This is a genomic window from Nocardia amikacinitolerans NBRC 108937, assembly GCF_001612615.1.
Taxonomy (GTDB): domain Bacteria; phylum Actinomycetota; class Actinomycetes; order Mycobacteriales; family Mycobacteriaceae; genus Nocardia; species Nocardia amikacinitolerans.
On record NZ_BDAU01000021.1, the window covers coordinates 1 to 56,717 of the forward strand.

Sequence of the window (56,717 nt, forward strand, 5' to 3'; positions counted from 1 at the left end):
CTCACGCGCCGCTTGTGCCGGGCTTCGTTCGTGTCGCGCAGTCGCTTTCACGCAGCCGCTCGCGCTGGCGGATTGTCAGGCTCCGCCCACCCTCCTCGCAGGCTGATTCGACTCCCTACAGGCCGCCCCTGCGAGGCGTGTTCGCGGGTTGCGGACTCCGAACTCAGAGGGAGCCGGATTGTTTGAGTTCGAGGTATTCGTCGGCCAGGGCCTCGGGCAGGCGGTCCGGGGGTGCGGAGACCACCGCGATGCCCTTGCGGCGCAAGGATTCCTGGACGAGGGCGCGTTCGGCTAGGACGGTTTCCGCGGCAGCCGCGGCGTAGACGTCGTCGCGGCTGGTGGCGGCCGCGGCGATGTCGGGGTCGATCACCGAGACGATGAGGACGCGGTGGCGGTGCGCGAGCACGGGCAGGACCGGGAGCAGGTTCTCCTCGACGGCGGCGCCGTCCAGGCTGGTGAACCAGACAACCAGGCTGCGGCGGCGGGCGCGTTCGATGGTGGCGCGGACCAGGCCCGCGCTGTCGGTGTCGACCAGCGCCGGTGTGACGCCGGCCAGCGCGTGCATGAGCTGGAGTTGCAGGCGGTTGCCGCGCACGCCGCGTACCTCGGTGCGCACGGTCCGGTCGTAGGCGAGCAGGTCGACGCCGTCGCCCGCCGCCGCGGCCAATCCGCCGAGCAGCAGCGCGGCCTCGATCGCGGCGTCCAGACGGGTACCGTCGCCGACCCGCCCCGCGCTGACTCGACCGGTGTCCAGCAGCATCAGCACGTGCCGGTTGCGCTCCGGGCGCCAGGTGCGCACCAGCACGTCGGTGGCGCGGGCGGTGGCGCGCCAGTCGATGGAACGCACGTCGTCGCCCGCGACGTACTCGCGGAACGAATCGAATTCGCTGCCTTGGCCGCGGGTGTTGGCGACGTTGCGTCCCTCGAGGTGTTGCAGCCGCTTCACTTTCGAGCGCATCAGTCGCTCGCTGCGGAAGGCGGGGAGCGCGCGCACCCGGGCGGGCACGGTGCGCCTGGTCTGCCTGCCCGCCATGCCGAGCGGGCCGAGCAGCCGCAGCGTCACCGGACCGGCGACCCGGTCGCCGCGATACGCCGGACGCAGCGAGGTGCGCAGCCGGACTTTGGTGTTGGGCGCGAGTTCCAGGGTGTGCCTGCGGTTTTCGGTGCGCGCGCTGCGCGGCCAGTCGTCCCAGAGCAGACCGCGCACGGTCCGCGCGCCGGTGTTCACGACGGTGAGCTCTACTTCGGCGGTGCGGCCTTGGCGCACGGTGGTCAATTCCGGCCTGGTCAAAGTCAGGTCGCGTGCCGTGCCCGCCGCGGCCAGGTCGACGAGTACCGCGACCGCGAGCACGGAGCACGCCAGCGCGACCCCGTACCAGGACGGCAGCACCACTGCGACGAACAATCCGAGCGACGCTGCGGCGGCGACCAGACGACCGGTGACGACCACGGCTAGACCGGAACCGGGACCGAGCCGAGCAGCGCGGACATGACGCCTTCGGTGGTGACCCCGTCCAGCTCGGCCTCCGGCCGCAGGTGCAGCCGGTGGCGCAACACCGCCACCGCAACGAATTTCACGTCGTCTGGCGTCACGAAACCGCGCCCGTTCAGCCACGCGAAAGCCCGCGAGGCCGCCATCAGCGCGGTCGCGCCGCGCGTCGAGGCGCCGTGCTGCACCGCGGGCGCGGTGCGGGTCGCCCGGCACAGGTCGACGGTGTAAGCCAGCACCTCTGGGCTGATCGTCACCTCGGCGATGGCAGCCCGCGCGGCGGTGATGTGCGCGGGCCCGGCCACCGGTCGCAGCCCGGCCGCCGCGAGATCACGCGGGTCGAAACCGGCGGCGTGCCGTTGCAGGACACGGAATTCGTCGTCGCGGCTGGGCAATTGGATGTCGACCTTGAAGAGGAACCGGTCCAGCTGCGCCTCCGGCAGCGGGTAGGTGCCCTCCTGCTCGATCGGGTTCTGGGTGGCGACGACGACGAACGGATCGGGCAGCTGCTGCGGTTTGCCGTCGACCGAGACTTGGCGCTCCTCCATCGATTCCAGCAGCGCCGACTGCGTTTTCGGCGGCGTCCGGTTGATCTCGTCGGCGAGCAGCAGATTGGTGAACACCGGGCCGTGCCGGAAGGTGAACTCGGCCGAATGCGGGTCGTAGATCTGCGATCCCGTGACGTCGCCGGGCATCAGGTCGGGGGTGAACTGCACCCGCGCGTAGTCCAGATCGAGTGCGGTCGCCAGCGCGCGCACGAGCAGCGTCTTCGCCACGCCAGGCACGCCTTCGAGCAGCACGTGGCCGCGGCACAGCAGCGCGAGCACGAGGTACATCACCGCGTTGTCGTTGCCGACGACCGCCTTGCCGATCTCGGCACGCAGCGCGCCGAACGCCGCACCGGCCTGCTCGGCGGTGACGGCCTTCGGGATGTCCGTGGTCATCCGACCTCCGTTTCGATCCATTCCAGTTGTGCGGCGACGATGTGCAGCGCGCCCGCGTCGGGCACCGGCCCGAAGAACGCGCTTCCGACCAGATGCGAATCCACGCCGCTGCGGGCCGCGATGGCGGCGACGAGCGTTTCGGGCGGCGCGTCGGCGCCGACCCCGAGCAGCGGCCGCAGCCTGCGCAAGGTCGCCGCGCGCAGTTTGGCGGCGACGTACTCGTGATCATGAGACTTGCGGTACAGCGCGGCCTGACCCGCCAGCAGTTCGTTGGCCGCGACCTCCACCGGGCGCGGTTCACCGACCAGCGCGCCGCGCCGCCGGGCCCGCCACCACATCAGCAGCGCGAGGGCGATCAGGAACTGCAAGCCGCCGAAGGCCAGCGGCGCGGGCAATCGGGAGAAGATCGAATCCTGGCCGACGATGTCGGGCCGGTCGATGTCGTTGTCGGAGGGCGGCGGGTCCGGCGGCGGGAGGTCGGGCGGCGGTTTCGGCGCCGTGGGCGCGCCGCAGGATTGCATGGCGCCGTAGAGCAGCAGTGCGAGCACGGCCACCGCGGCGAGCGTCGCCCAGAACTTCGGATTCCGCAGCAGATCCGGCAGCGGCGGCAGCTTCCTGCGGGTGCGCGGCGCGGCCTCCGCGACCTCCCGTTCGACGGGCTCGGCGGCGGGCGGTGGCGCGGCGGCCGAGAAGCGGTCGGCGTATTCGAGCCTGCGGTACTCGTCCTCGGTGGCCGCGCGGCCGCCGTAGACGACCTCGTCGAAACTGCGTGCGGCGGGCTGGAGTTCGGTGGTCACCTCCAGCGGCAGCACGGCCGAGACGTCGTCGACGGTCTCGTCGGCCGTCCTGGAGCGCCGGACTTCCAGCACGCCGTGCTGTTCCATGCCGCGCAGGACGGCGCGAAACCGTTCGCGCAGCGCGCGGTCGTAGTCGCGGCGCCGGGCGGCTTCCTCGGCGGCGGCGCGATGGTCGGCGGCGGGGCCGAGACGCGGGGGCGGCGGAGTCTCGGGGTGCGTCACCGCGCGTCCTCGCGCCCGAATGGCTCGGCGACCGCGCGCCCGGATGACGCGGCGCCCGCATGCCCGTACGCGGCTCCGGACGGTATCCGGATGTCGAGTCCTTCACGGCGGCACCGCAGATCGATGTAGGTCACCACGCGGGTACTCGCCTCCACGATCTCGCCGAAAGCGACGAGCAGCAGGGCCGCGGCGGTGAGCAGCACGATCACCGGCCAGCGGTGGGTGCCGGAGAAGTCCGAGACGAACCAGGGGATCGCCAGCAGCGGAACGGCGAGCAGCGTGAACAGGCAGCGCTGGCACAACCACAGCCCCGTCAGCGGCCATTCCGTCCCCGCGACAAGCAGATTCGTGCGGCGCACCGCGTCGCCGTGCGAGCCGTGCTCGGCGAACAGCACCGGCGCGACGAGGAACCGCTTGGCGCGCAGGTAGCCGAGCCAGACCACCGCGAAGGGAAGGGTGATGATCAGAATGCCGCCGCCGACCAACACCGCGACGCCGATCACCGAGAACAGCACCTGGGCGATCAGCAGCGCGGGCGCGACGCCGCGCAGCCGGACCAGCGCGGACCGCAACCCGATCCGCTCGCCCGCGATGCTCGCCAAGCCGATGGGCACGGTCACGCCGCGCAACAGCAGCCGAAGGAACCAGGCGCAGACCACAGTCGACAGGATCGCCGCCCACGCGGTGCCCACGTCGGACCCGTCGGTCGCGTTGGAGACGCTTCCGGTGATCACCACGACGACGACCTCGGCCGCGACGAGTCCGGCCGCCGCCGTACCGGCCAGCGTGGCGATGTTGGCCTGGATCAGGGCGAACGGCAGGTCGAGCAGTTCGCGGAAGGTCAGCGGCCGGATCGGCACCGTCGTTCCAGGGGACCCTGGTACCGGATCGCTCCCCGCCCCGACGGCACCGGCCGGGTCAGCGGCTGGTAACACGCGGCCGAGTCTAATGCGCACCGCGGCCGGGCGTCAGGGCTGGAGGAGGCAGCGCAGCGTAACCACGTAGGCCCCGGCCGGTCGCGCGATCGAACACCGCGGCCGGGCGTCAGGGCTGGAGGAGGCAGCGCAGCGTAACCACGTAGGCCCCGCCCGGCCGCGCGATCGGACACCGCGGCCGGGCGTCGGCGATGGAGGAGGCAGCGCCGATCCGGTTCGCGTCAGCGTGGCAGCAGGCGTTCCAGCACGCGGCGGTACCGCTCCGGGTCGATCGGCGGAAACCCGAGCAGGGCGCGTAGATAAACCCCGTCGCCGACCAGGCGGACGATGTCCGCGTGTACCGGGTCGGCGATCTCGGTGTCCAACCCGTCCGACCAGGAGTTCATCATCTCGGTGAGCGCCCGCTGCACCTCACCGGCCTCGGGTCCGGGGCTGGCGTCGATGGTGCGCATGGCGGCGAGCATCGAACGGTAGAGCTCGAGTTCCACCGCGTCGGCGGCGTTGTCCGGATTCGGCGTTTGCAGGAACCACTCGGCGACCGAGCTGCCTTTGGCGCGCGCGTCGGCGAGCTGCTGGGTGGCGCGATCACCGAGGCGGCGGACCAAACCGGCGAGCAGCGCGTCCTTGCTCTTGAAGTGATAGAGCAGCCCGCCCTTGGAGACGCCGGCCGCGGCGGCCACGTTCTCCAGCGTCACCTGGGACATGCCTTTTTCCAACAGCACCGTCTCGAGTGCGTCCAGGATCCGGTCGCGGGTGTTTGCCGTCACGGGTCTCGACTATACCGGCTGGACGGTAAGGTCCTATACTATACCGTCTGGACGGTAAACATCCTTCGACGACGAAAGTCGAGAAAGCCAATGAACGCCCAACCCACGACCGCCGCATCGCAAACGAGAACCGCCCCGCCGCGCGCCACCGCGCGCGAGTGGGCGGGCCTCGCCGTGCTCGCGCTCGCCCTGCTGCTGCTCGCGGTCGACGCCACGGTCCTCGACCTCGCGGTCCCCGCCATCAGCGCCGATCTCGCGCCGACCACGCCGCAGCTGCTGTGGATTATCGACGTGTACTCCTTCGTGCTCGCCGGTCTGCTCGTCGTGATGGGCAACCTCGGCGACCGCGTGGGGCGGCGCAGGCTGCTGCTCATCGGCGCGGCGGGCTTCGGCCTCGCGTCCGTGGTCGCCGCGTGGGCGGTCTCGCCCGCCATGCTCATCGCGGCCCGCGTGCTGCAGGGCGTCGCGGGCGCGACACTGATGCCCGCCACCCTCGGCCTGATCCGGGCGATGTTCCTCGATCCGCGCCAGCGCACTGTCGCGATCGCGGTGTGGAGCGCGATGGCAGGCGGCGGCGCCGCGGCGGGTCCGCTGATCGGCGGCTGGCTGCTCGAGCACTTCTGGTGGGGTTCGGTGTTCCTGGTGAACCTGCCGGTCATGCTGGTGCTGCTGGCTCTCGGCCCGGTGCTCGTCCCGGAATCGCGCGACCCGAACCCCGGCCGTTTCGACCTGCCGAGCGCGGCGCTGTCCATGCTGGCCCTGGTGCCGATCGTGTACGCGGTGAAGGAAGTCGCTGCGCACGGTCCGAGCACGAGGCTTGTCCTCGTCGGTGCGGTCGGTGTGCTCGCGGGCGCGCTGTTCGTGCGCAGGCAGCGCAGGCTGGCGCATCCGATGCTGGATCTGAAGCTGTTCGCGCTGCCCAGGTTTCGCACCGCGGTGGTGACCAACCTGCTCGCGGTGTTCGCGCTGGCCGGTGTGCTGTTCTTCGGTTCGCAGTATCTACAGCTGGTGCTCGGCAAGTCGCCGTTGCAGGCCGGGCTGCTGTTGCTGCCGGGTCTGGCGGCCAGCGTTGTCGCCTCGCTGGCGGCGGCCTGGCTGGTGCGGCGCTGGCGGCCGGGCGCGGTGCTCGCGGGCGCGCTGGTGACGGCGGCGTTCGGCGCGGTGCTGTTCCTCTGGCTCAGCCCCGACGTCGCGACGAGCACGCTTCCGTTCGTTCTCGGGTTCCTCGGTATCGGCGCGGGTGTCGTTGTCGCGCTGACGGTTTCGTCCGACCTGGTGGTCAGCTCCGCGCCGGTGGAGCGGGCCGGTGCGGCCGCGGCGGTCTCCGAGACCGCCTACGAGACCGGTATCGCCCTCGGTGTCGCGCTGCTCGGCAGCGTGGTCATGGCGATCTTCCGCAACGGCCTCGACCTGTCCCAGGCACCCGGCGAATCCGCGGCCGCGGCGAGCGAATCCCTTGGCGCCGCCACCGAATTCGCCCGCCAGCTACCCGATGCCGCGGCCGAGACGTTCCTGCTCTCGGTGCACGAGGCCTTCGTCTCCGGCATCCACCTGGCCGCGGTCGGCACCGCCGCGGTGCTGCTGATCGCCGCCGTCGTGGCGTTCCGGTTGCGCGCGGCGCAGTAGTGAATCGGCGAGGACTCGCACTCGGCTCGGGGGTGCGAGTCCGTCGCGTTCGCGGTCGGATGATCGCTTCGGTGCGACCGCGGCGCGTTCCGTAGCGACGGCGGCAGAGCGATTCGGAACGGTCGTCGGCGTGACCCGGCCGTGCGAGGTGACCGAGCCGTCGGCGCGCGTGAAACCCGGTGCGGCGAGCGTCGGCTCAGTGGGGGCGGGCGAGGGTGGTCGGGGTGACTCGGCCGCGCAGGGTGATCGACTCGCCGAGTTTCCAGTGGTCGGCCTCGGTCGCCTCGGCGGCGTCGACCGTCGCGCCGGAGGCGAGCAGCAACGCCGAATCCTGTTTGGCGAGTTCGCAAAGCCGCGCGGCCTCGTTGACGGCGTCGCCGATGACGGTGAACTCGTAGCGCTGGTGGGCGCCGACGTTCCCGGCGACGACACGTCCCGCCGCCACGCCGAGACCGGCGGTCAGCTCGGGGATCTCGCCGAGGCGCGCGCGGATGGCGCGGGCGCAGGCGAGGGCGGCGCCCGCCGCGTCGGGCAGCGGGCTCGGCGTTCCGAAGACCGCGAGCGCCGCGTCGCCCTCGAACTTGTTGAGCAGCCCGCCGCAGCGCTCGACCTCGTCGACCACGATGCCGAAGAAGCGGTTCAGCAGCGCGACGGTCTCGGTGGGCGGGCGCGTCGCGGTCATCGTCGTCGAGCCGATGATGTCGATGAACAGCGCCGCCGCATCGGTCTCCACCCCGCCGAGCTCCGGCTCGGCCGCCAACGCGGCGTCCGCGACGTCTTGGCCGACGTGCCTGCCGAACAAATCGCGGATCTGTTCGCGCTCGCGCAGCCCCTGCACCATGTGGTTGAATCCGCTTTGCAGCTCGCCCAATTCGGTGCCGTCGTACACCGCGAGCGAGACGTCCAGATCGCCCTTCTCCACCTGACGCATCGCCTGCCGCACGCCCTGGATCGGTGCGACGGTGGCCGCAAGCGTCTGGGTCATCAGCAGCAGACCGAACAGCAGCGTCGCCCCGCCCAGCGCGAGCACGCACACGGCGAGCCGCTCGACGCTCACATCCGAGCGGGCCAGCGCGAGCACCGCGATCACCATCAGCCCGCCGACGGGCACGCCGGAGCCGAGGATCCAGGCCAACAGCGAACGCCCGAAGACGCCGATGCCACGGCGGCGATGGGCGGGCGCGGCCTCCAGCACCCGGGTGGTCACCGGCCGCAGCGCGAACTCGATGATCAGATAGCTGTTCGCGCACACCACGATCGCGCTGAAACCGACGGCGAACGCGATCTTCGCGATCAGCTCCGGCTCGGCAAGCCCATACAGCGTCGTCAGCAGAATCAAGCCGCCGAGCCACAGCATGGCCTGGTGCACCACCAGCTTGCGCGGCACCGCCGCCGCGGCGGACTGCTCGGCCTCGGTGGGGACGTGCTCGGGATCGGTCGCCCAGCGCAGCGCGCGAAGTCCGCGTGTTGTGCCCCACCACACGCCGAACATCGTCGCCAGCCCGGCGTACACGGGCGCGGCGATCACGTCGAGCAGCAGCAGGTCGCGGGTGAACACCGAGGGGCCGGGCAGCACGAACCCGCCGAGGGCGATCGAGACCACCATGCCGGTGAAGTTGGCGAGCAGCAGCGGAATCGTGAGCAGCAACTGGATGCGGATGCGCCGCACACCCGAGGACTCCTGGGCCGAGCCGAGTAGCCGCGAACCCCACGGCGCGGGCGTACCGGCCGTCACATCACCCACCGACATGCGTGCAGAGTAGATCGCCGCGCGCGAACCCACGGTGAGATGTCACTCGGCTGGATGTCTCCCAACGGCTGGGCGGCCACGATCGGACCTCCGCACGACACCGCCTCGCGCGGGCGGGCGGGTCACCGCCGCATTCTTCGTTCGATCAGCGGACGGTCGGATCACCGCACCCACGTTCGGTCGGTCAGCGACCGGGCGGAAGTTCCCGCTGACCCCGCTGCCCCGGCAGTTCCCGCTGCTCGCGGGCGGCCAGTTCGTCGCGGTGTTCGACCGGCGGCAGGCCGTATCCCTGCTGCCCGTAGCCGGACGGCAGCGCGGAGTACCGCGGGTCGTGCGGCGACGGATAGTGCGGCGGGGGGTAGTGGGCGTCGACAACGGTCGACGCGATGCGATGCGCGTGCCACGCCTCAGGCGACCCGGGCGGCAGCTGGTAACCGACCGGCGGCGCGACCGCCTGCTGGGCCGGACCGTGCGAGTCCTGCGAGTCCACCGTCACCTTTCTGGTGCGGCGCAGCGTGAAGGTGATCTCCTCCACCTCTTCGAAGGCCTGCCGCGCCGTGCGCAGCGGGTGGGTCGCGGTGTCGATCGCGTTGGCGACGAACGAGGGCACCAGCGGGCGGATCCAGCGCGCCGCGGTGTCGGTGAACGGCACCGTGCCGATGATCGGCAGCTCCAGGCCGCCGCCACCCTTGGGTTCCGCCGGGCTTGGAGCCGGGGCGAGTGCGCCGGCGTTCGCGGCGGGCGCCAACGCGCCCGCGCCGACGGTCGCGGGCAGGTTCGGTGTCACGATCCCGTCCTGAGACACGGAGCTGTCCTTTCGGTCGGCAGCCGGTGCGGCTGGCAGTGCGTGTGGCGTCGGCTCGTCAAGGCCGGTGATGCCGATCTCCAGCCCGCCGATGGCCGCGATGATCCTGGTGCGCTGACGCTCCCTGTCGATGGCGGTGTCGGCCTCCACGGCGAGCCTTGCGGCGGTGAGCTGCTGTTCGGCGCGCAGATTCTCCGCTTCGGCGCGAACCTCGGCGCGCTTGATCGCGATGGCCGCCTCGGCCTCGCGTTCGGCGCGATCGACCACGGCGCGCGCGGCGGCGTGCCGGTCGAACGAGGTCTCGCCGCGCCACCAGCGCAGCAGCAGCGGAAGCAGGGCGAGCAGCACGAAGGCGAGCAGTGTGGCGAGGCGCAGCAGCGCGCCGCCCGATGTCGCGGTGTGGTCGTTCATCGCCACCCAGCGCGCGCCGAGACCGCGATCGCCGTCCGCGAAGGCGACGGATCGGGCTGCGGCCGTTGCGCTTTCGGCCTCGGCAAGGCGCTGATCCAGCTGCCCGGCGCGGTCGAGGGCCGCGGCGTGCCGGTCGCGGGCGTCCTGGAGCATCTCGTTGGCGGTCTGCGATTCGGGGCCGCGGCCCGGCACGCCGGTGATCCTGGTCTGCGGGCACTCCGGCGTCGGGTTGAACTCGCACCGGGCGATCACCAGCATGCGGTCGATATCGGCCTGCGCGGCGGCGATGGTCTGGTCGAGCGCGGTCCGGTCGGCGCGCGCACGGTTCAGCTCGGCGCCCGCGGCGGCCACCGCGGACGCGGATTCGACGGCCGCGTGCGACTTTTCGTCGAGCACCCGATCCACCGAGCCGTCGAACAGCGCCGTGCTCGCGAGTTCGGCGAGCAGCACGCCGGTGACCACGGCCACCGCGATCCGTCCGGCCAGCCCGAGCCGGTCGGGCATCCGCCCCGGCCGTGCGGTGGCGAGGGCACGGCCGACGGTGCCCGCGATCAGTGCGACGATCAGCGCGAGCGGCACGATGGCGAGCAGCGGCCAGCCGTCGGTCGCGGCCAGCGCCAACGTCGTCACGACACCCGCTACCAGGGCGAACAGTGCGACGGCCGCTCCGGTGACGGCATAGCCTGCGTGTTCGTGGCGTTCGGTGAGTTCACCGCTCTGACCTCCGCCGAGCCAGGTGAACAAGCCGGTGACGGTCATGGGGATCTCACATCCTCGTCCCAGTCGTTTGGCAGCTTGGCGAAACTGTCACAGATTCGTTGTCCCAGCGTGACAGGCGTCTGCCCGACACACCGAGTACGGCAGGGCGGATGTGTCGAGGCTCACAGAAAAGTGGTTTCCGGCGGGCCGTTTTCGGCTCAGAAGGGCCGGCGTGAGTCGGCGCGAGGGCCGTCGCTTCGCCTTAACCTGGCAGGGTGATGCGTTGTCGGACGAACGGGTGGGAGCATGCGCGCACTTGCGGTGGCACTGCTGTGCGCGGCACTGCTCGTGTGGACCGCGGGTAGCGCCAGGCCGGTCCCCGGCGAGCAGGTGTCCGATCCGCTCGATCCGCTCGTCGCGCTGGTCGCGCAGCGGCTCGACACCGCCGACGCCGTCGCCGCCGCCAAGTGGGCAGACGCAGCGCGCGATGGAGCGGCACCGAAGATCGATGACCCGGAGCGCGAGGCGGAGGTCTACGACGCCATGGCCCGCCTCGGCGCCGCGCACGGCCTGCCCGAAAACTGGGTCAGGAAGGTGTTTTTCGGCCAGATCGAGGCGAGCAAGACGGTGCAGTACGGCCTCATCGCGCGCTGGCGGTTCGATCCCGCCGCCGCCCCCGCCACGCCGCCGGACCTGACCGACGTCCGCCCGACCATCGATCGGCTGAACACGGCGATCATCGATCAGCTGGCCGAGCACCGCGTCGAGCTCGCCGCACCGGACTGCATGGAACGGTTGGCGCACGGCGTTTTCGCGCACTTCGCGACCGCCGATCCGCTGCACCGGCTGGCCCTGATTCGCGCCGCGTCGGCGCTGTGTCGATAAGCGCTGGTGCGCTGTGTCAGTAGGCGCTGGTGCGTTGTGTCGAAAATTACTGATCTTGTTTGCTGAAAATGTGCTGAAAGCCACAGGGGGCAAAAGAACCCGGACGGTCGGATACCGTCCGAGGCTTGTCACACCCCTGTCGGAAATATCTCATCCAGGCCGCTGACGAGTTAGCCGCGGCACAACGGGTTTGCCGTCCTCCGGCCGGGGGAAATCATCTTCGATGCAGGTGAGCGCCTGTTCTCGGGGCTGAAGAGCCTTGTCGGACGCTCTGTCGGTGGCCCATCGCCGCCGCCCGGCACCGAGTGCCGGGGGATCGATCCAGGTCCATCCGCTGCTTTACACTGGACGACGCGCACACGTGGAGGACCGTAATGAAGAAGCCCAGCTAGACCAGGTTATTAGTGCTACCTAAGTTGGTTGGGCCCCGGACCTGACTTATCGTTTGCTCTTACGCCGAACACGAAATGTTCGGCACCATCGCCCGCTCGGGCTCACCAAGTAGGTGCCCAGAGTAGCGGGCGAGCACCCGCACGGAGGTAAGGAACACGTAAGCGTTCCGTTACCGACTAGCACCCACTACGTATCCATCGCGGGTGGACAACTGGAGACGTGACTGCACGCCGGAAGACCATCAGCGCGGCTGGATTCCGGAACGTACGGGCGCAGTCTTGACGGAGGCGTTCGACGAAAGGCCGTTTTTTCTTCGAAGGCCACTTTCTTGAAGGCAGAGGCATGACGCAACTTCCTGGCCACAGGTCACCTGGACCCATCGGTCTCTACGACCCGGCGAACGAACACGACGCCTGCGGCGTCGCGTTCGTCGTCGACATGCACGGCCGCCGCAGCCGCGACATCGTCGACAAGGCTATTACGGCACTCTTGAATCTGGAGCACCGTGGTGCCGCCGGTGCCGAGCCGAACTCCGGCGACGGCGCGGGCGTCCTCATCCAGATCCCGGACCGTTTCTTCCGCGCGATCGTGGACTTCGAGCTGCCTGCCGAAGGTGCCTACGCGTCCGGCATCGCCTTCCTCCCGCAGGCCCGCCGCGAAGCCGCGCGCGCCGCCTACGGCGTGGAGAAGATCGTCAAGGAAGAGGGCCTCGAGGTTCTCGGCTGGCGCGAGGTGCCGATCGACGACTCGTCGCTCGGCGCGCTGTCGCGCGACGCCATGCCGACCTTCCGCCAGATCTTCATCGCCTCGCCGAAGGGCGCCGCCGAGCAGCTGTCCGGCATGGACCTGGAGCGTCGCGCCTACGTCATCCGCAAGCGCGTCGAGCACGAGCTCGGCTCGCAGGGCGCAGGCGAGGGCGCCGTCGGCAAGGAGTCGGTGTACTTCCCGAGCCTGTCCGGCCAGACCTTCGTCTACAAGGGCATGTTCACCACGCCCCAGCTGCGCGCCTTCTACCTGGACCTGCAGGACGACCGTGTCGAGTCCGCGCTTGGCATCGTGCACTCCCGCTTCTCCACCAACACCTTCCCCTCGTGGCCGCTCGCGCACCCGTTCCGCCGGGTTGCGCACAACGGTGAGATCAACACCGTCACCGGCAACGAGAACTGGATGCGGGCCCGCGAGGCGCTGCTGAACAGCGACGTCTTCGGTACCGACTCCGCTGGCAAGAACCGCCTGGAGAAGATCTTCCCCGTCTGTACCCCCGGCGCGAGCGACACGGCCCGCTTCGACGAGGTGCTGGAACTGCTGCACCTGGGCGGCCGCAGCCTGCCGCACGCGGTGCTGATGATGATTCCCGAGGCCTGGGAACGCAACGAGAACATGGACCCGCAGCGGCGGGCGTTCTACGAGTACCACTCGATGCTGATGGAGCCGTGGGACGGCCCCGCGTCGGTGTGCTTCTCCGACGGCACCGTCATCGGTGCCGTGCTCGACCGCAACGGCCTGCGGCCGAGCCGTATCTGGGTCACCGAGGACGGCCTCGTCGTGATGGCCTCCGAGGTCGGCGTGCTCGACATCGACCAGTCCAAGGTCGTCAAGAAGGCCCGACTACAGCCGGGCCGCATGTTCCTGGTCGACACCTCCAAGGGCCGCATCGTCACCGACGACGAGATCAAGTCCGAGCTCGCCGCCGAGCACCCCTACCAGCAGTGGCTGGACGAGGGCGTGACCCGGCTCGCCGATCTGCCGGACCGCCCGCACGTGCACATGTCGCACGACCGCGTGCTGATCCGCCAGCAGATCTTCGGATACACCACCGAAGAGCTGAACCTGCTGATCTCGCCGATGGCCAAGACCGGCCTCGAGGCGCTCGGCTCGATGGGCACCGACACCCCGATCGCGGTGCTGTCCTCGCGCCCGCGCCTGCTGTTCGACTACTTCTCGCAGCTGTTCGCGCAGGTGACCAACCCGCCGCTGGACGCGATCCGCGAAGAGGTCGTCACCAGCCTCAAGCGCAACATCGGTCCCGAGGCCGATCTGATGCACCCCGGCCCCGAGTCGTGCAAGCAGATCGCCATCGAGCAGCCGATCCTGGACAACGACGAGCTGGCCAAGCTCGTGCACATCAACGACGACGGCTCGCGTCCCGAGCTGCGCTCGGTGGTCGTGCGCGGCCTGTACCCGGTGAAGAAGGGTGGCAAGGGCCTGCGCAAGGCGCTCGAGGCCATCAACACCCAGGTCTCGGCGGCCATCGACGGCGGAGCGCGGATCATCGTGCTCTCCGACCGCGAGTCCAACGAGAAGCTGGCGCCGATCCCGTCGCTGCTGCTGACCTCCTCGGTGCACCACCACCTGGTGCGCGAGCGCACCCGCACCAAGGTCGGCCTGATCGTGGAGGCCGGTGACGCCCGCGAGGTGCACCACATGGCCATGCTGGTCGGCTTCGGCGCGGCCGCGATCAACCCGTACATGGCCTTCGAGACCATCGAGGACATGCTGGAGCGCGGCGCGCTCGACCTCGGCACCGGCAGCCTGGAGACGGACTTCCGCAAGGCGGTCGCCAACTTCAACAAGGCGGCGGGCAAAGGCGTGCTGAAGGTGATGTCCAAGATGGGCATCTCCACGCTGGCCTCCTACAACGGCGCGCAGCTCTTCCAGGTGATCGGTCTGTCGCAGGACCTGGTGGACGAGTACTTCACCGGCCTGCGCTCACACCTGGGCGGCATCGGCCTCGACGAGATCGCCGACGAGGTCGCGGCCCGGCACCGGGTCGCGTTCCTGGAGAACCGCAACGAGCGCGCGCACCGCGAGCTCGAGGTGGGCGGCGAGTACCAGTGGCGTCGCGAGGGCGAATACCACCTGTTCAACCCGGACACCGTGTTCAAGCTGCAGCACGCGACCCGCTCGGGCCAGTACTCGATCTTCAAGGAGTACACCAAGCTGGTCGACGACCAGTCCGAGCGCTTGGCCTCGCTGCGCGGCCTGTTCAAGTTCAAGTCCGGTGAGCGCGCGCCGATCTCGATCGACGAGGTCGAGCCCGCCTCGGAGATCGTGAAGCGGTTCTCCACCGGCGCGATGAGCTACGGCTCCATCTCGGCCGAGGCGCACGAGACCCTCGCGATCGCGATGAACCGGCTCGGCGGCCGCTCGAACTCCGGTGAGGGCGGCGAGCACCCGGCTCGCTTCGAGGTCGAGGAGAACGGCGACTGGCGTCGTTCGGCGATCAAGCAGGTGGCCTCCGGCCGCTTCGGCGTGACCGCGCACTACCTGACCAACTGCACCGACATCCAGATCAAGATGGCCCAGGGCGCCAAGCCGGGCGAGGGCGGCCAGCTGCCCGCGCACAAGGTGTACCCGTGGGTCGCCGAGGTGCGGCACTCGACGCCGGGCGTCGGCCTGATCTCGCCGCCGCCGCACCACGACATCTACTCGATCGAGGACCTGGCGCAGCTGATCCACGATCTGAAGAACGCGAACCCGCAGGCGCGGATTCACGTGAAACTGGTCGCGGAGCCCGGCGTCGGCACCGTCGCCGCTGGTGTGTCGAAGGCGCACGCGGACGTCGTGCTGATCTCCGGCCACGACGGCGGCACCGGCGCGTCCCCGCTGACCTCGCTCAAGCACGCGGGCGGTCCCTGGGAGCTCGGCCTCGCCGAGACCCAGCAGACGCTGCTGCTGAACGGTCTGCGCGACCGCATCGTGGTGCAGGTCGACGGTCAGATGAAGACCGGCCGCGACGTCGTGATCGCCGCGCTGCTCGGCGCGGAGGAGTACGGCTTCGCGACCGCGCCGCTGGTGGTCTCGGGCTGCATCATGATGCGCGTCTGCCACCTCGACACCTGCCCCGTCGGCGTCGCGACGCAGAACCCCGTGCTGCGCGAACGCTTCACCGGCAAGCCGGAATTCGTCGAGAACTTCTTCATGTTCATCGCCGAAGAGGTCCGTGAACTGCTGGCCTCGCTCGGCTTCCGCACGCTGGACGAGGCCATCGGCCGGGTCGACATGCTCGACACCTCCAAGGCCAAGCAGCACTGGAAGGCCAGCAAGCTGGACCTGTCGCCGATCCTGGACGACGTCGAGACGGCGTTCATGTCCCAGGACCGCCGCTGCACCAAGTCGCAGGACCACGGCCTGGACAAGGCGCTGGACCAGCAGCTGATCACGCAGAGCCGGGACGCGCTGGAGCGCGGCAAGCCGGTGAAGTTCGAGACCAAGATCACGAACGTGAACCGCACGGTCGGAACCATGCTCGGCCACGAGGTGACCAAGCTGTACGGCGGCACCGGCCTGCCCGACGACACCATCGACATCACGTTCACCGGTTCCGCGGGCAACAGCTTCGGCGCCTTCGTTCCCGCCGGCATCACGCTGCGCGTGCAGGGTGACGCGAACGACTATGTCGGCAAGGGTCTTTCGGGCGGTCACATCGTCGTGCGCCCGTCGCAGAACGCGCCCGCCGATTTCGTCGCGGACCAGAACATCATCGCGGGCAACGTGATCCTGTTCGGCGCGACCAGCGGCAAGGCGTTCATCAGCGGCGTGGTCGGCGAGCGGTTCGCCGTGCGCAACTCGGGCGCCACCGCGGTGGTCGAGGGTGTTGGCGACCACGGCTGCGAGTACATGACCGGCGGCCGGGTGGTCATCCTCGGCGAGACCGGGCGCAACTTCGGCGCCGGTATGTCCGGCGGTGTGGCGTTCGTCTACGACCCGGAAGGCACGTTCGCCGCGCGGGTCAACCCCGAACAGAGCGACGCGATCGAGCAGCTGTCCGGTGACGACTTCACCTGGCTGCACGACATCGTCGCCGAGCACCGTGACCAGACGGGTTCGGCTGTCGCCGATCGCATCCTGAGCGATTGGTCGCAGCAGGTGAACCACTTCGTCAAGGTCATGCCGCGCGAATACAAGAAGGTTTTGCTCGCCATCTCCGAAGCTGAGAAGAGCGGCAAGGACGTGGACGAGGCGATCATGGAGGCCGCACGTGGCTGACCCACAAGGATTTCTGAAGCACACCTCGCGGGAACTGCCCAAGCGGCGTCCGGTTCCGCTGCGCCTGATGGACTGGAAAGAGGTCTACGAGGAGAACTTCTCCAAGGACACCTTGAAGACCCAGGCCAGCCGGTGCATGGACTGCGGTATCCCGTTCTGTCACAACGGCTGTCCGCTCGGGAACCTGATTCCCGAGTGGAACGACCTGGTGTACAAGGGCCAGTGGCGGGAGGGCATCGATCGCCTGCACGCGACCAACAACTTCCCGGAGTTCACCGGTCGCCTGTGCCCGGCGCCGTGTGAGGCGTCCTGTGTCCTCGGCATCAACCAGGACCCGGTGACGATCAAGCAGGTCGAGGTCGAGCTCATCGAGAACGCCTTCGACGAGGGCTGGGTGACCCCGGTCTACCCGACCCGCATCACCGGCAAGAAGGTCGCCGTCGTCGGTTCCGGCCCGGCCGGTCTGGCCGCGGCCCAGCAGCTGACCCGCGCCGGTCACACCGTGACCGTGTTCGAGCGCGCCGACCGCATCGGCGGCCTGCTGCGCTACGGCATCCCGGAATTCAAGATGGAGAAGCGCTTCATCGACCGCCGTCTCGCGCAGATGGAGGCCGAGGGCACCATCTTCAAGACCGGCGTGAACGTGGGCGTGGACATCACCGCCGAGCAGCTGCGCGAGCAGTTCGACGCGGTCGTGCTGGCCGGTGGCGCCACCCTGGCCCGCGACCTGCCGATCCCGGGTCGTGAGCTGCAGGGCATCCACCAGGCGATGGAGTTCCTGCCATGGGCCAACCGGGTGCAGCTTGGCGACGACGTCACCGACGCCGACGGCCTGCCGCCGATCCACGCCAAGGGCAAGAAGGTCGTCATCATCGGTGGCGGCGACACCGGCGCGGACTGCCTCGGCACCTCGCACCGCCAGGGCGCGGAGTCCGTGCACCAGTTCGAGATCATGCCGCGTCCGCCGGAGGAGCGCGCCGCGTCCACCCCGTGGCCGACCTACCCGCTGATGTACCGGGTCTCCTCGGCGCACGAGGAGGGCGGCGAGCGGGTGTTCTCCGTGAACACCGAGCGTTTCGTCGGCAAGGACGGCAAGGTGACCGGTCTCGAGGCGCACGAGGTCAAGATGGTCAACGGCCGTTTCGAGAAGGTCGACGGCACCGACTTCACCCTTGAGGCGGATCTGGTGCTGCTGGCCATGGGCTTCGTCGGACCCGAGAAGCCGGGCCTGCTCACCGATCTCGGTGTCGGCTACGACCAGCGCGGCAACGTCCAGCGCGACAAGAACTGGGCCACCAACATCCCCGGCGTCTTCGTCGCCGGTGACATGGGCCGTGGTCAGTCGCTGATCGTGTGGGCCATCGCCGAGGGTCGCGCCGCGGCCGCCGCGGTCGACCAGTTCCTCGAGGGCGAGACCGCGCTGCCCGCGCCGGTGACGCCGACGATGGTCGCCCAGCGCTGATCGAAACCGGCTCTGGTCGAAACCAGCGCTGATCGGCCAGGCGTCGATCGAACAACGCAAACGCGGGGCGCCCGTGGACAACTCGTCCACGGGCGCCTTCGCACGTTTGCTCGCTGAAATCGGACATCGGCGTGGCCCGAATGGCATCTGCGGCGCGCGGGCCCTATTGTGATCTTCGGCGTGCGGCGGGCCGCGGGATCCGGGGGTCGTCGCGCACGTCGTAAACGGCGGGTAGCTCGAGTTAACCCTCCGTGCACTGGAACGACATTCGTGGAGTCCAGCATGTGAGCGGCAACTCGACGGGGACGCCCCACACAACCGGGGCCAGGGTGTGAACTGGAGCAGTATGCAGTTGAAGAAGCTTGTCGCGGCCCTCGGCGCGTCCGCGACGATTGCGTCCGGCTTGGTGATGGGCAGCAGTGGGACCGCCGCGGCGGACAACTGCCCCAGCCTCCACGTGGTGGCCATTCCCGGCACGTGGGAGACCGGCCACGACAAGACGCCGCAGCCAGGCATGCTGTCCGGCGTCACCCGCAACCTGCCGCGCTCGGTCGACGTCGACTACGTGACCTACGCCGCGACCGCCTTCCCTTGGGAGGGCGAGGTTTACGGCAACTCGAAGAAAGAAGCGGTCAGCGCCGCGCGCGGGTTGATCGGTGACATGGCCAGGCGTTGCGGTGCGACGGAGTTCGCGCTCGTCGGATACAGCCAGGGCGCCGACGCCGCCGGTGATCTCGCGGCCGAGATCGGCACCGGCCTCGGCGTGGTCCCGGCCCATCGCGTCGCGGGCGTCGGCCTGATCTCCGATCCGCGCCGCTCGCCGACCGACATCCAGGTCGGCCCCGTCGCGCAGGGCGCGGGCGCCGGTGGACCCCGGGTCGGCGGCTTCGGCTGGCTGAGCGATCGCACGCGCACCATCTGCGCCGTCGACGACCTGTACTGCGCGACCGCGACCGACGACTTCGTCACCCGGTTCGCGGGCTTCCTCGCCCAGAGCTCGGATGCCAACCCCGCCAACATCTGGCGGTACCAGCTCGAGGCGGGCGCGATCATCAACGATCTGATGGCGCACGGCGGCGTGCCCGTCTTGCAGTCGCAGCTCACCGAGACGGCGAACCAGCAGCGGGCCAAGGATTTGGAGCGCTTCTACCGTTCGCAGGCGCACACCGTGTACGGCAGCTACTCGGTCGGCGGCGGGCAGACCGCCATCTCCTGGATGCACAACTGGATCGCGGGCATGGCCTGATCGGTCCGTAAGCCACGACGAAGGCCACCGTTCCGCTGCGGGATGGTGGCCTTCGTCGTCGCCGGATCAACCACGGTCGCCGGACGTGGTCGGTGGCATCACTTCCTGGTAGGTGTGAGGACCCGTACCTGGTGAGGTGGAGTAGACGGAGTAGCCCGACCCGTGCGAATCCATGCCGTTGTGGCCCGGCCGACCTGGGAACCCGTGATTTCCCGAATTGTGCGGATAGCTGACGTCCGTGCGCTCCAGCGCTGGACTCTCCGTCGCCTGCTGAACCCGTGCGGCGTCGGCCTCGGGCGCTTGCGCACCGGCTGTCGCCGCCACCGCGGCCAGCGGAATGGTCATCATCGCGCCCGCAACGGCCGCCCGGAGGGCCCCTCGGCGCATGTTCGATGTGAAAAACATCGGAACTCCTTCTCTCAGAGCGCGAGTCGAGGTGACTCACGAACTCCCATCGAAGGCCTCGGTGCTATGACCCGAATAGGACGAGTCTGGTATTCGGCTGTGAGCCGAGGGGCGTTTCTTTGAATCTCCGGCCGTCGTTAACGGTGGAGCGCTCTCGCGCGATTCTGCGGGTGGTATTGGTGGGCAACGATTTTCACTCGATCCGTTGTTCTGGTTAACGGCGGCGGGCGACGCTGCGATTCGGCGGCCGTCGGCGGATAACAAAATCCCACTCGATCCGTCGCGGAAGTTGACGGCGGCGGGCCACGCCGCGATTCCGCCGCTGTCGGCGGCGCGGCAACCACCCGATTCGTAAACGGTGGCCTGATTCCCGGGGGCCGCGGCGAAGGCCCCCTTCCCCGCGCGGGAGGGGGCCTTCGCCGTTCGCCCGCGCTAGCTGCTGCCGAACGAGCCGGTCGGCGGAAGCGCCTCGCGGAACAAGACGCGCGGGCCGTGGCCGGGGAAGTCGTGCTCGGGACCGCGGAACTCGACCCGCGGTCCGCCGGGGCCGGGCCTGGCGGGGAACCCGTCGCCCGGATGCGGACGGCTGACATCGGCGCCCTCGAGCGCGATGCCCTCGGACACCTGCTGCACCTGGGCGGCCTCGGCGGGCGCTTCCGCGCTCGCGGTGGCGGCCACGGCGGCGAGCGGAATCGTCACCAGGGCGCCCGCCACGGCGACCCGGATCGCTCCTCGGCGCATGTTCGTCTTGGAAAGCACTCGGAATTCCCTTCTCTCGGAGCGTGAGTCGCGGTGACTCACGACTCCCATCGAAGGCGGCGGCGCTGTGACCGCGGTGCGACGAGTCTGGTAGTCGGCTGTGAACGGCGGGTTGTCCCTGTGAATCAGCGATCGATGTTGCGCGGCAACAGGTCCCACACGTGCCCGTTCTCGTTCACCGTGGCGGCGGTGCGGCGGCCGGTGCGGGAGAACAGGATTCGGGTGATCGAGCAGTAGTCGATCGGGAAGGTCAGCGGCCGAGGCAGGCCGAGCACTTCTTGGAGCAGCACGTTGATCACGCCGCCGTGCGCGAAGGCGAGCACGGTGTCGGCCGGGTCGGTGTTCGCGGCGATCTCCGTCGCGACCTCGCGCACCCGGTGTACGAACGCGGGGCCGTCGATCTGCTCGGGCAGATACCCGGCCTTGATCCGGTCGTAGGTGTCGCGGAACTCCAGCTTGGCGTCCTCGATCGGGATGTACGCGGGCAGGTCGCGGTCGTACTCGGCAAGGTCGTCCACGATCTCGACCGGCAGCCCCAGCTTGGCCGCCGTCGGCGCCGCGGTCTCCCGCGCCCGCCGCTGCGGACTGCTCAGCACCCGCGCGATCCGATGGTGGCTCAGCGCCCCCGGCACCCGCTCCGCCTGCTCCCGCCCCACCTCCGACAACTCCGGATCCGCGGGTCCGGCCGCATTCGACACCCGAACCGGCTGAGCATGACGAACGAGAATCAACTGCACCCACCCACTCTGCCCCACGAGTTCAGCCACCTCGCGCCGGGGTCTTCTCCCTGGCCGCCGCACGGTCTACTTGCATCGAGTCCATTGATTACACCGAGACGAAACCGGTGACATACTCGTAGCCATGACCGTCGAACCCTTCCCGCAGTGGCTGCGCCCGCCGCCCGGCGGGTTCGTCGCCGAGGACTTGGATCGCTTGCCCGACCTGCCACCGCACACCGAGTTGATCGACGGAAGTCTCGTCTTCGTGAGCCCGCAGGCGAAGTTTCACGTGCTGATGACGACGCTGCTGGATGCCGAGCTGAGGCGGTTCGTGCCGGAACATCTCCGAGTGCGGCGGGAGATGACGGTGACACTTGGGCGACATCAGCGTCCTGAACCCGACGTCGTCGTGGTTCTCGCTGATCGTGACGGTGGTCCCGACCTCACCGCATACCAGGCCGAGGACGTCGTCATGGCGGTCGAGGTCGTCTCCGCCGAGTCACGTTTCCGTGACCGCGAGCGCAAACCCCAGCTCTACGCCGGTGCCGGCATCACGCACTTCTGGCGCGTAGAGAACACGGACGGCCGTCCGGTGGTCTACGTATACGAACTCGATCCTGCGACGCGCGCATACGCGCTCACCGGGATTCATCACGAGCGTTTGAATCTCAGCGTGCCCTTCAAGATGGACATCGACCTGACCAAGATCGATCGGATCTGATTGCGGCTCCAGCAAGGGCCTCGGTGGCCTTGGCGGTCGCCTCCCGGCGTACTCGAAAGCCCGGGTCGGCTACGCGGCCCGGGCTTTTCGAGTGGCGGAGCCGGTCAGGGCTGGCCGTACGGGGGCTGGCCGTAGGGCGGCTGGCCCGGCTGGCCGTACGGGGGCTGGCCGGTCGGGGGCTGCTGGTCGTTCTTCTTGCGCTTCTTGAGCAGGAGGTAGATGCCCACCGCGATGGCGATGACGACGAGCAGGCAGCAGATGCCGCCGAAGAGCAGGCCCTTGTTGCTCTTCTTTTTCTTGGCCGAGTATTCCATCGCCGTTGTCCAGGTGTCCGGGCTCGCCCACACGGACGGATCCAGCAGGCTGGCATTGGTCAACAGGTCAACGTACATATGTCCCATCCCGATCATCGAAGGTGTCCGGCCTCCTCCTCCCGAGGCCGAATCTCAAAGGTTATCTTCCCGATTCGTTCGCCGTTAACCCTTCGCCACTGCGATCCCTCATCGTGAGACATTCGCGCCGACGGGATTTCGGCATCCTCAGCGCGGCTTGACCAACGGGAACGGCAGCGTCTCGCGGATGCTGCGACCGGTGATCAGCATGACGATCCGGTCGACGCCCATACCGAGTCCGCCGGTGGGCGGCATGGCGTGTTCGAGCGCCTGCAGGAAGTCCTCGTCCAGTTCCATCGCCTCCGGATCGCCGTTGGCTGCGAGCATGGACTGCTCGGTGAGCCTGCGCCGCTGTTCGATCGGATCGGTGAGTTCGCTGTAGGCCGTGCCGAGTTCGACGCCCCACGCCACCAGATCCCAGCGCTCGGTGACGCCGGGGATGCTGCGGTGCGCGCGGGTCAGCGGCGACACGGAAGTGGGGAAGTCGATGTAGAACGTCGGCTCCCGGGTCTGCGATTCCACCAGGTGCTCATACATTTCCAGCACGACCTGCCCCGCGTCCCAGCCGTGCTGGTACGGGATGGCGGCCGCGTCGCACAGCTCGCGCAGGTCCTCCACCGAGGTCTCCGGCGTGATGGTGGACCCGATGGCCTCCGACACCGCGCCGTGCACCGTCTTCACCGGCCAGTCGCCGGAGATGTCGACCGCCTCGAACGAGCCGTCGTCCGTTGGCCGCATCGCGACCATGGCGCCGTTGGCGGCCAGCGCGGCGTTCTGGATCAGGTGGCGGCAGGTGTGCATCATGCGCTCGTAGTCGCTGTGCGCCTCGTACGCCTCCAGGATGGTGAACTCGGGATTGTGGCTGAAGTCGACGCCCTCGTTGCGGAAGGTGCGGCCGAGCTCGAACACCTTCTCCATCCCGCCGACGCACAGCCGCTTCAGGTAGAGCTCGGGGGCGATCCGCAGGTAGAGGTCCAGGTCGTAGGCGTTGATGTGGGTGACGAACGGCGTCGCGTTGGCGCCGCCGTGCACCTGCTGCAGAATCGGCGTCTCGACTTCGAGATACCCCCACGAGTTCAGCGAGTCGCGTAGCGAGCGCACCACCGCGCTGCGCTTGGCCAGCACGTCGCGGGACTCCTGACTGATGGCCATGTCGACGTAGCGCTGGCGCACCTTGGCCTCGGGATCGGCCAGGCCCTTCCACTTGTCCGGCAGCGGGTGCAGGCATTTGCCGTTCATCCGCCAGTCGGCCGCGAGCAGCGAGAGTTCGCCGCGGCGGCTACGCCCGATCTGCCCGCTGACCTCGATCAGATCGCCGAGATCGAAGTACTCGCCGAACTCCGCGCTGCGCTCGGTGCCGACCCGGTCGCGGTCGATCACCAGCTGGATGTCGTCGGTCCAGTCGCGCAGGACCGCGAAGATCACCCCGCCGTAGTCGCGGATGCGCAGCAGCCTGCCGCACACCCGGACCGTTGTGCCGCGCGGCGAGCGCCGGGCCGCCGCAACGGTGTGCGTCGGGGGATAGGCGACGGGGTACGGGTCGATGCCCGCCGCGTTCAACCGGTCCAGTTTGTCCATCCGCACCCGCACCTGCTCGGGGCGGCGCGGGAGCTGTTCGGCGACATCGGTTTCCGGCGCTTCCGGCGCGCTTCCGTCGGCGTGCAGTCCGGTGACCGTGTCCGGCACCGCGCTGTGCAGACCGGTGTGCACGGCGGTCTCGGGGTCCTTGCCGATGCGCGGTAAGAATCCTTCGGCCAGGCCGCTCGCCATCGCGACTCTCGGCAACTGCCTGCGCTCCTCGAAGAGGAAGAACCGCGGCACCCAGTGCGGCTGATACTTCACATTGGACCGGTACAGCGCCTCCAGCTGCCACCATCTCGAGAAGAACAGCAGCACTCCGCGCCAGAGCCGAAGCACCGGGCCCGCGCCGATCCGTCCGCCCTCCTCGAACACCGAGCGGAACACCGCGAAGTTCAGCGACACCTTGGTGATGCCGTGCTGCTCCGAGGTCAGCGCCAGCTGCGAAATCATCAGCTCCATCACGCCGTTCGGGCTCTGCGGGTCGCGGCGCATCAGCTCCAGCGACGCGCCGGTGCGGCCCCACGGCACCAGCGACAGCATGCCGAGCACCCGGTCCTGCTGGTTCACCGCCTCGACGAGCAGGCAGTCGCCGTCCAGCGGATCGCCGAGCCGCCCGAGCGCCATGGAGAAGCCGCGCTCGGTCTCGGTGTCGCGCCAGGCGTCGGCGCGGGCGACGATCTGCGCGAACTCCTCGGCGGGGATGTCCGAATGGCGGCGGATGCGCACCGAGATGCCGTGTTTGCGCAGCCGATTCGCGGCCTGGCGGACCTGTTTGAGCTCCGGGCCCGCCAGCGAGAAGCTCCTGGTGTCGAGAACGGCTTCGTCGCCGAGACGCAGCGCGGAGAGCCCGGCCCTGCGGTAGGCGGTCGCTCCGAGTTCGCTGGCGCCCATGACGGCGGGCGCCCAGCCGAATTGGTCGGCCAGCCGCAGCCAGGCGTCGATCGCCTGCGGCCAGGCCTCTCTGAGGCCGATCGGGTCACCGCTGGCCAGGCAGACGCCCAGCTCCACCCGGTAGGTGACGGCGGCCTTTCCGCTCGGCGCGAAGACCACCGCTTTGTCGCGGCGGGTTGCGAAGTAGCCGAGCGAATCCTCCACGTCGGAGCGGTCGAGCAGACCGCGGATCGCGGACTCGTCCAGCCCGGTCATCGCGTTCTCGGCGCGCTGCGAACGCAGCAGGGTGATCACCGCCGCCAGCAACGCGAGCGCGCCGAACAGGCCGAGCAGGAAGTTGACGAACGGACGCGGATGACCGTCGAAGTGTTCGTTGTCCACCAGGATCGCCGCGGTCACCCGGTACACCGCCCAGCCGGGCCGCTGCCAGCCGGCGGGCAACGTGCCGGGGAACAGCTCGACCAGCGCCCAGCCGAGCAGACAGCCCACGGCCAGCCCGCCGAGCAGTACGCCGAGCGCCTTCCAGCCCGCGCCGCGGCGCACCCTGGTGTAGAACTCCCGCCACGAGGCGATCAGCACGCCGATCACGCCGAGCTGCACGATCATCGCGACGAGCGCGTCGATATTGCCTTCGGCGGCGAAGTCCAGTGCGTTGGTCACCGCGAAGAGCGCGAGATAGCCGACGAGCAACCACCAGGCGATTCGCTTGCGGCTGGCGATCGCGCCCGCAAGCAGGCCGACGATCAGCGCCCACATGAGGTTGGTGTCTGGCGCGTCGAAGTAGTAGTCGTCGATGTAGCGGCGCGGCACGTGGGTCAGGAAGCGCAGGGTGGGCGAGAGGCTCCACAGGAAGCACAGCACCGCGAAGACGCCCAGCACGGTGCCCGCGATGTGCGGGACCTGAGCGAACCGACCGTGCCCGCGGTGCGGGACCGGTGGTGTCGCTCTGTCCGCCGGTGGTTCTATCTCGGTGCGCGCACCGGCCTGCGTGGAAGTCACCGATCCAGTCTGTACGTTGGTGCGCCCGATGGCAGCGCCTTCGGCGCCGCGTGTTCGCGGCCCCGTTGCGGGAGGCGGTTTGGCGATCCGGGGTTTCTGGCGCGAGGATGTACGCCATGTCGGATCCAGTCGATGTGCCGATTGATGACGACGTCATTCGGCTCGGCCAGTTCCTCAAACTGGCGAACCTGATCGATTCCGGTGCGGAGGCCAAGACGGTGATCGCCGCGGGCCTGGTCCGGGTGAACGACGAGGTCGAACTACGCCGCGGACGTCAGTTGCACGTCGGCGACGTGGTCGCCCTCGCCGGTCACAAGGCGCGGGTCGCTCCGGACTAGCGAGCCGGTCAGGATTCGGCGCGCACCACGATGCCGTCGTGGTCGCTGTAGAGCATTTCGCCGGGCACGAAGGTGACGCCGCCGAACTCGACGGTCACGTCGCGCTCACCGCTGCCGGTCTGGGTGCTCTTGCGGGGGTTGGTGCCCAGCGCCTTGATGCCGATGTCGAGGGTGCGCAGGATCGCCGAGTCGCGCACCGCGCCGTTGACGATCACGCCCGCCCAGCCGTTGTCCACGCCGCGACCCGCGATGATGTCGCCGACCAGGGCGGTGTGCACGCTCGCGCCGCCGTCGACCACGAGCACCGCGCCGTTGCCCGGCTCGCTCAACGTCTGCTTGACCAGCAGGTTGTCCTGGAAGCAGCGGATGGTGGTGATGCGTCCGGAGAACACCTCGCGGCCGCCGAACTGGATGAACTGCGTGTCGCAGCTACGGATCTCGGGGCCGATCTCGTCGGCCAGATCGGCGGTGGCAATGTTCACTGATTCGGTCACGGGTGTCAGCTTAGGGGTGGCGGGCCGAGCGGTGGCCGCGGCCGGTTGCCCGATGTGAGCTCGGTCGCTACTCGCCGGAACTCCGCGGTGCGCAACAGCACGCGACGGGTTGTTTTCGGCGCCGACGCCGCTTGTTCGGTGCGGCGTCGGCTGCTGTCGGGCCGCTAGTGATGGCGGTACCGCAGTTCGTACCGCTCCCGATCGCGGTCGCTGATCCTGTTGTGGTCGAGCAGGTCCGGGCTCAAGCCGTGTTGGACGAGGCGGAAGCGACGCCACACGTAGCTCAGTGCCACCGTGAAAATGACCAGCGGGACGATCATCATCACGATCATGCCGATCTTGAGCGGCATCGGCCCTGGGAACAACAGCACCAGCGCGAAGAACGGGATGATCGGCACCAGGAACCGGACGAGGTACCGCTCCATTGCCCCATGCCCGGTGAGATCGTGGACGACCCACTCGTGCATCTCCTCCGGGAGCTCGCGGCCCAAATCGTAGGTGATCCGTTGCCCGAATGTGGGTTTCTTCATGCATACAGGCTATGCCTGTGCTATAAGTCACCGCCAGCTTCGCATGTCGACCAATACGCCCCCGGCCAGGCGTTTTCCGGATTTCAGGCGCGGCTGGCGTGGAATTCGGCGATGTGCTTCACGAGATTGTCGGTGGTGTGCTTGACCGCGATCTTCACGAACGGCTCGATGGTCTTGCCGAGCGCTTTGCCCGCGAGCCCGCCGGGCACGCGGTAATCGATGATCGCGTCGACGGTGCACAGCGCGTCGCCCTTGGCGTGGAACAGGAAGGTCGACACGATCTCGAAGCCCTTGATCGACTTGATGCCGATCGCGTAGTTCTCTTCCCACCGGATCACCTCGACGCGCGAGTGCAGCGAGGCGGGACCGAGCTTCATGTGCCCGTCGAACACGGCGCCGACGCCCTCGGTCTGCTCGCCGACCGGAGTGAAGGACTGGATGCCGTGCAGAAAGCTGGGCAGGTTCCGGTAATCGTTGACGTACTGGAACGCTGATTCGGCCGACGCGGCACAGTCTTCCACGATCTTCACTTCGGTCATGCGGGCAACTGTAACGGGTTTCCGCCAGCGGCAGCCGATCACGCCGTGACGGCAAGGGTCGCCGCCAAACCGAAGGCCACGGCCATGACGGTCACCTCGAGCACCGCCCGGCGCAGCGAACCCGCCGCGTCCATCCGGTGGTCGGCGGCCAACCGGACCCAGCCGCGCCGCCACCACCAGCCGAGCACGAGCAGACCGGCGAGCACCGCGGTCTTCGCCAGAAGGATGCGGCCGTATCCGGTGCTCAGCAGCGGTTCGAGGCCGCCGAGGCGGACGACGCCGTTCACCACGCCGGTCGCCGCGACCACTCCGATCAGCGGCAGCGCCAGCGCCGAATACCTGGGCAGCGTGGCCGCCCACTCGCCGCGCGTGCGGACCACCATCGCCAGCGCCACAAGCACGCCGAACCAGGCCGCCGCCGCCAGCGCGTGCACGGCGGCGAGGACCGAGCCGAACGGTTGCTGCGACATGTGCCCGGTGATCGGCCGCAGCGCAAGCGCCACCGCGGCGAAGACCAGCACCAGATCGGTGGAAGCCGTACCGGAACCGCGGAAGGCGAGCGCCGAATACCCGGCCACCGCGGCGGTCGCGATCAGGATGGCGATGCCGACCTGACCGCCGCTGATCTCGGTGAGGAAGGTGCCGAACCGGTCGGCGGACAGCCGCCGCACCGGAACTCCGACCACCTCGGCCGCTTCGAAGACGAGCACCGCGAACTCGGTCACGCACCACGCCCCGGCCAGCGCGGCGAGCATGCGCCACGGCGGCGCGAGCCGTTCGTGCAACCGGGGCAGCGCGGCGAGCCCGAGCACGGTCGCGCCGAGACCGTCCGCGAGTACCCGCACGGCGCCCTCGGCGGGCGCCGTTCCCGAGGTGAGCAGCCAGGCCAACCCGACGCCGAGCAGCCCGGCCGGGACGATCAGCAGCAGTGCCCCCGCGTCCCGGCCGCCGGTCGCCCCGCCGCTCACCGTCTTCTCACCGTCGCTGCCCGCCGCGGAAGCCGATCAGCGCGACGGCGAGACCGCCGCCGAACAGCACGACCGCGCCGAGCACGAAGATCCACACCGGGATGCCGTCGGAGCCGTCGTCCTCGGTGGTCCTGCCCTTGGCGTCCGCGCGCGGGCCCGGCGTGCCCTTGCCGGGCTGGCTGAGCGTGAACGTCCGCTTGCCGGTGACCGGATGACCGTCGGCGGAGGTCACCCGGTAGGCGATGATGTACTCGCCGACCGGGCCGAGGTCGCCCACCTCGACGCTCACCGTCTTGCCGTCGACGAGCGGGTCGCCCTTCGACCACAGGTTTCCGTCCGGTCCGGTGAGCGTCAGCGACGGGAAGTTCGGTTGCAACTCCTCGTTGAAGGTGACGCTGATCCGGCCGGGGCTCGTCTCCACCGTCGAACCGTCTTCCGGCACGCTGCCGACGGCCGCGGAATGCGCGGCCGCGACGCCCGCGGTGGCCAGCCCGAAGCCGAACAGCAGCAGCACGGCGGCGAGCGCGGCGCCGAGACGGCGAATCGTCTTGCCGGACGGTCGAATCGCGGTACTCATGAGCGCCTCCTGAGCAGGCTGCCGAGGCCGAGCGAGACACCGAGCAGGCCGAGGGCCAAGCCGATGCCTGCCAGCCAGCGGGCGGTGTCGTCGGTGTCGTCGTCCTGCTCCGCGGCGCCGTTGTCCACGCGGTGGCCGTCGGAGTGATCGTCGCCGCCCGCCGCGAGGGTCAGGGTGGGCGCGGGGTGCTCCGGCTCGGCGCCGTCGGGGCCGACGGGCTGGTTCCAGTCGACGACCTTGCCGTCGCTGTAGGTCTGCTTGGCCGGGAAGCTCACCGTGTCCGCGCTGGGCAGCGGGCCGAGCGAGACGACGAAACGCTGGAATTGGCCGGGGCCGACGCCGGGCGCGCCGGGGTCCGCGGTCCAGGTCACCGCGACGGCCTCGGATTTGTCGTTGCGTTCCACCCTGGCCGTCCAGCCCGGCATGGGTTCTGTTCGGGCGCTGCGCACGTTGGGCAGCGTCACGGTGAGCGCGGTGGTGGACGCGGTGTCCGATTCGGTCGGCACCCGGAAGGTGACGACGGAGTACTTGCCCTGCTGCGCGCCTGGCGCGTCGACGGTCACGTGCGCGGCGGCGACACCGCAGGAGAGCAGCACGAAACCGGCGGTCGCGACGGCGCCGCAGGCGCGCGAAAGTGAACTTCGCATGGGAGAGGCTTTCTGTCCGAAGGGGATTGGGGTGCGGATCAGGCGGGCGCCGGTGGCGCGCGCGGCCCGATGGGCCCATGCGAAGCGAAGCGATAGATCGTATTCGGCGGATCGGACCAGCGTTCGGCGGACGCGACGGCGACTTGCCCTGGTGCGCCGAGCGTGGCGCGGACCGCGCGAGAGACGACCGCGTAGAGACGTTCGGCGGCCAGGATCACGACCGCGCAGCCGAGCGTCGCGAGCACGTGCGCGCCGAGCATCCAGCCGGTCGGCAGGAAACCGGCCGGCGGGGCGTCACCGCGCGCGATGTGCGAATCGCGCTGTCCGTGCGCGTGTCCCAGCCCAGCAAGCACCGCGTGCCCGGCGAGTTGCCCGGCCGCGAGCGCGCCGAGCAGCCGCGCGATGCCACGCCCAGCATCACGTCCAGTGAGGTGTGGCAATCCGGTCGCCGCGCAGCCTGCCGCGACCGAAACTGTCAGCAGCAGGGCGAATTCCGGTGAATCCGGGTAGCCCCCGCCCGCGACGCCGTGCGCGGCGACGCTGAGCAAGCCGACCAGCGCGCCGACCGCGCCGCCGCGCGGCAGGCCGGTGCTCGGGCCGGGATGCATGACGGGGACGGCGTTCAGTTCACACCGAGGCGGGCGAGCACGTCGGCCTCGATGCCGGACAGCTCGTGCGAGATCGAGGTGTGCACCGCGCGCCTGCGGGAGGCGGGCATCTGCTCGGCGGTGCGGACTGCGGCGCCGAGGCTGTCGAGCCGGGCGCGGGTCGCGGTGACGAACTTCTGCGTCTCGCCGCCCTTGTCGTCGATCTTGCCGAGCGCCGCCTCGGTGTTGGCGATGCGGGCCTGCAGCTTCGCGCCGTGCCCGGTGTAGTCGCCGAGCTGGTCGACGCCGATGCCGAGCTGCTGGGCGCGCCGGGTGTCGAGCTGGCCGCGGACGAACGTCGCGCCGCGGTAGGCCAGCGGCGCGAGCACCGGGACGAGCACCCTTGCCACGCCGAGGTACTTGCGCACCTGACCGGGGCTGAAGACGTCACGCTCGGCCTTCGCGGCCATCTTCAGCGCGGCCTTCTCCTCGGCCTGGAGCGTGGCGATCTGCGCCTTGGCGACCTTGGCCTGGGTGCGGGCTTCGGCGCGCTTGGCCTTGCGATCGTTCTTGGCGAAGAGCTTGGCCTCCATCGCGGCCTTGTGCTTGAGGGCTTTGGCCTCGGCCCGGCGACTCGGACGCCGCTTGCGCTTCGTGAACAACCCCATCGGAAGGCCCTCCGTCAATGCTGTGTGCCAGGGCAGCGCACTCGGCGCGAGGCCGTCTGCCGTCTACCACGCGGTTTGCGCCCACCTTATCGGGTCGACGGCGGCGGCAGCGAGGGCACACCGTGTCCTGTCGGGGGTCTGGACCATACTGCATACGTGTATTCGGGCAGCGGTGACCGCGAGGGTCGCAAGGAGGACGGCTCGGCCGCGGACCGGTCGGGCGAGGTCATCCCTGCGCCGATCGAGACCGCTGCGAGCGAGACCGCGGCGGCCGGAGGCGCGCTCGACGACGCCGCCACCGAGAACGGGTCGCCCCGGAACGCGCTCGAGACCGCTGCGATCCAATCGACGCCCGTCGCGTTCATCGACGCGCGCGCGTTGATCGGGTGCAGGCACCGCCTGCACCTGGACGCCGCCCACCCGCAGCTGCTCACCGGCGTCGTGGAGGATCCCGGCGTGCGCCAGCGCCGCGAGGCCGCGACAGCGCACCGCAACCGGGTGCGCGACGCGCTCGTCGCCGCCGACCCGGACAACTGGGTGATCATCGACCCCTCGGCCCGCGCGTCGGATCGCGCCGCGGCCACCATGAGCGCGTGCGCCGCTGGGGCGCAACACATCTGGGGCGGGCTGCTGCCGCAGGAACCGGACACCGGAAGACGCGGCGGTTCGGAGATCCTGCTTCGCGACCGCGACCGCGGCGGCTACATCCCGATCATCGTGGTCAACCACAAAGTCACCGACCCGCGCAAACCGGAGCCGGCCGACTTCCACCCGACCACCTCGGACCTGTATCGCTGGGATCCGCGCCCCGATCCGTCCCGCAAGCTGCGCCAGCAGCCGCGCGATCAGCAGCGCCTCGCCCACCTCTACCGGATGTTGCAGCGCCACGGGCTGGCCAGCCCCGCGCTGGTCGGCGGCGTCATCGGCTACCACTTCGACCGCATCCTGGTGCACGACCTCGGCCCGCTGCTCGACGACTACGACCGCCGCTACGCCGACCGCATCGCGGTGGTGCGCGGCGAACTGCCCACGGTGCCGTCCAAGGTGCCCGAGTGCAGGCAATGCCCTTGGTGGACAAGGGGAGTCGATGGCCCGAGCTGCGAGGGCTGGCTCGCCGAGCACCGCGACGTCAGCCTGGTCGCGCCCGGCTCGCGAGCCGACGTCCTGCGCGGGCACGGCGTGGAGACGATCGATGACCTGGCCGCCTGGACCGGCGACGACCCGGAGGACTGGCAGCACGGCCCGTTCGACGAGGCCGTCGTCACCGCGCGCGCCTGGCTGGCCGGCGCGCCGCTGGTCCGCCGCTTCGACCGGGTGCACGTGCGCCGCGCCGACGTCGAGGTGGACGTCGACCTGGAGAGTTTCCAAGAGCACGGCGCGTATCTGTGGGGCACGCTGCTGGACGGGCGCTACCGGCCGTTCGTCACCTGGGACCCGCTGCCCACCGAGGACGAGGGCCGCTCCTTCGGCGAGTTCTGGACCTGGCTGATGACGGTCCGTGCCGAGGCCGCGACGGCCGGGAAAACCTTTGCCGCGTACTGCTATTCGCGCACCGCGGAGGACAAGTGGCTGTACGAGTCGGCGCGCAGGTTCGCGGGCAGGCCCGGTGTCCCGACGGTGGAGCAGGTGCGCGCGTTCGTCGACGGGCCGGAGTGGGTTGACATGTTCCAGGCCGTGACCGACCAGTTCATTTGCCCGAACGGCAAGGGGCTCAAGAAGATCGCGCCGGTGGCGGGCTTCGCCTGGCGCGATCCGGAGGCGGGCGGCGAGGCGTCGATGAGCTGGTACCGCCAGGCGGTCGGCTACGACGGTGCGCCGGACCTGACCCAGCGCACCCGGTTGCTCGAGTACAACGAGGACGACGTGCGCGCCACCCAGGTGCTGCGCGAATGGATGATGCCGCGGGTGCCGAATCCGCACTGCGCCGAGCTGGAGGTGCCCGCGCTCGCCGACTTCGGGCGCGCGCCGGAGTCGTCCGCCACGCCCTCCCTCGGTCGCGGCGCCTGATCGGCCGGGCCGAGGTCCCGCCGCGGGGTTGCGATCGACGCACCTCCTCCGGCCGCGACCACGCCCGCGGCGGTAACATCGCGACGTGACTCAGCACGTCGAACAACTCGAGTTCCAGGCAGAAACCCATCAGCTGCTCGAGCTGATGATCCATTCCGTCTACTCCAACAAGGACACGTTCCTTCGGGAGCTGATCTCGAACGCGTCCGACGCGCTGGACAAGCTGCGGCTGGCGTCTTTTCAGGACAAGGACCTGCACGTCGACACGTCCGACCTGCACATCGAGCTGGAGGTCGACAAGGACAACCGGGTCCTCACCGTCCGGGACAACGGCATCGGCATGTCCCGCGCCGAGGTCGTCGACTTGATCGGCACCCTGGCCAAGTCGGGCACCGCGGAGCTGCGCAGGCAGCTGAAGGACGCGAAGACCGACGCCGCGGCCGAGGAGCTGATCGGCCAGTTCGGCATCGGCTTCTACTCGACCTTCATGGTGGCCGACAAGGTCACCCTGACCACCCGTAAGGCGGGCGAGACCGAGGGCACCCGCTGGGAGGCCGGCGCGGGCAGCTCGACCTACACCATCGAGGCCGTCGACGACGCGCCTCAGGGCACGTCGGTCGCGCTGCAGCTGAAGCCCGCCGACGAGGAGGACCACCTCTTCGACTACACCCTGGAGTGGAAGCTCAGGGAGATCGTCAAGAAGTACTCCGACTTCATCGCTTGGCCGATCCGCATGCAGGTCGAGCGGACCGTCACCGAGGGCGAGGGCGAGGACAAGCAGGAGAAGACGATCCTCGAGGAGCAGACCCTCAACTCGCAGAAGGCGCTGTGGACGCGCCCGAAGAGCGAGGTCTCCGAAGAGGAGTACAAGGAGTTCTACAAGCACGTCAGCCACGCGTGGGACGACCCGCTGGAGATCGTTCCGCTCAAGGCGGAGGGCACGTTCGAATACCAGGCGCTGCTGTTCATTCCGTCGCACGCGCCGTTCGACCTGTTCACCCGCGAGCACAAGCGCGGCGTGCAGCTCTACGTCAAACGGGTGTTCATCATGGACAACTGCGAAGAGCTGATGCCGGAGTACCTGCGCTTCGTCAAGGGCGTGGTGGACGCGCAGGATCTCTCGCTCAACGTCTCCCGCGAGATCCTGCAGCAGGACCGGCAGATCCAGATGATCCGCAAGCGCCTGGTGAAGAAGGTGCTCTCGACGGTCAAGGACATGCAGGGCGCCGAGGACCAGGAGAAGTACCAGACCTTCTGGAAGGAGTTCGGCCGCGTCCTCAAGGAGGGCCTGCTGTCGGACTTCGACAACCGCGAGACCATCTTGCAGGTCTCCTCGTTCTCCTCGACGAACTCCGAGACCGAGCTGACCACGCTCGCGCAGTACGTCGAGCGGATGAAGGACGGCCAGGACGCGATCTACTACATGACGGGCGAGTCCCGTCAGCAGGTGGAGAGCTCCCCGCACATGGAGGCCTTCAAGGCCAAGGGCCTCGAGGTGCTGATCCTGACCGATCCGGTCGACGAGATGTGGGTCGGCTCGGTGCCGGAGTTCGACGGCAAGCGGTTCCAGTCCATCGCCAAGGGCGAGGTGGACCTGGAGACCGAGGAAGAGAAGAAGGAGTCCGAGGCGCTGCGCGAGCAGCAGGACAAGGACTTCGCCGAGCTGCTGACCTGGCTGGGCAAGACCCTGGAGGAGAGCGTCAAGGAGGTGCGCCTGACCAACCGGCTCACCACCTCGCCCGCCTGCCTGGTCGGTGATGTCTTCGACTTCACGCCGATGCTGGAGCGGATGTACCGTGCCTCGGGCCAGATCCTTCCGGAGACCAAGCGCATCCTCGAGCTCAACCCGACCCACCCGCTGGTCACCGGCCTGCGCGACGCGTACGACACGCGCAAGCAGGACGCCGACGAGGGCAAGGTCCCCGAGCTCACCGAGACGGCCGAACTGCTCTACGGCACCGCGGTGCTCGCCGAGGGCGGTGAACTCAAGGACCCGGCGCGCTTCGCGCACATCCTGACGGACCGCCTCACCCGCACCCTGTAAACCCTGAACCCGAAGGCCCCCTCCCCGGAGGGGGCCTTCGTCGTCTCCACCGCCTCCACAGTTGCTCCCACACAACGCGTATACGCCTCACATAGGCGGTGGCTATGTGAGGCGTGTGGAAAGTGTGTGGCGACCACCCGGATGCCGTGTTGCGCTCGCGCGAGAGCCCCTGGTTCGCTGATGAGGGTTTGCTGACAGGTGCTTGCGGGTTACCAAAACCTGCGGGCAGGAGCGCCAAACTTATTGCGCGCATAGCGATTTGGCTTACAGCGGGTTGGCGCCGCGGAGATTGCTGGGGTATGGTCGGCAGTAGCGAAGGGGAGTAGCCCCCAATCATGCAGTCGACATACTGACCCGCCGCCTCCCCGAGGCTCGGGTCCGGTTGTGTGAACCGGGTTTTCATCCGGTGGGCGAGACCTTCGGCCTGAACAACCATTCGTTGTCGGCCGGAGGCGTACCCAGATCTCCGGCAGGCAGGCCGGAGACCCGGGAGTACGTCACACGATGATCGCCACCATCCTGCTGAGTATCGGCATCGTCTTTCTCGCCGAACTCGGAGACAAGTCCCAGCTCATGGCGTTGACGTTCGCGCTGCGCTATCGCTGGTGGGTGGTGCTCGGCGGCATCGCGACCGCCACCGCGGGCGTGCACCTGATCTCGGTCGCGGTCGGCTACTTCCTCGGTGCGGCGCTGCCCACCCGCGCCATCTCCCTGGTCGCCGCCCTCACTTTCCTCGCGGTCGGCCTGTGGACGTTGCGCGAACACCTCGGCGGCTCCGACGAAGACGACGAGCCGCGACCGCCACGCTCCACCGCGGCGCCGTTCCTCGTCGTCCTCTCGGCCTTCCTGCTCGCCGAACTCGGCGACCGGACCATGTTCGCCACGGCCGCCCTCGCCACCGACAACAGCTGGTTCGGCGTGTGGCTCGGATCCACCGTCGGCATGGTCGCCGCCGACGCGCTCGCCATCGCGGTGGGCATCGCGGTGGGCAAGCATCTGCCGGAGCGGCTCATCGGCATCTGCTCGGGGCTGCTGTTCCTCTACTTCGGTAGCACCACGTTGCTCGGCGCTGCGGTCCCGTCGCTGGGCATGTGGGCGAGCGCGGGGATCGCGGCGGTCGTTCCCGTCGTGCTCGGCGCGGTGATCCTGATGCGGCGGGTTCGGGCGGCGTCGGTGGTCGAGGTCGAAGAAGTTGCCGCGGAGAGCGCTCGGCCCGGTCGGTGAGCTCTCCCGGTGGCTTCGCCGGGTCGGCCGGGAACCCGGCTCAGGCGCGGATCTCGTCGGCGACCATCGCCGACCCGTAGAGATCCCCGCTGCGCCGGACCATGTCGAGCAGCGGCGCGCACAGACCGCGCAGACCGTCCAGGTCGTCGGCCGCGATGCGGGCGGTGACCATCGCGCTGACCGCCGCCGCGAAGGTCTGGCAGGCGAAGCGCTGTTGTTCGGTGTGCGCGCGTAGCACCTCGGCGATCAGGGCGACGAAGGATTCCTGGAGCTGGGCGCGACGGGCCAGGGCGTCGTTGCCCACCGCGTAGACCTCGACGAGGTAGAGCCTGGCGTAGGCGGGGTCTTCGATCAGGCCCTCGAAGTACGCCTCGAGCAGACGCTCCATGCGATCGAGATCCGGTCCGCCCGTGACGTTCTCGTCCCCGGGGGCGGATGCCTCCGCGATGCGGGCGACCAACCGCTCCACGGCGCGCTCGTAGGCGGCCGCGAAACAGTCTTCCTTGGAACGGAATTGCTCGTAGAAGGTCTCACGAGAGACGCCCGCCACCTTCAGCACGGCCGCCACGGAGGTACCGACGTAGCCGGTGACCGCCATGGTCTCGGCCATCGCGTCCAGTATCCGGTCCCGCTGGGACGCGATCACCTGCTCCCGAGGTAAACCGTGCCTGCCCCTTGGGAGTTGGCGGGCGGTGCCTGCGGTGTCGGTCATGCGGTGGCTCCGGGTGTTCGGTGGGGCAGGTGTTCGGTGGGCGGTGCTGCGGCAGCACCGCGCCGATCAGGCGGGCCGCTCCATTCTGCGGGGTCGGGTGGGTTGGTCGGTGGTCAAGGGTGCGTCCTCGGCGCGGGCGATCTCCAGGGCCTCGGCGACTCCGCGGCGCAGCGTGGCGTCCACCAGGCGCTGGGCGAGCGGGCGGAACGGCAGCGCGACCGCCACCCACCAGGGCGAAACGACTTGGCGGCGACGGCGGGCGATGGCCCGTTCGGTGGCGTCTATGGCGGGGCCGAGCGGTGCGACGCCCGAGACGGTGGCGCGGCCGAGAATGGCGCGCGCCGCGGCCGTGCCGAAACCGCGGGTGGTCATGTCGGTGTCCAGCTCGGCGAAATAGGCGACGCCGACCTTGGCGCCGGTGTGCCTGATCTCGTTGCGCAACGTGTGGCCGAGCGCCTCGACGCCCGCCTTTGACGCGCTGTAGGCGCCTGCCAGCGGCAGGTTCACCACGCCGGCCAGCGACGAGACGATGAGCGCGTACCCCCGCGGATGGCAGATGTGCGGACCCGCAGCGCGCAGCGTGTAGTAGACGCCGAGCACGTTGACCGCGAGCGTCTCCTCCATCACCGAAGGATCGCCGCCGATCAGCGCGAGCTGCTTGGCCACGCCGGCGTTGGCGACCACCACGTCCAGCCCGCCGAGCTCGCTCACCAGTGTCTTCACCACCCGCTCCACCTGGGCGGGATCGCCGATGTCGCAGTATCGCCAAGGCGCGTCGCCGCATTCGCGGGCCACCTCGGCCAGCAGATCGGGCTCGAGTCCGAGCAGCGCGACCGAAGCGCCGTGCGCGTGCAGCTGCCTGGCGAGCGCGGCCCCTATGCCCCGCGCCGCTCCCGTGATCAGCACCTTCCTACCGGCGACCACCGGGCCGGCGAACAGCTTCATGCGGCGACGATACCACCGATGAACAGCAATGTTCGCAAATATGTTCGCTTCCCGAAGGTCGTGAGAGGGAGCCGTCCTACATCTCTCACGCCCCACCGATTATGGTGCAATTGACGAAGGGCCAACTGCCTGTCACGAACGAGAGGACCATCGTGGAGATTTCGGGTTCCGCCGCCATCATCACCGGAGGCGCATCCGGCCTCGGCGCCGCCACCGCCAAGCGTTTCGCCGAGCTGGGCGCCACCGTCTTCGGCCTGGACGTGCCGCAGTCCATCGAGCGCGCCGGTGACAACGTGCCCGCCGGGGTCACCCTGATTCCGGCCGACGTGACCAGCAACGACGAGGTCGCGGCCGCGGTCGCGCAGGTGGTCGAGTCGGGCGCGCCGCTGCGCATCGTGGTCAACTGCGCCGGTGTCGGCTGGGCCGGTCGCATCCTGTCCAAGAACGGCCCGCACGATCTGGAGCTGTTCCGCACCGTCATCACCGTGAACCTGCTCGGCACCTTCAACGTCATGCGCCTGGCCGCCGACGCCATCGCAAAGACCGACCCGGTCGACGAGTACGGCCAGCGCGGCGTCGTCATCAACACCGCCTCGGTCGCCGCGTTCGAGGGCCAGGTCGGTCAGATCGCGTACTCCGCCTCCAAGGGCGGCGTGCACGGCATGACCGTTCCCGCCGCGCGCGACCTTGCGCAGTTCGGCATCCGCGTGAACACCATCGCCCCCGGCATCATCGACACCCCGATGCTGGCCGGCGTCACCGAGGAGTACCGCAAGGGTCTCGAGGCGGGTGTGCCCTTCCCGTCGCGCCTCGGCCGCCCGGACGAGTACGCGCAGCTGTCGCAGTACATCGTCGAGCACGACTACCTGAACGGCGAGACCATCCGCATGGACGGCGCGCTGCGCATGGCGCCGCGGTAACACCCGCGCGCGAGGCCGCCTCCGATTCGTTTCGGGGGCGGCTTTTTTTCGTGCCCGGCTTCTTCGTACTCAGGGCAGCGGCTTGTGCCCGATGCCGAGGAACGCGGTGGTGGCCAGCGGGGTGTTCGGACGGTAGTTCTCGACGAGGTAGGCCCGCATGGCCTCGGAACGAGCGGCCCACTCGTCCTCGCCGATCGAGCGCCGCAGCACCGCCATCGGCGCACTGCCGCGCGACATCTGCTCCCAGAGCCGATCCGCGTCGGGGAAGGACACCGTCGTGGTGTGGCGCTGGATGGACACACCGGCGAACCCCGCGCCGCGCATCTCGGTGGCGAACACCTCCGGATTCTCCAGGCTCAGGAAGTTCGGCTGCGGCTCCTGGATGTTCGGGTCGCCCGCCGCCATCGCCCCGAACCGCATCCGCATCAGAGGGGATTCGGCGACCGGCGCCCAGCTCGATACCACCGCGATCCCGCCCGGCTTCAGCACGCGGAACAGCTCGGCGAATCCCTTGATCCGGTCGGGGAAGAACATCAGGCCGAACATCGAGAACCCCGCGTCGAACCGATCGTCCTCGAACGGGAGTTGCTGGCCGTCGCCGACCTGTAGATCGATATTGGTCAGACCGGCTTCGCGCGCGGCGTTGCCGAGACGTTCGAGCATGTGCTCGGCGAAATCCACGGCCTGCACGCGGCGCACCCGCGCGGCCGCGGGCAGGCTCAGCGTGCCGGGGCCCGCCGCGACGTCGATGATGTGCGCGTCGGCGGGCAGGTCGGCCAGTTCGAGGGCGCGGTCGGAGAAGGGCGCCATGATCGCGAGCGCGGATTCGGCGTAGCCGTCGGCGACCAGATCCCACGGTTCGGCGGCGGCGAGGGGATTTCCGGACATGTGTTCCACGATCCTTTCGACCGACACAGGCTAACTGGGTAGCCCCCTCGCAAACCATCAACTCGGCCGAATGTCACTGTGCGCGTAGACGTTCGCGCGGGCTTCAGGCGCGGGACGAGTGTCCGCATCCGCCGAGCGGCGAGTCGGAGCGGCTGTGCGGTCGGTAAACGACCAGCGGCGCGCGCTCCCGAGCCGAGCGGCTGATTCCGATCGCCGAGCAGCGGCGCACGCTCCCGAGCCGAGCGGCTGATTCCGGTCACCGAGCAGCGGAGCGTGTTCCACGACCCGAGCGGTTCAAGCCGCGAGCAGCATCGCGAGCACGGCGGTGTCCGGATCGCAGATCGGATCGAGGCCGACCCGGCTGACCAGCGAGGTGACCGTGCCGTCGGATTCCGCCTCGGCCCAGGCCGCGCGGTGTTCGAGGCCGAGGTGCGGCACGCCGGGCAGCAGCACGCAGCCGGAGGCCGCGCCCGCGCATTCCGGCAGCGACGGCCGGGTCTCCGAAGGCGGGTGCAGCATGAGCAGCGCGGGCGGCACGTGGTCGGCGAACCGGCCCGGCTCCAGCGCCTCGTCGCCGAGCACCGTGCCCTCGGCGAGCACCAGCCCGACCGTGCCCGGCTCCGGATCGTCCGGCAAATCCTCGCGGACGCCGAAGACGGTCGAGGTGGCGAGCAGGCCGGGCAGACTCGCCACCCGCACAGCGAGCACGAGCACCTGCGCCCATTCTTTGGTGGTGTCCGGCCAGCGACCGGAGATGACGAACCCGCGCAGCGATCCGCGCGAGTGGAACGGCGTGACGCCGATCGGCCCGTTGGTCCGCATCGTGCCTCCCGAGGTGAAACCGGGGGCGGCCTTGCCCGTCCTCGAACTGTTGGATTCAGAGGATGACTCACCGATCATCTGGCACACAAGTACCAATGAGTGCTAATCGGACGCTGGACAGCGAAAAGCCCGCCGGGCGATCCATCACCCGGCGGGCTTCCGACTGAGTGCGTCGGAATCAGCGCACGGTGTCTGCCCTCCCAGCCACCTCGAGGGCGAGTCTTACGAGCCCCCGTTCGCGGCCGTCTCGCTTCCGAGTGGTCGAAGCGCATGCGACGCAGTCGCGAGTCTCGACCGCTCGGAAGCGAGACATAAAGGACGCGAACACGCGCGCGCCAGCGCGCCGACAACTCAGCCGAAGATGAGGCCCTTGCCCTGGCTGACGGCGCGGGCGAAGCGCTCCTGCACGTCCTCCCAGTTGACGACGTTCCAGAACGCGGTCACGTAGTCGGCCTTGACGTTCTTGTACTGCAGGTAGAAGGCGTGCTCCCACATGTCGACCTGCAGCAGCGGGATGATGCCGAGCGGGACGTTGGCCTGCTGGTCGTAGAGCTGGAAGGTGAGCAGCTTCTGGCCGAGGGTGTCGTAGCCGAGCACCGCCCAGCCGGAGCCCTGCAGACCGTTGGCGGCCGCGGTGAACTGCGCGCGGAACTTGTCGAACGAACCGAACTGGTCGTCGATCGCGGCGGCCAGCTCGCCGACCGGCTTGTCGCCACCGTTCGGGGAAAGGTTCTTCCACCAGATGGAGTGGTTCACGTGGCCACCGAGGTGGAACGCGAGGTTCTTCTCGTAGAGGAAGATCGCGCCGTGATCGCCGGACTCACGAGCCGCCTCGAGCTTCTCGAGGGCGGTGTTCGCGCCCGCGACGTAGGCCGCGTGGTGCTTGGAATGATGCAGCTCGTTGATCTGCCCGGAGATGTGGGGCTCCAGGGCGCTGTAGTCGTAATCCAGATCTGGCAGCGTGTACTCAGCCACGATGTCCCTTTCTCAGTTGTCGGGCTGTTGCGCCCGGATCGAGCGCTTCCAACCATCATTCGTACACCCGCTCGGTTGCAACCGGGCCGTGTGCCCCCACATTCCATCGGAGATCGGATGATCATGCAGGGGTCGGACGGGGCATGAGCGGAAGGACAATTCGACCGCGAGCATTCGTGAGTAGCATCGAACCATGTCGTTCTTCGACGAACTGGTCGGACGGATCCGTCTCCCCGAGCCGGTGATGGTGGCGCCCGATCAGGCGCTCCCCGGCCGGGAGGAACCAATTCTGGTGCCGGATACCCACTTCGTGAACGGACATCCCCTCCGTCCGCCCTTCCCGGAGGGCATGGGGGTGGCGGTCGTCGGTATGGGCTGTTTCTGGGGCGCGGAGAAGGGTTTCTGGGAACTCGACGGCGTCTTCACGACCGCGGTCGGTTACGCGGGCGGGTTCACGCCGAACCCGACCTACGAAGAGGTGTGCAGCGGACGCACCGGCCACACCGAGGCGGTGCTCGTCGTCTTCGATCCGGCGGTGCTCGGGTATCCGAACGTGTTGCGGCACTTCTGGGAGGACCACGATCCGACCCAGGGCATGCGCCAGGGCAACGATCGCGGAACGCAGTATCGGTCGGCGATCTTCACGCTGGACGACGAACAGGCCGAGCTGGCTCGGAGTACCGCGGAGAGCTACGGAAAGCGGCTGGCGGAGGCGGGATACGGGTCGATCACCACCGAGATCGCGCCGCTCCCGACGCCTGGCGCGGGTGGGCCGGGGCCGAATCTGTCCGGGTTCTACTACGCCGAGGGGTATCACCAGCAGTATCTGGCGAAGAATCCGGGCGGATACTGCCCCGTGCACGCCACCGGGGTGAGTTGCCCGGTCGGTCTCGGAGCCTGAACGTCTTTACGCCAAGGAGCTTCGCGTCGGCCGCGCTCGGCGGTCTCGACGCTCCGGGTTCCGGCGGTGCGGCTCGGTGGTTGGGCGGCATTCCAGCTGCCTGAACGCGAACGCCGCGCGATCGGACGCGCGGCGTTCGCGGAAGTCTCTTTACAGCGGCGGAACGATGCCAGGCCGGATGGTGCGCGGATCGCCCGCGTCGTGCGCCTTCCACCAGCGCACGCCGCCCGCGATGAAATCGGCGGGTGCGATCTCCTTGCCCTTGGCGTCGTGCACCGTGAGCCTGTCGAACCACACCCGGACGTCGAGTTCGCGCGGGTCGATGCCCTCCTCCTGGGAGAACTCGAGCACGTGCGACGGGGTGTGGTCGTCGATCTTGGTGTCGAAGCTGAGCAGTTCGCGCCACAGCGACCACCCGCTGTCGTCGACGTCGATGAATTCCCAGCCGTGCAGGCGGCCGCCGCCGAAGCTGCGAATCGCCTCGTCGAGGCCGTCGAGATCCAACGGAAGGACTTCCGCCTCGATGTCGTCCCAGCGCTGGATGCGCAGCGAGGCCGCGACCCGGCTGACGCCGGTGAAGTTCAGGCGGACCTGGTGATCCTGCGGCGCTGTCTCGTCGGCGGGCACCGTCAACACGGTCAGATCGAGACGCAGCGTCGCCGCCTCGGTATCGACCTCGAGCCCGAGGCAGGTCGCCTCCGAGATCGCGGTGTTGAATCCGCTGGAGTCCAATCCGTCGAGTAGCCCCCTGCTCACGTTCATGCCCCCAGGCTACCCAGAGCACCAGCTGGAACCCGGTATTTCATTTTTTCGCTAGTGTTCTCGTTTTTTCTGGAACCGAATCGTTCGCCGTGCCGTCCAAGTAAGTGTCGGGACCCGCTCGGCCGCGGTTCCGAGGCGGCGGCGAACGACCGCTCCGGGATGGACAAGGAGGGGAGTCCCGGATCGGTCGTTCGCGACGCGCGCTTCACTGCGGATCTGCCGAACCGGGCCGCGTGGGTCCCGATCCCGTCTCGACGAGGGTGGAACGGATTCGCGTGACGTTTGCTTATAGCCGCGGCCTGTGAGTGTTCACGGTCGCGATAGGCGCCGCCTGTGGATCAGCTTGTGGATTATGTGGATAACTCCCATGCCGCGGCAGGCTCCGCCCCGAACCCGCCCGTGACCGCTACGCGGGCGACGGCACGCACGTGCGCCGATCATGGCAGGATCGAATCGTGACGAGCTCCGAGATCCCGGCGGTGGGGGTGGAAGACCTGCCCGGCGAATTCGACCACAGCGAGCGACCGGACCAGGTCCGGGCCATCCTGCTCGACGTGCGCGAGGACGACGAGTGGCAGCTCGGGCACGCCCCAGGCGCGATCCACATCCCGATGGTCGACGTGCCCGCCCGCACCGACGAGCTGGACCCCGACGCCGAGGTCTACGTGGTGTGCAGGCAGGGCGGCCGGTCGATCGAGGTGGCGAAATACCTGGCCTACATCGGTTTCGAGGCCGTGCAAGTCAGCGGTGGCATGGTGGCCTGGCAGAAGTCGGGTCGCCCGCTGGTCGGCGAGAGCGACCAACCGGCGAAGATCTACTGACGAAAGAGCGAGGTGCCCAGGCAATGAGCGTCAGGCCGGGAAGCGGCTGCCCGCGGGACCACGCAGGGCGAGCGAAGGACACGCTGTGAGTACCATGCTGCAGCCCTGTGCGCGCTGCGGCGCGCGGTGGGCCGTACACGGCACCCCGATGCACTGGTGCCCGCGCTGCCACGGCGTGCTGCTCTCGCCGGGGCCACTCGACGCTCCCGCCGAACGGCGCAACTACCGCTGGGTGGCGCGCCGCCCCGACCAGCGCAACGGCAGGCCCGTCGCGACGGCGGCCCGCAGGCCCGTCGCGCCGACTCCGCGCTATACGCAGATTCCGCGCTGGGGCCTACGTGACGAACCGGGCGCCGCGGCCGACGCGACCCCGCGCAGGCGCACCGCCGTGCTGGCTGGTCGGGTCACGCCGCTGTTGCTCGTCACCGCCGGGATGTTCGCGCTCGCCGCGGTCGGCGAGTTGGTGCGCTATGTCGTCCTGCTGGTCAACCGGACCCGTCTCATCGATCCGTGGGCGCTGCGTTTCTCGGATTGGCTGGTCACCGGGTCTTCGCTGCTCGCGCTGGCCTTCGCGCTCGCCAGCGGCGTCGCCCTGCTCGGCTGGCTCGTCGAGACCCGCCGCGCGGTGTTCGCGAAGGCGGGCCGCAGCGATCCCCGTTCCGCTCCCGCGCTCGTCCTCGGCTGCCTGATCCCGGTGGTGAATCTGGTCTGGCCCGGTGTGTTCCTCACCGAGATCGCCGCCGAACGCGGCGATCCCAGGGCCCTGCGCGCGATCCGGATCTGGTGGTGCGCTTGGGTTTTCGGCGGGCTGATGGCCGCGGCCGCGCTGCTCTGGCGGACCGCGGATTCGTTGCAGGTCAAGGCGGACGGCGTGCTGTTCACGGCGTGGACCGACGCGGTCGCGGCGGCGGTGGCGGTGCTGACGCTCTGGATGCTGCGGCTGCTGGACGGGCGCGACCTGTTCGGGCGGCTCCGGTTGGCGCGCCGCTGGGTGGTCGCCGTCGATCCGCCGGTGCCGGTCATCGAGCCGGTGCACCCCGCCCGCGCCGAGGCGCCGTCCCGGGATGCGGCCGACGCCGAGATCACCGAGGATCGGGATGCCGACAGCGGTGCCGTTCAGCACGAGGAGGTCATGGCCAAGTGAGCCAGAGCAGTCGCGCACCGTTCGTCGTCGCGCACCGCGGCGCTTCGGCGGCGCGTCCCGAGCACACGCTCGCCGCGTACGAACTCGCGCTCCAGGAGGGCGCGGACGGCGTGGAGTGCGACGTCCGGCTGACCAGGGACGGACATCTGGTCTGCGTGCACGACCGCACGGTCGACCGCACCTCGTCGGGCACCGGGCTGGTCAGCGAGATGACACTGGACGAATTGCGCTCGCTCGACTTCGGCGGCGACGGCCAGCCCGCCTCGGTGCTCACCCTCAGCGAACTCATCGAGCTGGTGCTCGACTGGCGCAGCAGACCGACCAAGCTGTTCATCGAGACCAAGCACCCGGTCCGCTACGGCGCGCTGGTGGAGAACAAGCTGCTCGCCGAGCTCCAGCGCTTCGGCATCGCCACGCCCGCCTCGGCGGATCACTCGCGCGCCGTCGTCATGTCGTTCGCCGCGACGGCTGTGTGGCGGATCCGCCGCGCCGCGCCGCTGCTGCCCACGGTGCTGCTCGGCGAGTCCTCGCGCTACCTCGGCGGCGGCGCCGCGACCACCGTCGGCGCCACGGCCGTCGGGCCGTCGGTGAAGACGTTGCGCGAGCACCCGGATCTGGTGGACAAGGCCGCCGCGGCGGGGCGCGCCACCTACTGCTGGACCGTGGACGATCCCGAGGACGTGCTGCTGTGCGCCGACCTCGGCGTGAGCTGGGTCGCGACCAATCACCCCGGCCGCACGAAGACTTTGCTCACCGCCGCGTAATCGGTTCTGTCCCACGCCGTGGCGCATTGCGGCGACGGTCACAGCACCCTGTAGTTTGAGCCCTCGTGGGTAAGAGCAAGCGCAACAGTCCGAAGCCCGGAGGGAACCGGGCGCAGCGTCTCGCCGAGCGCAAGGCGGCGCAGGAGCAGGCGGCCAACGCCGTCACCCGGCCGTTCGAAGGGTTGGCCGCGGAATGCGATCTGGTCGCACTGCGGGAATTCGTGCCGTCGGCGACCGCGACGCTGAAGCTGTCGCCCGAGGTGGCCGCCGAGCGTTCGGTCGTGCTCGCCACGGTGCTGCCCGGCGCGGTGGCCGCGCTGGTCCGCGCTGGCGACGAGCCGACCGGTTACGTCGGCACCCAGGTGCAGTTCCAGGGCGCCGACCCGGCCGCCGATATCGCCGCCGCGATCCTGTGGACCCAATCCGCCGAGCCCGGCGACTCGCTGACCTCCGTCGAGAGCGTCGCGAGCGGTCCGAGGCTGGCCGACGTCATCGATCCGGGCGCCGACCTGGAACTCACCGTGCACCAGGACTTCGACTGGTGGGTCCCGGAGGGCGTGACGCCCGATCCGCAGGTGGCCGCGACCATCGAGCAGGCCAAGCAGGCGATCATGCCGTCGGCGCGGCTGGAGCTCGGCGGCGACGCCGTCGGCGCGGCCTGGTGGGTCGACGCGGGTGAGAAGGCGCATGTGCGCTGGGTCCGCCCGGAGAACGAGGACGACCTGATGCTGGCGCTGGCCCGGCTGCACGCCTCGGGCGGGCTGCACATGGGCGAGGGTTCGCGCTTCGCGGGCTCGTTCCGCACGCACGGGCTGCTGGTGCCGGTGTTCGACCTGGATCCGGAGCGCCACCCCAGCGAATGGACCGAGCCCGCCGCCGAATTCGGCGTCCGCCTGCTCGGTGCGCTGGCTACGGACACGCCGCTGACCGCCGACGAGCGCCGCTCGCGCGATGGTCTGCGCTCGCGTCAGGTGACCCTGCGCTGACTCCGGAAATTTCCCGGAGCATTTTTGTGAAAAACCCTTCTTTCAGACCTGTCGCGGGATAAGTTCTCACCATCACCGTTACTGGTGATGGTGCGGATTACCGCACCGCACAGATGAGGAAAGTAGGGAACACCATGGAAGCCATTCTTGCGCTGCTCAAGACGCTGCTCAGCTCGTTGAGCGCCAGCTGAGGCAACCATCTCGGTCCGAACAAGCCCAGCTCGTCGCGAAGAGCTGGGCTTGTTCTGCCGAAAGCCCTTTTAGATGTGGCCGCCCGCTGTCGAGGGCGCGCCCGAGGCATCGGACGGAGAACTCATCTCCCGCGCGATGAAATTCTCCAGATCGAACATGTTCGAACCGGCGCGGTCGGCGACGTTGAGCAGCGTCGTCATACGGGCGACCTCCTCGACCTGTTCCTTGAGGAACCACTGCATGAACTGCTCGCCGAGGTAATCGCCCTCTTCGCGGGCCGTGCTCGCCAACCGGATGATCTGGTCGGTGACGGTCTTCTCCTGGTTGAGGGCCAGGGCGATCGGTTCCCGAACATCGTCGAAATGGGACTTCGCCGGGTCTATGCCGGAAAGCTCGACGCTGATATCCCGGTCGAGGAAGTACTGCACGATCATCATCGCGTGATTGCGCTCTTCCACGGCCTGCGCGTAGAACCGCTTTGCCAGAATCGGCAGATCCGCATTGTCGAACCACACCGCGATCGCGATGTATTGGTGTTCGGCATTGAATTCGTGCCGGATCTGGTCGTGGAGCAGGCTGTGGAACTTGCTTTTCGGGGATTCCGGATGGCTGGACATGTCGCCACATTATCGCTGGTCAGGGCGCCTGTCATCCAAGTGCACCCTTATTGAGGCTAGTATTGCCTAATTAAATGTTCACTGCGCCAGCCATTTTCGGGGCCGAAATGTCGGGCTTTGTGGAAGCGCGTACCTCGCGCGCTACGAACTGCTCGACGTCGAACAGGTTGCCCTCCCGGTCGAGCACCGTCAGCAGCGTCGTCATCCGGGCGACGTTGTCCAGCTGCGCTTTCAGGAACCACTGGGTGAATCGCTCGCCGAGGTAGTCGCCGGTCTCCCGCGCGGCCTTCGCGAGCGCGGTCACCCGCGGTGTACTCGCGCTCCGCCTCGAGCAGGAAAGCCATTGCGGCGCGCGGGGATTCGAAGTCCGAGCGGATCGAGTCGAGGCCTCCGACCCGGATCTCCAGATCCCGGTCGAGTAGATACTGCACCATGCGCAGCGCGTGCCCGCGGTGCTCCTCCGAACGGACATAGCAATGTCGGGCCAACTGCGGGAGCCGGTGCGCGTCGAAGTAGACCGCACCGGCCAGATACTGCTGCGCGACGGTGAATCCGTGCCGGATCTGATCGCGCAGCAGGGCCGGGAACGACAGGGCGCCATCGGTGTCGGACATACTCCGACGCTACCGCGTGAGCAGCTCCTCCGGGATGGATCTGTCGTCCGCGAGCGCCTCGAAGAACGCGCCCGCCTTCGTCTTGTCCCAGAGCAGCACGTTGCCGATGCCGGAGACGTCGTCGAAACCGCCGACCGGCACCGTGGTCGCGACCGTGTCGCCGCGCATCGCCCAGCCGAGGCGGCCGAGGTCCCAGATGTGATCGCCCTCGTCGACCTTCAGCGAGCGCGCCGTGTCACCCGCCAGCGGCCACAGTTTGAACGGGTTGGCCAGGGTCGCGCCGCTGGTCGCCTTCTGCAACAGCGCGGCCATGAAGAGGCGCTGGTTGTTCATCCGGTCGATATCGGCGAGCGCGGTCGCCCTCGACCGCACGAAGCCGAGCGAGTCGGGTCCGTTCAGCTTCTGGCAGCCCGCCTCCAGGTTGATCCCGGCGAGCGGGTCATCGATGGGCTTGGGCACGCAGACATCGATTCCGCCCAGCGTGTCGACGATGCCCGCGAAGCCGGCGAAGCCGATCTGGGCGTAGTGGTCGATGCGCAGGCCGGTCGCGACCTCGACGGTCTGCACGAGGAGCTGCGGCCCGCCGATCGCGAACGCGGCGTTGAGCTTGTCCTTGCCGTGGCCGGGGATGCCGACGTAGGAGTCGCGCGGCAGGCTGACCAGCGTGGTCGGGCCCGACTTCGGGATGTGCACCAGCATGATCGTGTCGGTGCGCTCCGGACCGACCTCGCCGCCGGTCGCCAGCTCCTGTTCCTGTTCGGGGGACAGCCCGCCGCGACCGTCGGAGCCCACAAGCAGCCAGTTGGTGCCGGGGGTGTTGCCGACGCGGTCGGTGTATTCGGCCAAGGCGTCGATGCGGGTCAGCTTGCCGTCCAGGTTGATCACCGCCGCGACCGAGCCGACGACCAAGAGCAGCAGAAACACCAGGAACCACCGGAAAGGACGCCGCTTGCGACGCGGGCGCGGGGCGCGATCGGCACGCGGTGGCGCGGCGGGAGGCGGCGGTGGTGGAGTGCCGCGGCGTCCACGCGGGCTGGGGGTGTGGGCGCGCGGGACGGGATCGTGGAACGGCTCCGGTTGCTGCGTCGGCGCGTACTCGGGTTCGGCTTTGCGCATTCGCGGGGGTGCTTCGTGCGACTCCTGGGGGACCTGTGAGTAGGCGAGTTGCTGCGGGTCGGCGCCGTCGCGGCGGAGGATCTTGGTGGTCCGTTCGATCCGGCCGTGCGGCGGGCGGTCGTGTCGGACCGTTGCGTCGCCGTGCGGCGGGAGTCCTTCACGGCCCGCGGCAGCGTGGCCCGCTGCGTGGCCGGGACCATCAGCTCGGCCTGACCGCGGAGCCGCGCCGTATCCCGCGGCCGCGTGGCCCGGGGCTGGGTGGCCCGCATCGCCAGAGCCCGGGGCGGCATGACCGCGTGGTCGGGCATTGCGGTCCTGCGCTGCCGGGTCGACGTCCCGGCCCCGACCGGGAGCGGCGGCGTCGCCCGAGCTGGGGACTTCACCTCGACCATGCGGCGGCGCACCGGCATGGCCCGATCGCTGCGTAGCGGCGTGGTCGGGCGGAGGTGCGGAGGTGCGGCCTGCGGGCTCGGCGGCAACGCCGTGCGGAAATCGCCCCGGTGGCGGCGCCGCAGGGTGGTCCGGTCGCGCGGGGGCGGCGTGTCCTTGTGGCGGTCGTGCGGAGTGGCGCTGTGGCGGGACGCCATCGCGGCCGCGCGGCGGATTGGACCGGCCGTGTTCAGGGGGCTGGACGGGCTCGCGGCCGTGCGGTGGATTCGCACGGCCGTGTTCAGGGGGCCGGACGTGCGGTGGGTTGGCTCCTCGACCGGAGTCCGGAGGTGGAACTGCGCCTCGGGGCGGGACGGCGCCGCCCGGTTGGGGTGGTCGCGGCACGCCGGGTCGGCCCTGCGGCGGCGGCACCCGGCGCGTCCGCGCATCGCGGGGGTCGTCGCCGTTCATCACACTGACTCTACTGATCGGGGGCGGCATGGGGTTTCTCCCATAATCACCCGGCCGGGTGATTCCGTTACGGCAGCCAGGAAACGTGTCCGCGCAGCGCCGTGTAGCCGACGTAGGCGACCGCGTCGATGGTCGCGTGCGCCAAGATCAGCGGCCACAGCCGGTTGGTGCGCTGCCAGTAGCGGCCGAAGATCAAACCCATCACGAGGTTTCCCAGACCGCCGCCGAGCCCCTGGTAGAGGTGATAGCTGCCGCGTAACAGCGCCGAGGCGACCAGCGCGGAATTCTCCGTCCAGCCCAGCCTGCGCAGCCGCGTGATGAGATACGCGACCACGAGGATCTCCTCGGCGAACGAATTCGCGCAGGCGGACAGGATCAGCACGGGCAGCCGCCACCAGTGCTCATCCAGCGAACTCGGCACGATCGTCACGCTGAACCCCATCGCGTGCGCGGCCAGATACAGCCCGAGACCGGGCAACCCGATGATCGCCGCCAATACCAGCCCGGGCAGCCCGTCCGATTTCGGACGGAACCGCGCGAGCCCGATCAATCGCGGCCCGATCCCGCTGCGCCACAACAGGTACAGACCAAGCGCCGCCCACCCGGCCAGCCGCAACACCCCGAGCAACTGGAACAGCAGATCGATCAGCGAGTGGTCGGAGCGCGAGGCGTTCAGCGCGACCGTCCGCCCACCGACGCCGCCCGGCCCGAGCGCGCTGTCCACCAGCGAGAGCGCCGCGCTGACCCCACTCACCCCGAAGGTCACGGTCAGCACGATCGCGATCTCGATCCGAATCCCGAGACGCTCCCGGTCGGTCAACTCGGATTCGCCGGGGGCATCCGACTCAGCACGCATGCGTCGAATCTAGCGACGGGTCCGCGTTCGAGGGTCGCGACAGCGATGTGGGGCGTGCGGTCACATGCGGCGGATGCCGTTGAGGAAGGGGCAACCCGCCAAGGTGCGGACGGCGCGGCTGAGGGATTCGACGTCGTTGGCCGGGGCGCTGAACGGGAGGCGGAAGTCGTGGTCGCCGTCGTGACCTTCGACGCGAAGGGTGACGCCGTAGCGGTCGATGGCGAGCGGGTGCACGGTGCCGGTCTGCAGGCGCGGCGGTAGATGCCGGGCGAGCTGGGCGATGACGTCGGCGTGGTCGGCGTCCATGTGCTGCAACCAGGCGGATTCCATCGTGCAGAACGGGTCCGGCTCGGCGAGCCGCAACTCCTCGACACAGACCGCTTCGGCGCCGGTGGAGTCGGCCATGACGGCGCTGTTGATCACCAGGCGCAGCAGCGTGGCGGTGTGACCGACGTCGAGCAGCGCTGGGTCCGGGTTGTCCTTGGCGACCTCGCCGGCCAGCACGCGCTGGGCCTGCGCGGGCACGGCGCGCACGGTCCCGCGCAACCACACCAGGGCGCGGACCGGCTCGCGCAGCGGCAGCGGCGCGTGATCGGTGAGTTCGAGCACCGCCGCCGCGCCGCCGGGCCCGGAGTTACCGATCAGCACCGCCGCGAGCGAGCCGTTCGGCACCGCGATCACCACATCCCCGCACTGGCGCAGGTGGTGCACCGACGTCGGGGTCGGGTCGATACCCGGCAGCGCGAGAACCGCCTGCTCCGCGTGGGCGCACGCGCTGCGCACCCGCTCGGCGGTGGTAGGCGCGACGGTCGGATTCGGCATGCGGACCTCCGTGGTGATGGCGGCGGCGTTGATTAGGTAAACCTAAGCTAAGTGAGCCGCCCTCGATCTGCAAGCGTTACCTTCCGGCTGATTCCAGAATCTGGGCCCGCTACGGTGATCTCGTGGGAGATGCGACACCGACGGCAGGCAACGGCGCGAACGAACCGGTGCTGGTCACGCTGTCCACCCCGGCCCGCCGCAGCCTGGTCGACGGGCTCGTTCGCCCCGTCGGCTCCGTTCCCGAGGCCCCGACTCTGGACGCCGACGCCCCCGACTCCGACATCGCCGACTTCCTCGCCGCCATCGCGCATTCCGACACCGGATTCGTCGCGCGCACGGATGACGGTGCGCGCGCGGTCGCCATCGTCGCCGCGACCGCTGCGGCATTGTGCGGGGACGACATTCGGGATGCGCTCGTTCGGCCGGACATCGCGTTCTTGACCGGTTTGAAACCGCCCGCGGTCGAGGCCGTTCGGGGGGTTCTGCTCGCCGTGGAAACCGCCGAGCCGGAGCCGGTTCGTCGCGCGCTGGGTGTGCTCGCTCCGTGAGCGGTCGTCGGTTTCGGTGCTTCGCCGCAGACCCGCCCCCCACGAACCGGTTTGCTGTGTCGTCACCGCTTGTAATGTCGTAGGGGTGCCGCGCATCGCGTATTTCGGACCGTCCGGAACCTTCACCGAGATGGCCCTCGCCAAGCTCGAGTCCTCGGCGGTCTTCGACAGACCCGTCGAGCGGGTCGCCGCGCCCAGTCAGGGCGCGGCGCTGGAGCTGATCCGGTCCGGCGATGTCGACGGCGCGGTCGTTCCGATCGAGAGCTCCGTGGAGGGGTCGATCTCGGCCACGCTGGATTCGCTGGCGATCGGGCCGCGGTTGCAGATCGTCGCTGAGACGGAGCTGGAGGTCAGCTTCACCATTCTGGCGCGGCCGGGCACCGAGCTGGCCGACGTGCGCACGCTCGCCGCGTACCCGGTGGCCGCCGCACAGGTGCGGATGTGGACCGCGCGGCGCTTGCCCGACGCGGAGATCTACACGTCGGCCTCGAATGCCGCCGCCGCCGAGGACGTCGCGGCCGGGCGCGCCGACGCCGCGGTCTCCACCGCGCTGGCGGGGGAGCGGCTCGGGCTGACCGCACTGGCTTCCGGGGTGGCCGATCACGAGCAGGCGATCACCCGCTTCGTGCTGGTCACCAGGCCGCGCGTGGCGCCGGCCCCGACCGGTGCCGACCGCACCTCGATCGTCTTGGAGCTGGCGAACGAGCCCGGCTCGCTGATGCGCGCGTTCGCCGAGTTCGCGACGCGCGGCATCGACCTGACCAGGATCGAATCCCGGCCCACCCGAACGGGAATGGGCACCTACCGGTTCTATCTCGACTGCGTCGGGCATATCGATGACACCGCGGTGGCCGAGGCGCTCAAGGCGCTGCACCGCACGGCTCGGATCCGCTTCCTCGGTTCCTGGCCCGCGACTTCGGCGACCGGGACGCCGCCGCCGTCCGACGAGGCGGCCGCGGAGTGGCTGACTCAGTTACGAAAGGGGGTGGCGGACTTATGAACGAGATCGCGGGCAAGCTGATCCTGGTCCGGCACGGCGAGACCGAAGGCAACGTCGCAAAGATTCTCGACACCAGGGTGCCCGGGCTGCCATTGACCGAACGCGGTGCGGCCCAAGCGAAGACGTTCGGTTCGAACCTGCTCGCGCCGCCGCGCGCGCTGCTCTCCTCGGTCGCCTTGCGCGCCAGGCAGACCGCGAGCTACATCGAAGCGGCGACGGGCGTGGCGGCCGACGTCCTCGACGACGTGCACGAGGTCCAGGTCGGCGAACTGGAAGGCCTGAACGACCCCGATGCGCACCGGACCTTCCAGCGCATCTACCGCGCCTGGCACGAGGGCGACCTGACCGAGCGGGTGCCCGGCGGCGAATCCGGCGAGGACGTCCTCGCGCGATTCCTCCCGGTCGTCGAGACCCTGCGCACGTCCTTCCTGCTGCCCGAGGCGGGCGGCGGCGACGTGCTGCTGGTCAACCACGGCGCGGCGATGCGACTGGTCGCGCGCACCCTCAGCGGCGTTGCGCCGCCGTTCACCACGAACAACCACCTCGACAACACCGAAACCATCGAGTTGGTCCCGCGCCCCGACGGCGGCTGGGACTGCATCCGCTGGGGCCGCTTCGTCCCGCCCTTCGGCTACGAGGTCTCACCGACCGCCGACGACCCGATGGGCTGAGCGGTACTCCGCCCTCGAATCGTCGCCGTTGCCATCCTCGTACCGCCGATCCTCGAGGATCGGCTCCGCACTACTTCGCCGCGGTCTGCGGGAAGTCCTCCCGCTCCGGCAGCGAATTCATCAGGTCCAGCAACGCCGTCCGCAGACGCGCCGTCGTCCCCGAGCTGATCGACGACCACTTCGTCCCGTCGTCGGCGACACTGGCCGTGATCAGGAACCGCCCGCCGCGCGTGTTGAAGATCGCGATGTGGTTGTCCGAGATGTCCCGGGTCCCGTCGCCGTACGCGACGCCGGAAATCTGCGCGTGCGAATGGATTTCGACAAGCGCCGAAGCCAGCGCCTGCGCGTCGCGGTTCGGGTTGCACACCTTCGCCAACCGGTTGGCCGTCGCCGCGGCGTCGCCGGTCTCGTTGAAGATCGGTGCGAGCAACTCGGTCTCGGCGTTCATGCTTTCCAGCTCGAGCGGCTCGGCCGGACCGAGCGCCGCGACGATCGGTCCAGGCAGATCCTCTTCCACCTCGTCGATGACATAGGACTCCGGCCCGCGGAGGGCGACGACCACCAGGTCGTCACCCTTCGCGAGACACAACCGGCTGACCTGCCCCTCGACGTTCCACCGCAGCGCGAGCACCCAGTGCGGCCGGTACAGCGTCCGCAACCGGTCCTCGAGTTCCCGGTGGACGATGCCGTCGATCAGGAAGTCCCGCTCGACGAGCGACTGGGCGGCCACGTCCATCGCGGCGTCGTGGTCGGTCTGGTTGTCGTAGCGACCCATCGCTTGCAGCACGACGGGAAGCTCGTCGATCTCCAGTTTCTCCAGGAGGAACTGCATTTCGTCGAGCGACAACGTGACGCCACCGAGCATCGACGGGCCGCGGCCCGCACCCAGAATCGTCACTTAGCCGTCCCGGCAGGGTCGGCGCCGATGACGCCGTCGGCGGAGAAACGACCGTCGGTGAAGTGATCGCCACGCAGGTAGTCCGCGCCCTTGTGCTCCGACTCGTCGTCCTCGGCGCCGCGCGCGTTGCCGAGCAGCGGGCTGCCCGCCGGGTTGGTGGCGGCCGGACGGACCGGCGCGGCATCGACCCTGGCGACGACCTCGGCCATCGGAGCGGCGGCGGGCGCGTTGGTCGGCAAACCAGAACCCCAGCCGTCCGGCAGCTTCAGCGAGCCGTTGTTCAGGTTGACGCTCGGTCCGAAGGTCGCCGAGCGGGTCGAGGTGGTGGTCGCCGCGGCGCCCGCCATGCCGCCCGCCATCAACGTCATCGGCGCGGCGGGCGCGACGCTCGGCGCGCCAGCGCTGGTGACCGCCGCGATCGCGTTGGCGCCGATGTTGCCGACGGTGCTCACGCCACCGGTGGCGACGGTGCCAGCGACGTTGGCCACCTGGGTCGCCGCGCTGGCGACGGCCGGGTTGTTCACCACCGAGACGGCGGTCGCGATGGCCGACTGCACCGGGTCACCCTGGAAGGTGGCCTCGGCAGAGCCGGGGTCGGCGGTGCCCGCGCCGTTGGCGATCGGCGGCGGGTTGTAGAACTCGCCGGGGGTGGTGACGGTCGCGGTGGTCGCCGCCTCGTAGGTCTCCATGACCAGCGCGGCGCGAATGTCCATCGCGTGCTTGGCGAGTTCGGCCGCCTCCCACGCGCCCGACACCGCGCCCGCGGGGTTCGCGGAGACGAAGACGGCGGTGTTGGTGGCGATGATCTCGGGCGGGCTCGGCATGGTCAGCGCGGCAACGGTGTAGGCGGTGGCGTTCGCCGCGGCCTTGGCTCCCATCGAGGCGGCCATGACGCCCTGCTGCTCCGCCCAGCCGGTGAATCCGACCAGCCGGGACAGCGCCGCGATGCCGTTGACACCCTGCATGCCGACGCCCAGCTCGGCCATCACGCGGGTGACGGTCGCGGTCGCGTCGACCCAGGCCGCGGTGAGCCCGCCCCACGCGGTGGCGGCGGCCGAGATCGGTACGGCGTGCGCGCCCGAATGCAGCAGCGCGGAATTCACTTCGGCCATGCGGGGCAGCCAGAACACCCCGGTGATACCTGCGGTCATGTTTGTTTCTCCCCTTGTGTTTCGATGTCCGCTATCAGGCGCCGATGGTGCCCGCGACGCCGCGCATCACGCCGGCCTTGACGACGTCCTCGGCGACGTGGGTGGCGAGCTGCATGCGCAGAACGGCTGCGGCATGGTGCAACTCGAGAATGCCCTGGGCGACGGAGCCGTCGTGCGTCGCGGCGGCCTTGTTGAAGTGGTGGGCGGCGAGCAGCGACACCTCGTCGGCGCCGGACGGGAGG

General features: G+C 69.4%; 53 protein-coding genes and 1 pseudogene (1 of these 54 running past the window's edge). 19 read left to right on the plus strand and 35 right to left on the minus strand.

Annotation, left to right across the window (positions count from 1 at the left end; all coding sequences use genetic code 11):
• Positions 1-163: 163 nt before the first annotated feature.
• From NAM01S_RS17175 to NAM01S_RS17195, 5 genes are all read right to left on the minus strand, one after another.
• On the minus strand, positions 164-1,450 hold the full coding sequence (locus tag NAM01S_RS17175; protein ID WP_067786433.1) for a DUF58 domain-containing protein: 1,287 nt from the start codon (positions 1,448-1,450) through the stop codon (positions 164-166).
• A 2-nt stretch (positions 1,451-1,452) separates the two neighbouring features.
• Positions 1,453-2,433, minus strand: coding sequence for an AAA family ATPase (locus NAM01S_RS17180; RefSeq protein WP_067786435.1), 981 nt, complete (start codon positions 2,431-2,433; stop codon positions 1,453-1,455).
• Positions 2,430-3,452: a DUF4129 domain-containing protein gene (locus NAM01S_RS17185; protein ID WP_067786437.1), complete on the minus strand. Its 1,023-nt coding sequence runs from the start codon at positions 3,450-3,452 to the stop codon at positions 2,430-2,432. The genes NAM01S_RS17180 and NAM01S_RS17185 overlap by 4 nt, the downstream gene beginning before the upstream one ends.
• On the minus strand, positions 3,449-4,387 hold the full coding sequence (locus NAM01S_RS17190; protein WP_174554818.1) for a hypothetical protein: 939 nt from the start codon (positions 4,385-4,387) through the stop codon (positions 3,449-3,451). The genes NAM01S_RS17185 and NAM01S_RS17190 overlap by 4 nt, the downstream gene beginning before the upstream one ends.
• A 221-nt stretch (positions 4,388-4,608) precedes the next feature.
• Positions 4,609-5,154, minus strand: coding sequence for a TetR/AcrR family transcriptional regulator (locus tag NAM01S_RS17195; protein ID WP_067786441.1), 546 nt, complete (start codon positions 5,152-5,154; stop codon positions 4,609-4,611).
• Positions 5,155-5,244: 90 nt separating this feature from the next.
• Here NAM01S_RS17195 and NAM01S_RS17200 point away from each other — a divergent pair, with 90 nt between their 5' ends.
• Positions 5,245-6,780: an MFS transporter gene (locus tag NAM01S_RS17200; RefSeq protein ID WP_067786443.1), complete on the plus strand. Its 1,536-nt coding sequence runs from the start codon at positions 5,245-5,247 to the stop codon at positions 6,778-6,780.
• A gap of 196 nt (positions 6,781-6,976) precedes the next feature.
• Here the strand turns inward: NAM01S_RS17200 and NAM01S_RS17205 are convergent, their stop codons facing one another.
• Both NAM01S_RS17205 and NAM01S_RS17210 read right to left on the minus strand, forming a co-directional pair.
• On the minus strand, positions 6,977-8,530 hold the full coding sequence (locus tag NAM01S_RS17205) for an adenylate/guanylate cyclase domain-containing protein (RefSeq protein ID WP_067786444.1): 1,554 nt from the start codon (positions 8,528-8,530) through the stop codon (positions 6,977-6,979).
• Between the two features lie 184 nt (positions 8,531-8,714).
• Positions 8,715-10,505 carry a DUF4407 domain-containing protein gene (locus tag NAM01S_RS17210; protein WP_067786446.1) on the minus strand — a complete coding sequence of 597 codons (1,791 nt, stop codon included), beginning with the start codon at positions 10,503-10,505 and terminating at the stop codon, positions 8,715-8,717.
• Between the two features lie 246 nt (positions 10,506-10,751).
• On the opposite strand from NAM01S_RS17210, the gene aroQ reads away from it, so the two are divergent.
• The 4 genes from aroQ (at position 10,752) to NAM01S_RS17230 (ending at position 19,420) form a co-directional block, all read left to right on the plus strand.
• Entirely contained in the window at positions 10,752-11,330 is a 579-nt protein-coding gene (gene aroQ / locus NAM01S_RS17215; RefSeq protein ID WP_067786448.1) for a gamma subclass chorismate mutase AroQ, read from the plus strand.
• A gap of 735 nt (positions 11,331-12,065) precedes the next feature.
• A complete protein-coding gene (gene gltB, locus NAM01S_RS17220; protein WP_067786450.1) occupies positions 12,066-16,712 on the plus strand; it encodes a glutamate synthase large subunit in 4,647 nt (1,548 codons plus the stop codon).
• Positions 16,705-18,174, plus strand: coding sequence for a glutamate synthase subunit beta (locus NAM01S_RS17225; protein ID WP_067786452.1), 1,470 nt, complete (start codon positions 16,705-16,707; stop codon positions 18,172-18,174). Before gltB ends, NAM01S_RS17225 begins: the two co-directional genes overlap by 8 nt.
• 346 nt (positions 18,175-18,520) lie before the next feature.
• Positions 18,521-19,420: a cutinase family protein gene (locus NAM01S_RS17230; RefSeq protein ID WP_084483033.1), complete on the plus strand. Its 900-nt coding sequence runs from the start codon at positions 18,521-18,523 to the stop codon at positions 19,418-19,420.
• 66 nt (positions 19,421-19,486) lie between these two features.
• Here the strand turns inward: NAM01S_RS17230 and NAM01S_RS17235 are convergent, their stop codons facing one another.
• From NAM01S_RS17235 to NAM01S_RS17245, 3 genes are all read right to left on the minus strand, one after another.
• Positions 19,487-19,825, minus strand: a complete 339-nt coding sequence (locus tag NAM01S_RS17235; RefSeq protein WP_157107773.1) for a hypothetical protein — start codon at positions 19,823-19,825, stop codon at positions 19,487-19,489.
• Positions 19,826-20,257: 432 nt separating this feature from the next.
• Positions 20,258-20,584 carry a hypothetical protein gene (locus NAM01S_RS17240; protein ID WP_067786456.1) on the minus strand — a complete coding sequence of 109 codons (327 nt, stop codon included), beginning with the start codon at positions 20,582-20,584 and terminating at the stop codon, positions 20,258-20,260.
• Between the two features lie 125 nt (positions 20,585-20,709).
• On the minus strand, positions 20,710-21,321 hold the full coding sequence (locus NAM01S_RS17245; protein ID WP_067786458.1) for a histidine phosphatase family protein: 612 nt from the start codon (positions 21,319-21,321) through the stop codon (positions 20,710-20,712).
• A 124-nt stretch (positions 21,322-21,445) separates the two neighbouring features.
• Here NAM01S_RS17245 and NAM01S_RS17250 point away from each other — a divergent pair, with 124 nt between their 5' ends.
• Complete coding sequence (locus NAM01S_RS17250; protein WP_067786460.1) at positions 21,446-22,024, plus strand: Uma2 family endonuclease; 579 nt, start codon at positions 21,446-21,448, stop codon at positions 22,022-22,024.
• A gap of 104 nt (positions 22,025-22,128) precedes the next feature.
• On the opposite strand, the gene NAM01S_RS17255 is transcribed toward NAM01S_RS17250, so the two are convergent.
• Positions 22,129-22,425 (minus strand): hypothetical protein, encoded by a 297-nt coding sequence (locus NAM01S_RS17255; RefSeq protein WP_157107774.1) that lies wholly within the window; start codon positions 22,423-22,425, stop codon positions 22,129-22,131.
• 138 nt (positions 22,426-22,563) lie between these two features.
• On the minus strand, positions 22,564-25,887 hold the full coding sequence (gene lysX / locus NAM01S_RS17260) for a bifunctional lysylphosphatidylglycerol synthetase/lysine--tRNA ligase LysX (RefSeq protein ID WP_084483018.1): 3,324 nt from the start codon (positions 25,885-25,887) through the stop codon (positions 22,564-22,566).
• Positions 25,888-26,003: 116 nt separating this feature from the next.
• Between lysX and NAM01S_RS17265 the strand changes: the two genes are divergently transcribed.
• Positions 26,004-26,225, plus strand: coding sequence for an RNA-binding S4 domain-containing protein (locus NAM01S_RS17265; protein WP_067786682.1), 222 nt, complete (start codon positions 26,004-26,006; stop codon positions 26,223-26,225).
• 8 nt (positions 26,226-26,233) lie between these two features.
• Here NAM01S_RS17265 and rraA read toward each other — a convergent pair whose 3' ends face one another.
• From rraA to NAM01S_RS17305, 8 genes are all read right to left on the minus strand, one after another.
• Positions 26,234-26,719, minus strand: coding sequence for a ribonuclease E activity regulator RraA (gene rraA / locus NAM01S_RS17270; RefSeq protein WP_067786464.1), 486 nt, complete (start codon positions 26,717-26,719; stop codon positions 26,234-26,236).
• A gap of 164 nt (positions 26,720-26,883) precedes the next feature.
• Positions 26,884-27,249, minus strand: coding sequence for a DUF5313 family protein (locus tag NAM01S_RS17275; protein WP_067786466.1), 366 nt, complete (start codon positions 27,247-27,249; stop codon positions 26,884-26,886).
• Positions 27,250-27,332: 83 nt separating this feature from the next.
• Positions 27,333-27,788, minus strand: a complete 456-nt coding sequence (locus NAM01S_RS17280) for an SRPBCC family protein (RefSeq protein ID WP_067786468.1) — start codon at positions 27,786-27,788, stop codon at positions 27,333-27,335.
• 38 nt (positions 27,789-27,826) lie between these two features.
• Positions 27,827-28,756, minus strand: a complete 930-nt coding sequence (locus NAM01S_RS17285; protein WP_067786470.1) for a CopD family protein — start codon at positions 28,754-28,756, stop codon at positions 27,827-27,829.
• Between the two features lie 7 nt (positions 28,757-28,763).
• The gene (locus NAM01S_RS17290) at positions 28,764-29,333 is read right to left on the minus strand and encodes a copper resistance CopC family protein (RefSeq protein ID WP_084483019.1); all 570 of its coding nucleotides are present in this window, start codon (positions 29,331-29,333) and stop codon (positions 28,764-28,766) included.
• Positions 29,330-29,980 (minus strand): YcnI family copper-binding membrane protein, encoded by a 651-nt coding sequence (locus NAM01S_RS17295; RefSeq protein ID WP_067786472.1) that lies wholly within the window; start codon positions 29,978-29,980, stop codon positions 29,330-29,332. Before NAM01S_RS17295 ends, NAM01S_RS17290 begins: the two co-directional genes overlap by 4 nt.
• Positions 29,981-30,018: 38 nt before the next feature.
• Positions 30,019-30,588, minus strand: a complete 570-nt coding sequence (locus NAM01S_RS17300) for a hypothetical protein (RefSeq protein WP_067786474.1) — start codon at positions 30,586-30,588, stop codon at positions 30,019-30,021.
• A 14-nt stretch (positions 30,589-30,602) separates the two neighbouring features.
• The gene (locus NAM01S_RS17305) at positions 30,603-31,235 is read right to left on the minus strand and encodes a DUF6474 family protein (RefSeq protein WP_067786476.1); all 633 of its coding nucleotides are present in this window, start codon (positions 31,233-31,235) and stop codon (positions 30,603-30,605) included.
• A 339-nt stretch (positions 31,236-31,574) separates the two neighbouring features.
• Here NAM01S_RS17305 and NAM01S_RS17310 point away from each other — a divergent pair, with 339 nt between their 5' ends.
• From NAM01S_RS17310 to NAM01S_RS17320, 3 genes are all read left to right on the plus strand, one after another.
• Positions 31,575-33,242 carry a TM0106 family RecB-like putative nuclease gene (locus NAM01S_RS17310; RefSeq protein ID WP_157107780.1) on the plus strand — a complete coding sequence of 556 codons (1,668 nt, stop codon included), beginning with the start codon at positions 31,575-31,577 and terminating at the stop codon, positions 33,240-33,242.
• A gap of 85 nt (positions 33,243-33,327) precedes the next feature.
• The gene (gene htpG / locus NAM01S_RS17315) at positions 33,328-35,286 is read left to right on the plus strand and encodes a molecular chaperone HtpG (protein ID WP_067786478.1); all 1,959 of its coding nucleotides are present in this window, start codon (positions 33,328-33,330) and stop codon (positions 35,284-35,286) included.
• 504 nt (positions 35,287-35,790) lie between these two features.
• Complete coding sequence (locus NAM01S_RS17320) at positions 35,791-36,510, plus strand: TMEM165/GDT1 family protein (protein WP_067786480.1); 720 nt, start codon at positions 35,791-35,793, stop codon at positions 36,508-36,510.
• A gap of 40 nt (positions 36,511-36,550) precedes the next feature.
• Here NAM01S_RS17320 and NAM01S_RS17325 read toward each other — a convergent pair whose 3' ends face one another.
• Both NAM01S_RS17325 and NAM01S_RS17330 read right to left on the minus strand, forming a co-directional pair.
• Entirely contained in the window at positions 36,551-37,222 is a 672-nt protein-coding gene (locus NAM01S_RS17325; protein ID WP_067786482.1) for a TetR/AcrR family transcriptional regulator, read from the minus strand.
• 66 nt (positions 37,223-37,288) lie between these two features.
• Positions 37,289-38,167 carry an SDR family NAD(P)-dependent oxidoreductase gene (locus NAM01S_RS17330; protein WP_067786484.1) on the minus strand — a complete coding sequence of 293 codons (879 nt, stop codon included), beginning with the start codon at positions 38,165-38,167 and terminating at the stop codon, positions 37,289-37,291.
• Between the two features lie 152 nt (positions 38,168-38,319).
• On the opposite strand from NAM01S_RS17330, the gene NAM01S_RS17335 reads away from it, so the two are divergent.
• A complete protein-coding gene (locus NAM01S_RS17335) occupies positions 38,320-39,087 on the plus strand; it encodes an SDR family NAD(P)-dependent oxidoreductase (RefSeq protein WP_067786688.1) in 768 nt (255 codons plus the stop codon).
• Positions 39,088-39,156: 69 nt separating this feature from the next.
• On the opposite strand, the gene NAM01S_RS17340 is transcribed toward NAM01S_RS17335, so the two are convergent.
• The 3 genes from NAM01S_RS17340 to NAM01S_RS17350 all read right to left on the minus strand — a co-directional run bounded on the left by NAM01S_RS17340 (position 39,157) and on the right by NAM01S_RS17350 (position 41,772).
• Entirely contained in the window at positions 39,157-39,975 is an 819-nt protein-coding gene (locus NAM01S_RS17340) for a class I SAM-dependent methyltransferase (RefSeq protein ID WP_067786486.1), read from the minus strand.
• A 294-nt stretch (positions 39,976-40,269) separates the two neighbouring features.
• On the minus strand, positions 40,270-40,797 hold the full coding sequence (locus NAM01S_RS17345; RefSeq protein ID WP_067786690.1) for a peptidase: 528 nt from the start codon (positions 40,795-40,797) through the stop codon (positions 40,270-40,272).
• Between the two features lie 351 nt (positions 40,798-41,148).
• Positions 41,149-41,772 (minus strand): superoxide dismutase, encoded by a 624-nt coding sequence (locus tag NAM01S_RS17350; protein ID WP_067786488.1) that lies wholly within the window; start codon positions 41,770-41,772, stop codon positions 41,149-41,151.
• A gap of 193 nt (positions 41,773-41,965) precedes the next feature.
• On the opposite strand from NAM01S_RS17350, the gene msrA reads away from it, so the two are divergent.
• Positions 41,966-42,673: a peptide-methionine (S)-S-oxide reductase MsrA gene (gene msrA / locus NAM01S_RS17355; protein WP_067786490.1), complete on the plus strand. Its 708-nt coding sequence runs from the start codon at positions 41,966-41,968 to the stop codon at positions 42,671-42,673.
• A gap of 150 nt (positions 42,674-42,823) precedes the next feature.
• Here the strand turns inward: msrA and NAM01S_RS17360 are convergent, their stop codons facing one another.
• Entirely contained in the window at positions 42,824-43,435 is a 612-nt protein-coding gene (locus NAM01S_RS17360) for a hypothetical protein (protein ID WP_067786492.1), read from the minus strand.
• Between the two features lie 455 nt (positions 43,436-43,890).
• Between NAM01S_RS17360 and NAM01S_RS17365 the strand changes: the two genes are divergently transcribed.
• The 4 genes from NAM01S_RS17365 to NAM01S_RS17380 all read left to right on the plus strand — a co-directional run bounded on the left by NAM01S_RS17365 (position 43,891) and on the right by NAM01S_RS17380 (position 47,150).
• Positions 43,891-44,256, plus strand: coding sequence for a rhodanese-like domain-containing protein (locus tag NAM01S_RS17365; protein ID WP_097246297.1), 366 nt, complete (start codon positions 43,891-43,893; stop codon positions 44,254-44,256).
• A gap of 94 nt (positions 44,257-44,350) precedes the next feature.
• Positions 44,351-45,400 (plus strand): DUF4328 domain-containing protein, encoded by a 1,050-nt coding sequence (locus NAM01S_RS17370; RefSeq protein ID WP_253798941.1) that lies wholly within the window; start codon positions 44,351-44,353, stop codon positions 45,398-45,400.
• Positions 45,397-46,164: a glycerophosphodiester phosphodiesterase gene (locus NAM01S_RS17375; RefSeq protein WP_067786493.1), complete on the plus strand. Its 768-nt coding sequence runs from the start codon at positions 45,397-45,399 to the stop codon at positions 46,162-46,164. The genes NAM01S_RS17370 and NAM01S_RS17375 overlap by 4 nt, the downstream gene beginning before the upstream one ends.
• Positions 46,165-46,229: 65 nt before the next feature.
• The gene (locus NAM01S_RS17380; protein WP_067786495.1) at positions 46,230-47,150 is read left to right on the plus strand and encodes a DUF5926 family protein; all 921 of its coding nucleotides are present in this window, start codon (positions 46,230-46,232) and stop codon (positions 47,148-47,150) included.
• A gap of 260 nt (positions 47,151-47,410) precedes the next feature.
• Here NAM01S_RS17380 and NAM01S_RS17385 read toward each other — a convergent pair whose 3' ends face one another.
• The 6 genes and pseudogenes from NAM01S_RS17385 to NAM01S_RS17405 form a co-directional block, all read right to left on the minus strand.
• The gene (locus NAM01S_RS17385) at positions 47,411-47,959 is read right to left on the minus strand and encodes a ferritin (protein WP_067786497.1); all 549 of its coding nucleotides are present in this window, start codon (positions 47,957-47,959) and stop codon (positions 47,411-47,413) included.
• Between the two features lie 70 nt (positions 47,960-48,029).
• Positions 48,030-48,263 (minus strand): hypothetical protein, encoded by a 234-nt coding sequence (locus NAM01S_RS37315; RefSeq protein ID WP_372511684.1) that lies wholly within the window; start codon positions 48,261-48,263, stop codon positions 48,030-48,032.
• 61 nt (positions 48,264-48,324) lie between these two features.
• Positions 48,325-48,573 (minus strand): annotated as a pseudogene (locus tag NAM01S_RS37320) (ferritin-like domain-containing protein); the annotation flags it as partial.
• Positions 48,574-48,582: 9 nt separating this feature from the next.
• On the minus strand, positions 48,583-49,770 hold the full coding sequence (locus NAM01S_RS17395) for an LCP family protein (protein ID WP_067786696.1): 1,188 nt from the start codon (positions 49,768-49,770) through the stop codon (positions 48,583-48,585).
• 826 nt (positions 49,771-50,596) lie between these two features.
• Positions 50,597-51,385: a CPBP family intramembrane glutamic endopeptidase gene (locus tag NAM01S_RS17400; protein ID WP_067786499.1), complete on the minus strand. Its 789-nt coding sequence runs from the start codon at positions 51,383-51,385 to the stop codon at positions 50,597-50,599.
• 60 nt (positions 51,386-51,445) lie between these two features.
• On the minus strand, positions 51,446-52,207 hold the full coding sequence (locus NAM01S_RS17405) for a DUF2470 domain-containing protein (RefSeq protein WP_067786501.1): 762 nt from the start codon (positions 52,205-52,207) through the stop codon (positions 51,446-51,448).
• A gap of 122 nt (positions 52,208-52,329) precedes the next feature.
• On the opposite strand from NAM01S_RS17405, the gene NAM01S_RS17410 reads away from it, so the two are divergent.
• From NAM01S_RS17410 to NAM01S_RS17420, 3 genes are all read left to right on the plus strand, one after another.
• Complete coding sequence (locus NAM01S_RS17410) at positions 52,330-52,755, plus strand: hypothetical protein (RefSeq protein WP_067786503.1); 426 nt, start codon at positions 52,330-52,332, stop codon at positions 52,753-52,755.
• Positions 52,756-52,840: 85 nt separating this feature from the next.
• The gene (gene pheA / locus NAM01S_RS17415) at positions 52,841-53,755 is read left to right on the plus strand and encodes a prephenate dehydratase (RefSeq protein WP_067786505.1); all 915 of its coding nucleotides are present in this window, start codon (positions 52,841-52,843) and stop codon (positions 53,753-53,755) included.
• Positions 53,756-53,760: 5 nt separating this feature from the next.
• Positions 53,761-54,426, plus strand: coding sequence for a histidine phosphatase family protein (locus NAM01S_RS17420; RefSeq protein WP_067786698.1), 666 nt, complete (start codon positions 53,761-53,763; stop codon positions 54,424-54,426).
• Between the two features lie 70 nt (positions 54,427-54,496).
• Here the strand turns inward: NAM01S_RS17420 and NAM01S_RS17425 are convergent, their stop codons facing one another.
• The 3 genes in view from NAM01S_RS17425 to NAM01S_RS17435 are tightly spaced (at most 34 nt apart) and all read right to left on the minus strand, a layout consistent with a single transcriptional unit that may run on beyond the window.
• Positions 54,497-55,324, minus strand: a complete 828-nt coding sequence (locus NAM01S_RS17425; RefSeq protein ID WP_169810865.1) for an ESX secretion-associated protein EspG — start codon at positions 55,322-55,324, stop codon at positions 54,497-54,499.
• Positions 55,321-56,475, minus strand: a complete 1,155-nt coding sequence (locus NAM01S_RS17430; protein ID WP_067786507.1) for a PPE domain-containing protein — start codon at positions 56,473-56,475, stop codon at positions 55,321-55,323. Before NAM01S_RS17430 ends, NAM01S_RS17425 begins: the two co-directional genes overlap by 4 nt.
• Before the next feature lie 34 nt (positions 56,476-56,509).
• Positions 56,510-56,717, minus strand: the 3' portion of a protein-coding gene (locus NAM01S_RS17435) for a PE domain-containing protein (protein ID WP_067786509.1). The gene runs 116 nt beyond the window's last position; the window shows 208 of its 324 coding nt (coding positions 117-324); the start codon falls outside the window, past its right edge; it ends in the stop codon at positions 56,510-56,512.

Bases quoted from the DNA above. Each gene is read 5' to 3' on its own strand.
- NAM01S_RS17340 (WP_067786486.1), bottom strand. From the start codon at position 39,975: ATGTCCGGAAATCCCCTCGCCGCCGCCGAACCGTGGGATCTGGTCGCC.
- NAM01S_RS17370 (WP_253798941.1), top strand. From the start codon at position 44,351: ATGCTGCAGCCCTGTGCGCGCTGCGGCGCGCGGTGGGCCGTACACGGC.
- aroQ (WP_067786448.1), top strand. From the start codon at position 10,752: ATGCGCGCACTTGCGGTGGCACTGCTGTGCGCGGCACTGCTCGTGTGG.
- NAM01S_RS17230 (WP_084483033.1), top strand. From the start codon at position 18,521: ATGCAGTTGAAGAAGCTTGTCGCGGCCCTCGGCGCGTCCGCGACGATT.
- NAM01S_RS17330 (WP_067786484.1), bottom strand. From the start codon at position 38,167: ATGAAGCTGTTCGCCGGCCCGGTGGTCGCCGGTAGGAAGGTGCTGATC.
- NAM01S_RS17400 (WP_067786499.1), bottom strand. From the start codon at position 51,385: ATGCGTGCTGAGTCGGATGCCCCCGGCGAATCCGAGTTGACCGACCGG.
- msrA (WP_067786490.1), top strand. From the start codon at position 41,966: ATGTCGTTCTTCGACGAACTGGTCGGACGGATCCGTCTCCCCGAGCCG.
- NAM01S_RS17430 (WP_067786507.1), bottom strand. From the start codon at position 56,475: ATGACCGCAGGTATCACCGGGGTGTTCTGGCTGCCCCGCATGGCCGAA.
- NAM01S_RS17255 (WP_157107774.1), bottom strand. From the start codon at position 22,425: ATGGGACATATGTACGTTGACCTGTTGACCAATGCCAGCCTGCTGGAT.
- NAM01S_RS17320 (WP_067786480.1), top strand. From the start codon at position 35,791: ATGATCGCCACCATCCTGCTGAGTATCGGCATCGTCTTTCTCGCCGAA.
- NAM01S_RS17200 (WP_067786443.1), top strand. From the start codon at position 5,245: ATGAACGCCCAACCCACGACCGCCGCATCGCAAACGAGAACCGCCCCG.
- NAM01S_RS17360 (WP_067786492.1), bottom strand. From the start codon at position 43,435: ATGAACGTGAGCAGGGGGCTACTCGACGGATTGGACTCCAGCGGATTC.
- NAM01S_RS17345 (WP_067786690.1), bottom strand. From the start codon at position 40,797: ATGCGGACCAACGGGCCGATCGGCGTCACGCCGTTCCACTCGCGCGGA.
- NAM01S_RS17265 (WP_067786682.1), top strand. From the start codon at position 26,004: ATGTCGGATCCAGTCGATGTGCCGATTGATGACGACGTCATTCGGCTC.
- NAM01S_RS17280 (WP_067786468.1), bottom strand. From the start codon at position 27,788: ATGACCGAAGTGAAGATCGTGGAAGACTGTGCCGCGTCGGCCGAATCA.
- NAM01S_RS17385 (WP_067786497.1), bottom strand. From the start codon at position 47,959: ATGTCCAGCCATCCGGAATCCCCGAAAAGCAAGTTCCACAGCCTGCTC.
- NAM01S_RS17210 (WP_067786446.1), bottom strand. From the start codon at position 10,505: ATGACCGTCACCGGCTTGTTCACCTGGCTCGGCGGAGGTCAGAGCGGT.
- NAM01S_RS17235 (WP_157107773.1), bottom strand. From the start codon at position 19,825: ATGTTTTTCACATCGAACATGCGCCGAGGGGCCCTCCGGGCGGCCGTT.
- gltB (WP_067786450.1), top strand. From the start codon at position 12,066: ATGACGCAACTTCCTGGCCACAGGTCACCTGGACCCATCGGTCTCTAC.
- NAM01S_RS17180 (WP_067786435.1), bottom strand. From the start codon at position 2,433: ATGACCACGGACATCCCGAAGGCCGTCACCGCCGAGCAGGCCGGTGCG.
- NAM01S_RS17300 (WP_067786474.1), bottom strand. From the start codon at position 30,588: ATGCATCCCGGCCCGAGCACCGGCCTGCCGCGCGGCGGCGCGGTCGGC.
- NAM01S_RS17325 (WP_067786482.1), bottom strand. From the start codon at position 37,222: ATGACCGACACCGCAGGCACCGCCCGCCAACTCCCAAGGGGCAGGCAC.
- NAM01S_RS17250 (WP_067786460.1), top strand. From the start codon at position 21,446: ATGACCGTCGAACCCTTCCCGCAGTGGCTGCGCCCGCCGCCCGGCGGG.
- NAM01S_RS17205 (WP_067786444.1), bottom strand. From the start codon at position 8,530: ATGTCGGTGGGTGATGTGACGGCCGGTACGCCCGCGCCGTGGGGTTCG.
- NAM01S_RS17305 (WP_067786476.1), bottom strand. From the start codon at position 31,235: ATGGGGTTGTTCACGAAGCGCAAGCGGCGTCCGAGTCGCCGGGCCGAG.
- NAM01S_RS17275 (WP_067786466.1), bottom strand. From the start codon at position 27,249: ATGAAGAAACCCACATTCGGGCAACGGATCACCTACGATTTGGGCCGC.
- NAM01S_RS17290 (WP_084483019.1), bottom strand. From the start codon at position 29,333: ATGAGTACCGCGATTCGACCGTCCGGCAAGACGATTCGCCGTCTCGGC.
- NAM01S_RS17295 (WP_067786472.1), bottom strand. From the start codon at position 29,980: ATGCGAAGTTCACTTTCGCGCGCCTGCGGCGCCGTCGCGACCGCCGGT.
- NAM01S_RS17405 (WP_067786501.1), bottom strand. From the start codon at position 52,207: ATGCCGAATCCGACCGTCGCGCCTACCACCGCCGAGCGGGTGCGCAGC.